Genomic DNA, 57,671 nt, shown 5'->3' on the forward strand with positions numbered 1-57,671 from the left:
AAGAAGAAAACGAAATATTAACCAAGAAAAACAATAACTTTAACGCGAAGTAAGTCCACTATTCCTGACCAAAAAACTACTTAACTCCGGGGGGTCAATTTGCAGCGCTGATAGGGGGTCACTTTGACCGCTGTATGCATTATCCAACGCTTCTCTTTCAAGATGAACTTTCTTTATGGCTTCAAGCTCTTGTGGATCTAAAGTGACAATGTATCGGTCTTCGTCTGCTTCCGAAAATGTTTCTATTTTGGAAGCATAGGGATGAACAGGATGTCCAAATTTCTCAGCATCTGCTGCAACAAACTTCAAGAAGGAGAGGCTCTTTCCTGCATGGTTGATTGAATATTTCTGTTCTTTTAGCAACCATTTCTTAAAAGCCTCCACAAAGCTGAAATCTAAATCTGTAAAATGAATAGGCTTATTTGTGTGAGCTTCATAGTTTTCAAGTACCTTCCGAAAGGTTTGATAATTTTTTACAGTGTTTGGAGCTAGGCCAATTTTATTTTTTCCAGTAACCTTCCTAGTTGCAGCATTATCAATGATGTATTGCACATGATTTTTGACCAATGTATCATCTGTCAATTCAATCCTATTGAAACATTCCGCCACTTTTCTTGCAATAAAATCTCCATCAATAGGGATCCCTTTTGACTGTGCCAAGTTTACCTGATCCAATAAAAACCCTTCAAGTTCCTTTAGGTCTAAAATAAGTTTCTTATTAACTTCATCATTAGCCTTGGGGAATCCTTTAGCCTCACTCCAATCTTTTGGATTGATTGAAAATCCGGTCTTACATTTAAAAGTAGCACCTCTTCCCATGGAAAATGAAAGATAAATAGGCACATGCTTATTCTGATTACTCCTTAAAAGATATTTGATAGTTGCCATAAACTTCCCTGATTGATTGGTCGGAAGTTAGCCAAAAAGATATTTTTGGCAAACCGTTGGCAAACATTTCTTAGATTTAGATGGATTAAGTACTATCACATACTATTTCGAAAAGACAATAATATCATCAAAAACAGTCCATTTTTGGAAAAAATGGCGTTTTTTAGCACATCTAACAAAAACCTAAAAATTATAAAATCCAATAGGTTCGACTCCGGCCCTGGGTACTTAAAGTAAAAAGCTCCTTCTTTAATTAGTTGGAGCTTTTTTTATGGACTGACCATTCAATAGTTTTAGTTGTACTTCTGTAATAAATAATCCATTCTCGAAAAAGTAAAACATGTATTTCCAAGGTCTTGCGCATGGCTATAAATGCCTGTGTGATTAGGTTACTTACCTTGACTTCGATCTTACTACACAGCACAACACATTCCTTGTTCTCTGAAGACATGGGCAAAAACCTTTTACGTCGTGTTTCTCACTTGAGGTCACAAATTGTGATCACATGTAAACTTTTCCAAAGTTCACTGATCCACAATCACTGAAAATGCAGATAAATCGTAATTGACTTCCGGCGTAACTCGGAGATGGCATCACCGAATTGTTGGTTAGCGCCAACCATGGCTTCGGGGCGGTAGATATTGAGAAGACCATGTGAAAAACGGATCTCTGGGGAAAATTTGAAATACTTGAAATAGAGATCAAAACCCATCCCGAGGTCCAAGGTAAAATCTCTACCTGTAGTGACCAATGCTTCTAAATCTGCCTCCTCTTGGACCTTAGTACGCCACATAGCACTCCCTCCTCCCATAAAAAACATTCGATTATTATTGAAGCGTTGAGCCTTGTATTTGAAAAGTAATGGTAACTCAATCATCGTAGCTTCGGTCACCACTGTTTGAGTGCCCGATGGAAGATTGCGGACATTTCCCGGAGTACTTATCAGAGAAGGATCCAAATCGTTTCCAAAATAATTGATGTCCGCCCTAAACTCATAGAAACCGATTTTAGGAGTGAGAAGAATATTGAATTGATCGTGAATGCGGAATACACCTAAAAAACCCAAGGAAAATCCAGGGGTATATACAGGAGTAATGCTGCGGATATTGGCCAAGTATTCGTTGGTGCCATTTAGAAACTCCTCTGAATATTTCAGCTGATAGTAATTGGTATGCCCTGCAAGAAAAAAACCATAGGAAATCAATTTATCGTCCTGACCAGCTTTACTGATTGCACCAAAACGCGCCTGAGACCAAGCTTCCAGGGAAAAAAAACATAAAAAAATGAGGGGAAGAATTACTTTTCCCCTATGTAAATCGAACTTATACCGAAGGTTAATGGCTTGCATTGCGTATTTTTAAAACCTACTTTTTCCAAAACGTTAAGAAAGTCCTGACCATCCGGAAATACCTGAACCGATTCGGGTAAGTAGGTATAGGCTGAGTTATCTTTGGAGATCAATTTTCCAATCTGAGGCAAAATATATTTGAAATAAAAATTATATCCTTGCTTCATTGGAAATTTTTTGGGTTTTGAAAACTCCACAATCACCGTTTTACCTCCTGGCTTCAATACACGAAACATATCTGCCAAGCCTTTTTCCAAATTTTCGAAATTTCTAACTCCAAAAGAAACGATTACCGCATCAAACTTATTGTCTTCAAACAGGAGTTTCTCTGAATCTCCCAATTGCAAATCAATGATATGGTCCAGCTTTTTCTTTTTCATCTTTTTCTTCCCCTCGTTCAACATCCCCTCAGAGATATCTACTCCGATGATTTTATCCGGATTTAATGCCAACGCCTCGATAGCGAAGTCTCCAGTACCCGTAGCTATATCCAAAATCAGCTTAGGCTGATCCTTTTTCAATAGCTTCACGGCCTTCTTTCTCCAGGTGATATCAATCCCCAAGCTCAACAGGTGATTTAAAAAATCATACTTGTGGCTAATGTTGTTAAACATCTCCGCAACCTGCGCCTTCTTTCCTTCTTCCTTGTTTTTGTATGGTACTACTGACATGTACGTATCTCTAATAAGCTGCAATATTACTAAGATAACCTGAGCATAAGAAAAATGTTGGGAATAAATCGAGGAATCCTCTCCAAAGTCCCTCTATCGTTTCTGGTTGAAAAAGACTACCTTTGTGAAAAAATTGAAGGAATGATTAAGAAAGCACGATTTGTCATCAGCAACACAGACCACAACAAATGTCCTGCTCCCGATAAACCTGAGTTTGCTTTTATCGGTAGATCCAATGTGGGGAAAAGCTCTCTGATCAACATGCTGACAAATCATAAAGACCTTGCCAAAACTTCCGGTAAACCTGGAAAAACCCAATTGATCAACCATTTTTTGATCGATGATAAATGGTATATGGTGGACTTACCCGGATATGGATTTGCCAAAATAAGCAAAAGCATCAAGTCCACTTGGGAGAAAATGATTGCAGATTACATGAAAAGTCGTCCCAATCTAGTGGCCGTTTGTATTCTCATAGACTCCAGATTGGAGCCTCAAAAAATAGATTTAGAATTTATATTATGGTGTGCTCAAAGTGATTTACCATTCGTGCTTGTGTTTACCAAAGCGGATAAACAAGGGAAAACCAAAACGGATGCTAACGTGCGGGCTTTTTTGGATAAAATGGTAGAAATGTTTGATGACGAACCCCAATACTTCGTCACTTCCGCAGAAAAAGCCACCGGAAGAGAAGAACTTACTGCCTTCATTCAAAACGAAGTACAGGAATACTTGGACGGAAATTAAGGATAGCCAATGCTACCTTCTTGGTCATTCGATGGTAACTTATATATTTGCAGCCTAATTGAATCAATCGACTATGAATTTTAACGAAATAGCTACCGTAGCAGGAAAACCTGGTTTATATAGAGTATTAAAACCCACTAGAGGTGGGGTCATTTTAGAGTCTCTAGACAGCAAAAAATCCAAATTGGTGGTAGGTTCCAATCAGCGTGTATCCATTTTGGGTGAGATCTCTATGTACACCATGACTGAAGAGGGAGCTTCTCCACTAGAGGACATCATGAAAACCATCGAAAAGGAATTCAGCGGTGATTTGGGAATTGACACCAATGCAGATGCAGATGAATTGAAAGCATTTTTAAAGCATGTGCTACCAGATTTTGATGAAAACAAGGTGTACCCATCCGATATCAAAAAATTGATTTCATGGTATCACATCATCCGAGAGTTTGCTCCCGAGGTATTGGAAGAAAGTAGTGAAAGCTCCGAAGAAAGCAACACAGAAGAATAAAAAATAAGGGAGTTCGGCTCCCTTTTTTTATGGATAAAAAGGATCTATACCAAGCAGTAGCATTGATTTCCAAAGACTTTCATTTGGAACACGGGGAATATATATCCTATGAGGAATTACTTTCCAAACTCACGAAAGCGGTAACTTACTTGCTCAACAAAGATTTTGAGAAATTGCTTCAGATTTGCTACAGAGTTGATTTAGGAGAGGGGGAACTTCATCGTTTATTACATGAAACAGATCCAGAATTCATGAGCGAAGAAATCGCAAAATCCCTCATCAATCGTCAGCTGAAAAAAATCGAACTGCGAAGAAAATATAGTGGTCTATAAAAAAAGCCCTTCCAAAACTGGCAAGGGCTTTTTTGCAAACTTTATCAATCCTATTTAATTACTATTTGTTGTCGCTTTTTGACGAGCTTTTAAGAATTCCTCAGCCTTAGCTACCATTTTTGGTGAACCGATATAGAGTGGTGTACGCTCATGCAAACTTGTAGGATCAATATCCAAAATTCGTATATGACCATTCGTTGCGGCGCCTCCTGCCTGCTCTGCAATAAATGCCAGTGCATTTGCTTCATAGAGCAATCTTAGTTTACCACTTGGTGCTTTGGTTGTCGCTGGATAAATATAAATACCCCCTTTTAATAAGTTTCGGTGAAAATCAGCCACCAAACTACCGATATATCGAGCGCTAAAATTATTGTCTTTACAATAAGAAATATACTGCTTCAATCCCTCATCGAATTGATTGTAAGAACCCTCATTGATACTGTAAATTTTCCCATCTTCCGGGGCTTTCATTTCAGGATGGGACAAAAAGAATTCACCCAAAGATTGCTCATACGTAAATCCATTGACCCCATGCCCCGTTGTGTACACCAACATGGTAGATGATCCATAGAGCACATAGCCTGCTGCTACCTGCTGATTACCGGGCTGCATGATATCCTCCACCGTAATCGGGCTACCTACTGGAGTTTTTCTACGATAAATTGAAAAAATTGTCCCAATCGAAATATTCACATCAATATTGGAAGAGCCATCCAAAGGATCAATGGCCACTACATACTTCCCTGAACCATTTTGCAAATCAATCACTTCATCATCCTCCTCAGACACTACTGCACACACCTCTCCCCCTTTAGTCAGCGCACGGGTAAATCGAATATTGGCAATTACATCCAATTTTTGTTGTTCTTCTCCTTGGACGTTGGTTTGTCCAAATGCACCACCGATATTTGCCAAGCCTGCTCGGTTAGTCTCTCGGTTCACAATCTTGGAAGCCAATGCGATATCGCGGAGCAACTGGGAAAGTTCTCCGGATGCATATGGGAAATCGTCTTGTTTCATCTTAATGAAGCGGTCTAAAGTAACACCGACCGAATAGGCCATAGATGAAGTGCTGGGTATGTACTGTTTGATTTTCATGCTCTAAGAAAAATACAATTAGTGAATTATTTACTGGAAAATTACGAGGAAATTTCTGATGTCAAAAACTTTTGTTTTCAAATTTGGCGGTGCATCTGTAAAAGATGCCGACTCGATCAAAAACCTTTCTGAAATTTTATTCAATCGATTGCGAAATCAGCTAGTAATCGTCATTTCTGCAATGGGAAAGACCACAAATCTGCTAGAGGAAATTTTGCTAAATAAATATAGGCAGAAAGATTTTTCTTCAAATATTACTATTTTAAAAGAGTACCACCTGAATATCTGCAGGGAATTGTTTGAAGAAAATTCTTCGATTTTTCCTATTGTTGCTAATCTAGTGACACAGCTGGAAAAACAATTGGAGCGCCCACTTACCAAAGAAAACTACGATTACTTTTATGATCAAGTGGTGTGTTATGGAGAATTACTCTCCAGCAGAATCTTACAAGAGTATCTTTGTAGCAAAGGCTACATCTGCCTCTGGCAAGATGCTCGTGAAATCATCACAACAGATGACAACTACCGCTTTGCCAAAATTGACTGGATACAAACCAAGTCCAACTGCAAGCAACAGCTGACGCCCAAATTGGATAAATACCCCGTGATTATCCCTGGTTTTATCGGTAGCACACGAGCAGGTTCATCCACCACACTGGGAAGAGAAGGCTCTGATTTCAGTGCAGCCGTATTGGCAAGTTGCCTGAATGCACAATCCGTCACTATTTGGAAAGATGTGCCGGGAGTATTAAATGCAGACCCTAAACGATTTCCTGACACCATCAAATTTGATGAATTGGATTACCATGAAGCAGCCGAACTCACCTATTATGGGGCTTCTGTCATCCATCCAAAAACCATCAAGCCATTAGCAAACGCTGGAATTCCTTTATTTGTAAAATCCTTCTTAAGACCAGAAGAGGAAGGAACCAAAATCCATCAAACTGTCACGAGTAACAGCATTCCTTGTATCGTAGTCAAAGACGAACAGGTATTGGTTTCCTTCAAAGTCACAGATTTCACTTTTGTCAATGAAGGACATATCCAATCCATCTATCAGGTCCTTAATGACTTGAAATTGAAAGTCAATGTATTTCAGACCTCTGCCATCAGTATTTCACTTGTGATTGATCGACAGGAATTCAAACTCGAAAAACTGATTCAGCGCTTACAAGACAGTTTCCAAATTCGGTACAATGAAGGTCTGCAATTAATTACCATCAAAAACCATCAACCCTTCATCATCGAACAAATCATTCAAGGAAAAGAAGTCATATTAGAACAAATAACAAGGACTACATTTCAGGTTTTGCACAAGCCAGTTTTAGCGTAAATACTTCCGCATCGTTTTGGCAATGCCGTGTACATAGCTTTCTCCAAAAAGCAATACATGAACAAGCAGTGGATATAAATTATGGATATCCATACGCTCTTCAAAACCAGGCTCAATAGGAAATACCTCCTGATAGGTGTCATAGAATAAGGGATCAAAACCTCCAAAAAGCTTGCTAAATGCTAAATCCATTTCTCGATGACCATAATAAATAGCAGGATCAATCAGGCATGGCTTACCTACTTCGTCGATCATGACATTGCCAGACCACAAATCTCCATGGAGAAAGGCTGGTCTTTCCAGTGGTATTAATGCTTGTAGCAAGGGGTAAAGTCTCTGAAACTCTTTATAAAATTCAAGGGAAAAATATCCCTCGTAATAAGCTTTACCTGCCAAAGGTTCCAAGCGATTTTGGATAAAAAAATCAACCCAAGATTCCTTTACGGAGTTTTGCTGAGGCAATGAGGCTATGTAATTATCCTGAGCTAAGCCAAAATTAGCCTGTGAATGCATATGCATTTGCGCAAGCCCTTCTCCTAGGGTTTCCCAAAAATTTTGATGCCTTCGTTCAGAGTCTATCCATTCCATCAATAGAAAGTTCTGACCTTGATAAGAACCCGTATGATAGATATTTGGAACTTTCAAGTCGGAGAACTGACGCATTTTTTGTAGGGCAGCCGCTTCTTTTTGAAAAATATCCGTGAATTCAGAGAAATTGGTCTTAAGAAAAAAGCGCTGATCAGAAGTTTGTAAAAAAACTCCTTGATTCAAATTCCCTGCTGCAATAAGCCTCGAATTTTTTAGGACTACTTGTTGTCCAAAACTTTCAAATAAGATATGTTCAAAAAAACGCTCTGCGTCAAACAAGTTCATGCTTTCCTTCCTTCAACACTTGCAGAAACTGATCGATGGCATCGTCCAATATCTCATAGACATGTTCGAAAGCTTCCATTCCACCATAATAAGGGTCAGGTACTTCCATCGTTTCTGCATCCTCCTGAAATTCACGTATCAGATACACATGATCATGTGTTATCCGATGGCGTTGAATAAATTCCTCTACATTCTTTTTGTTGGAATAGTCCATTACTAGCAAATAATCAAACTCCCTAACATCAATCCGATTAATCTGCCTAGCCCGATGATTGATGGGGATTCCATGTCCCGTCGCGCAAGCAATGGTCCGCTCATCCGGTAATTCCCCGATATGATAATCAAAGGTGCCACAACTATCACTCTTGAACTGATGACTCAATCCATGTTGATTTACTTTATAGTTAAAGATAGCCTCAGCTAAAGGAGAACGGCATATATTACCTAGACAAACGAAGAGAACTTTAATCATTACTTGTAATTGCTATCAAACATCTAAAATACAAACTTTTCCGTCTAGAATGGAAACCTGCTAAGAATAATTTTGGATAAAACCACGAATCAGCACACACATACCAAGCTACCAAATCCCTGAAAAACAAAACTTTATTTCTGTCGATAAACATATTTCCAAATTATTGATTTTTTAAATGAGCCATACATTTTATCTACCATATTTTATTTTACAAGTTTTGGCAAAGCAGGAAGGGAGTTGTAAATTTGTCGTTCAATTAATCTATCTCACGGGTACTATTAATTGAAAAAAGCAATAAACCCAATAATGACAAAAAAATAAGCGCCTGTTTTTCCCAATCGGCGTCTTAAACAGTCTACAAACGTTAACAAATTAATTAAAACAATTTACTATGTCATTAGTAGGAAAAAAAGCACCAAATTTCTCCGCAGGTGCAGTAATCAATGGAGAAGAAATCATTGAAAACTTCTCTTTACAGCAGTACATCGGTCAAAAAGAAGTAGTATTCTTCTTCTATCCAAAAGATTTTACTTTTGTTTGCCCAACTGAAATCTTGGCTTTCCAAGAAAAATTAGCTGAGTTTGAAAAAAGAGGTGTAGCCGTAGTAGGCGCATCTACAGATACGGAAGAAACGCACTTAGCTTGGTTGATGACTCCTAAAGCTAACGGTGGAATCGAAGGTGTAACCTATCCAATCGTGGCAGACGTGGCTAAAACCATTGCTCACAACTACGGTGTATTGGCAGGTGAATGGAACTACAACGAAGATGGTCAATTGACTTTCGAAGGTGCTCCAATCGCTTACAGAGGTACATTTTTAATCGATAAGCAAGGTGTTGTAAGACATGAGACTATCAACGACTTCCCATTGGGAAGAAACATCGATGAGATGATCCGTTTGGTAGACGCTTTACACCATGTTGAGAAATTTGGTGAAGTATGTCCTGCTAACTGGGAAGAAGGCAAAGAAGCAATGTCCGCTACCAAAGAAGGTGTTGCAGATTATTTAAGCAAAAACTAATCAAATTCCGATCACTTGAAAAAGCCCCAAAGATGGGGCTTTTTTTATTGATTATTCCTCCTCTTTTTTACCGCATAGGCATCTCTTCCTACTTGGTGAGTCTGATAGCCATGGTCTTCAAGATATCGTCTACAAGCTCCCCTTGTAGTTGGGTCAAAATGCTCATCTTCATAAACAATTACATCAGGGCTCAAATGGTTTAAGTCCATCATTTTCAAAATTTCATAATCATAGCCCTCTGTATCAATCGCCAATAAATCCACTGAAGCTCCTTCTAATTTTGCTATCAATTGATCAGCAGTGATCGCTTGAATTTTCCGAGATGTGATCCAATCCCTCTTATCAGTGGGAGGTTCAATGCCTGCTTTTTTTGCTTTTTTGAGAATGGTTCCATCCTCCACTTTTCGCTCCAATACCGACCTATCAAAACTAGATAAGCCTGTGGCCCATCTTTCTTTGCTAAACGAAATAATGAACAACTCCATTTGACCTGATTGGGGTGCTAACGCTGCATTAATCGTAACAATTTCCGGTCTTTTGTGGTGGATTTTAGTCAACCATTGCTCATACACTTCCGGCTGAGGCTCTAACATGATTCCTTTCCAATAGTCTCTTTTGATAAACTTTTGTAAAGGATCGTAAATAAAACCATCATTTGCACCGATTTGAATAAACGTAATAGGTGCGTTTTTTCTGGAGTATTGATCCAAAAATTCAGAAAGCGAATCTTTAGGAGGCTTATAAAAAAACTTATAAAACCCCAAGTAAAGAGGATTTTCATTTGCACAAAGATTGAATCTGAACTGGTTATATTGCTTTTTAAAGAAATGTCTAATCCTACCCATAAACTGATTTAATTATGTAAATAAATATAAATCTAGCGCAACCATAAATATGGCATCAATTAATTTTAGGCCCACCCCACTAACCACAAATGAACTTCAATTTCCAATTTAGCATTTATAGAAGTACTTTTGAGTTTCAAACCCCAACTAATCCATGAGTACCTCTTCAAAAAAAGCATCTCTTAAAAAAATCGCCGTCATTACCATGGCACGAAATGATGACTTTTTCTTGACTCGATGGATTAACTATTACGGAAAAGAACTCGGAGAGGAAAATCTGTACATTTATTTAGATGGTGAGGACCAACCCATTCCAGCCAATGCTGGAAATGTGAATATTTTTCATGAAAAAAGAGTAGCCGAACATGTAGTAAAAGCTGAAAAACGTAGGTTAGGTTTTTTATCCGAGGTTGCAAAATCCTTATTGGAAAGTTATGATATCGTTATTGGGGTAGATGCCGATGAATACTTGGTAGTAGATCCTGCAACCAGGAAAGACTTAGTCACCTATTTGAGCGAAATTGAAATTGATCCTTGTGTGTCGGGTTTGGGTATAGACGTGGGACAAGACAGAAATACAGAACCCATCTTAGACAGAACGCAACCATTCTTAGGGCAACGGAATTATGCCTTGCTATCTTCTCGCTACACCAAACCATCTGTGATTGCCAAACCTGTCAATTGGGGTTCTGGTTTTCACCGTGTGAAAGGTCATAATTTCAAGATTGATCCCAACCTGTTTCTTTTTCATTTTGGTTCCGTAGACTACGACATGATTTTGGATCGCTTCAAAGACAAAGACCGAATGGCAACAGGCCGTGCAGGACATATCAAAAAAAGAGCGCGGACCATTGATATCATCACTCATGGGAAGCCCAAAGTTGATGAAAAATGGCTTCGAGTAGCTAGGAAACTCCAAACATATGCTCGCCCCATTTGGGCTTGGAACAAGCCAACCATGTTGAAATGGAAACTCGTAGTAAGAATTCCGGATAGATTTAAAGGGATTGTTTGATGGAAAATACCACGTATAGCCCAATAGATGCCGTGATCACTTGGGTGGATGGGGACGATCCCAAGCACCAAGCTAAAATGGATCAGGCACTCCAAGGTAAATCCAGGAAGCATATCCCAGGTGCTGAAAAAACCCGTTTTGGAAATGCCAACGAACTCCAATACAGCATCTTATCCATCTTACGCTTTGCTCCCTTTGTGCGGTATATATTCATCGTAACAGATGAGCAAACACCCGATGTACATACAATCGTGGAGCAGTATTTCCCCGACCGCATTCAGGATATTCGAATAGTGGACCATAAGGAAATCTTTCGTGACCATCTGGAATTCCTCCCAACATTCAATAGTCGCTCCATTGAGGCTTTGCTATGGAAAATCAAGGATATTTCGGATCATTTCTTCTTTTTGAGTGACGACATGTTCTTAATTCGTCCAACAAAGCCTACTGATTTCTTTGTAGATAATCAACCTGTGATGAGAGGAACATGGTTGCTCAGACCGGTGCTTCGCAACGCCTGGAATCGCTTACGGACATTGGTACAGCATAGGTTACTTTCCAACAGAGAATTTCAGCCCAAGCCTTCCTTCCATGTGGGGCAGTGGAATGCTGCAAACATTTTAGGGTTCCAAAGCAGGTACTTTTTTTCTAGTCATACGCCTCATACAATCGATAAAAAAGCAGTGGAAGCATATTTTGCGCAATATCCAGAAGTGCTGATTAACCAAATCAAACATCCATTTCGACACAATTCACAATTTAACTGTGCCGCATTTTACTACCACCTAAGTATCAGGGAGGGAAATCAACTATTTTCTAAGCCTTCCTTTATTTTTTTGCATCCTGTTGGTCGAAACAAACGCTATATTGACAAAAAATTACGAAAGGCAGAAACAACAGATGATGCTATCTTTATGAATGTTCAAAGCTTGGAACTCTGTACAATCGAAGAACAAACAAAAATCATCCAATGGATGAAAAAAAATTTATCGCTTACAGCATAAGTAACTATGAAGGGAAGAGTCATCAAATCAACGGGGAGCTGGTATGTAGTGCAGACCGAAAAAGGAGCAAAAAATGCCCGACTTCGCGGTAAGTTTAAGCAGGAAGACCTCAAATTGAGCAATCCGATCGCTGTGGGAGACTGGGTGTTGTTGGAAAATGAAGAAGACCTAGAGTCCACAGTCATCAAGGACATTTTACCCCGTGAAAATTACATCATCCGAAAATCTACCCGTAAAGCACATCACTCCCACATCATCGCTTCCAATATTGACCAGGCATTTTTGATTGTGACCCTCAAAAATCCACGGACTTCCTTGGGTTTTATTGACCGCTTTTTGGTAAGTACAGAAAGTTTTCGCATTCCTGCCAGTATCATAGTCAATAAAATGGACTTAGACTTTAAAGATAAAGAACTAGACCATTTGCAAGACATTCGGGACATTTATGAGCCCTTGGGTTATCCTGTGCTTGAAATATCCGCCTTGAATGACGAAGATTTAAAGGAACAATTTAAGCCCTTACTACAGGAAAAAACAACCTTACTTTCCGGACACTCAGGAGTGGGGAAATCCACCTTACTCAATAAGTTGGTTCCCGAAGCAAACCAAACTACCAAAGAAATTTCCAAATTCAGTGCAAAGGGTGTCCATACCACAACTTTTGCTGAAATGTTTGAAGTAGGGCCTGAAAGCTATTTGATTGATACGCCCGGCATCAAAGAATTTGGAATATTGGATATAGATGATTTTGAGCTCTCTCATTATTTTGTAGAAATGCGAAAATACCTCGGCCAATGTCGCTACAACAACTGTCAGCACCTCAATGAACCTGGCTGTGTAGTCTTAGCAAAATTGGAAGAAGGGTACATTCACCCCTATCGCTATGAATCGTATATCAACATCCTCCATGAAGAAGATAGCCACCGATGATAAAAACAGGAAAAGCTTTCTTTGAAAGCCGAGTGCATTTCTTTAATTTTCAACTCTGAAACATCCCCTCTCTCCATGAGCGAATCAATGACCTTAGTACTCAATCATAAGCAAATCAATCGGAAAATTACCCGAATAGCCTATGAAATCTATGAGCGCAACAATGAGGAGCAAGAAATCATTTTTGCAGGTATATCGGGCATGGGCTTAATTTTAGCCCGATTGCTGTCTACTACCTTAGAAGAGATCTCAGGCATCAAGACAATTGCAATTGAAATTCAATTGGACAAGGCTTCGGTTGCAGAAAACCCCATCACCTTGAGCGAATCTGCTGCTATTCAAGGAAAAGTCGTGGTGGTAGTAGACGATGTGCTGAATACAGGAAAAACACTGGTCTATGCACTTTTCCCATTCTTACAAGGACAGGCCAAAAAAATAGAAGTAGCTGTGCTAGTCAACCGCAGTCACACATTGTACCCCGTTACGCCAGATTATACCGGTTTGGAATTGGCCACTACCCTCAGCGAACATATCACCGTAGATCTTAACTCAGAAAACTTTACCGCACATTTACACTAATCAAACATGTCAGTACATCAGTCTTCGAACATCAAGCGCATCACCACCCATATTTTACAGGAAATGAAAAATCGTGGAGAGAAAATCTCCATGTTGACTGCTTACGATTTTTCCATGGCTGGAATTGTGGACAGTGCGGGTATTGACATTATTTTAGTGGGTGATTCAGCATCCAATGTAATGGCCGGACATGAGACCACGCTACCGATTACCTTGGATCAGATGATCTACCATGCTACCTCTGTGGTACGAGCTGTGAAAAGAGCTTTTGTCGTGGTAGATATCCCTTTTGGCTCGTATCAGGGTAATAGTTCGGAGGCCCTCCGCTCGGCTATACGAATCATGAAAGAATCAGGCGCACATGCGATTAAGGTAGAAGGAGGCTCTGAAATCAAAGAATCGGTCATTCGTATCTTGAGCGCAGGTGTTCCTGTGATGGGACATTTGGGATTGACTCCACAGTCTATTTATAAGTTTGGAACGTATACCGTCCGTGCCAAAGAAGATGCAGAGGCACAGAAACTTATTGAAGATGCCAAAATCTTGGAAGAGTGTGGTTGCTTTGCCATAGTCTTGGAAAAAATTCCTGCTGCCTTAGCTAAGAAAGTTGCCGAGACAGTCAGCATACCCGTCATCGGCATTGGTGCAGGACCAGATGTGGATGGACAGGTATTGGTAGTCCATGACATGTTGGGCATTACCCAAGAATTTAAACCAAGATTCTTAAGACAATATGCTGACCTCAGGACAACCATGACGCAGGCCGTAGAGAATTACATTGCAGATGTGAAGGCTAGAAGCTTTCCTACAGAAGGGGAAAGCTATTGAGTTCTCATTTGATTGACCAACACTACAATCTTTAATACTCCGCGGCACTATAGTAAAGACTGGTTCGCCCCCAATAATGCTCACTTCTTCCGTTTCGTTTGCGAAGCCTATCATGCAGAAATAGCTGATTGTTTCTAAAAGCAGCAAATTGCGCCTCAAGCGGTCGATTGACACTCAGCTGTTGCTCGAGCTTTTGCTCTTGGGGATAAGCTGGGTAATCAAATGTGTTCCAAAACTCAGGATGGTAACGCGCTCTTCCAGGTATGAAAATCAAGGCATTATAGTTATCAATGTGATAACCAATTGTGCGGAACGGGACTTCTCCAAAGATTGGCGCCATGAATTTTCGCATCAGTTTCTCCTTATCTAAAATCACAAATTGGTAATCCATGGCATACACTTCCGCAAATTCACGCACTTCCCATTTTTTGGGATTTGGCTCTACATCGTAGCCTAAGTCGGTATAAAAATTCTCATAGTTTGCATATGCAAACACATATTTCCCATCCGTAAGTCGTTGATATTTAACAGTGGCTGTCTTGTATTTTTCAATGTATGACTGCCCACTATACTTACTATATTTAATTTCATTGGGTTTATCCTCTCTTAATTCCATCCAATGAACCCCATAATCCTCTTGATCAATATAAAACACAGCGGATTGTAGCAAGCCATACAATGAATATCCCCAACGACTGGCTTTTCTTCTTAACCCTCCATTTTTAGCAGTGACAGCTACTACAAAAACCGATCTATCTCCGATTTTTTTCCCTCCCAGCAACTCATAATCAAACCATGAAAGGTTAAAATCCCACAAACGAAAAATCAAGTGCGGAAATATCATAGCTGCTACGTTGGATCGTACTTTACCTCCTCGTCTATTAATGATTCCATAATCTGTCTTTTGAATATGATCAAATCCTACGAAATGAAAATCATTTCCTGAAACGTGGCTTTTTTGAGAATGCTTGGGATGATATCCTTCCGAATGCATGTAACCACTAGCCCGAGCCAAACCCTGAATGGTATCATTTCCCCAAATCAGCTCCCGATAAAAAATATCTATTTCATAAGGCTCTGTATATTGAGTTCGACTCAAATTTTCCTGCATGCGCTTTAATATTTCCTTGGGTTTGAAACTCAACACTACCGCCTGATCCATTTCATATTCGTCTGGTTTTAAGACAATTTGGAAAGGCTTGCTTGGGAGGTCTTTGATTTTCAAACTGCTTTGCGCAAAACCAATATGCGAAAACACCAACTCCTGTTCTGGCTTGGCTTCCTTAGGAAGAAGAAAATTAAACTCCCCTTGATGATTACTAACGGTTCCTTTGGTCAGTTCACGAATCATAATAGTGACAAAAGGAACGGGTTCACCCGACTCTGCATGAATCACCTTGCCAGATACCTTTACTTGGGCAAGGGATTCAACAAACAACAGTGTGCACATGGTCAAGCAGCATAACAGTTTCATTGGCGACTTAATTATAGGTTAACAAATAAAAGCCTTGCTTTTCTTCCACTTCATTAAAATACCCATCAGCAATATAGGAAGTTCCTATTTTTCCAATGATTCTAAACCTTGGAGGAACCGCCACATCCATCTCCAATACTTGATTCCGAAAAATCTGCATTCGAAGTGGATTGGAATATTCATCGTAGCCATTGTCAGCTCTTCCTCCTTGCCTGTATGTACGAAACACCAAGGACTTATCCGTATCAACGTAGATATCTTTGTAATAAGCATAAAGTCTACGCGACTCATTCCAATATCGACCCTCAAATGCTACTTCCAAGCTGGATGTCTCGGGATAATTCCTTTTCATCCCCACTCCCTCCGCTCCAAATGTCTGTTTCAATCGCATAGATGGATCGTATACGTAAATAAGGGAATCAATTTCATAGGTCAAGTAAAAATCTCCCTCTTTTCCAACCGCAAAATCCATCATGCTATGAAAAGGGAGAAACCGATATTTTTCATAGGAAGCCGGTCGCGTACCCATTATTTCTTTTACTAGTCCAGTCTTGATATCAACCTTGCCCAATACCCTAGCCTCTTTGTAGTAGTCTCTAGAAATAAACGCATTAAATGACGGGTGTTCTACATCCACTTTGATTAGTAAATCTCCGGAAGGCAAATATCTGCTGTTAGAGTTATATGTCTGCAATTCATACATCCCAATATAGTCTCCTTTCGGGCGTTCTAGCATTTCTTGATAATCCACAGTATGTTGAAATTCAAACATCGACTTTCCTAAAAACTCCCATTGTTTTGAGTAACGATACAACATCCAATCATGCCGGATAATAAACCCACCTGGAGTGGGTATCAATTCCGATATACCTTGTAGCTGTTCTGGACCATCCATCTCTCTTACTTTGATACCGCGTGATTCTCCATCTAAGGAAAACTCTTCTAGTTGGCCAAAAAGTTTATCTACATAAAATACAGTACTACCATCGGTCTGGAAAAAACCTACCTGAGAACTGTTAAGAGGCTTTACCAATACTGTATCAATTTTCATTTGTTGGTTATCTACAGCAAAAGACTCCTCATTGGATTTGTTTTCTTTACATCCAAAGGAAAATAAAAAAAAGAAAATCCAAGTATTTGTAAACTGGGCTCTTCCTGAGCCCAGTTTCTTAAATAAATCATTTACAATCATCTGGAGTAAGACATCTTTTTCTAAATGAAATACAATTTCCTGGAGGGCAACCGTCATTTTTACAAACCTTCAATACTCCTGCCTTTTGCTTTTCTTTACAATCCGCATCAATATCTTTTACGATATCATATGACAATTTAGCCACGGCAGCATAGTCTTTTAATGTTTGACTAGAAGAATTCAGCGTTGGCACTGCTATAAAGCCCAAGATACCAACAAGTAAAATAAATACTTTCTTTTTCATGTGAGATTTGGTTATAGAGTTAATACTAAGTTCCCATGGAAACCACCATTGACGTCATTCCAAAAATACAAAATCAAAAATTTTATATACCAGATTAAACGTTTCATTAAGTACTTAATTTCAGATCCCCTATTTTCCGGAACTAGTGAGCGTAAGCACTTTGGATAATCTACCAAGCCTATTCACAACAAAAAGTAATTCCAGCAAATAAAATTGCGCATTTCATTATTTTCTTGTACTTTTTGGGAGGCTAGTTAGCAATTCAGTTAGCTAGTCTTTTAAAAATGGACTAATCCTGATTACCAAAATCACCCAATTAATCGCTTGATTTTAATCCAGAGAAGCTTACATCCTGACTATTGTATGAAGTATCTTTTATCCCTTTTATGCGCTTTTCTTTTATACTGTCCCAACGTCTTGATAGCTCAACAAGACCCAGTTGACAGCCTAAGACAAGTAATTGCAACCACGACCTCTGATACCATCAAAGCAGAAGCCATCATGGAATTGGCTTGGAAAAAAATGTATGAAGACTCCCCTCAGGCCAAATCACTGGTATTTGATGGATTAAGAGTCATGGAAAACATCGATAATTTGAGGGTAAAAGGTTATGGATTTACCGTGGCGGGGGTAGTTTACTGGGTGGCCTCTTCCTATGATACCGCAACCATGTATTTGGAAGAAGCAATAAACGTCTATCAACAGAAAGGTGATGATCGAGGATTGTCGGCAGTGTATAATAACCTATCACTTATTGCCCAAAATCAAAGTAAGTATCCAGAGGCACTCGCTTATGCTACACGTTCCTTGGAATTAGCCAGAAAACTGGACAATCCATCCATGCTGGCATCTGCTACCTTTACTGTGGGTAATATCCATTATTTCCTGAAAGACAATCAGAAAGCATTGGAAACCTATCTTGAAGCACTCAGACTTTTTCAATCTAACTCCCTGACCAATAACCTCCACAAATTACTCCTCAACATAGGTTCTACCTACCACAACTTGCTTCAACTGGATTCTGCAAAATTCTATTATACACGCGCCTTTGAGCAAGCGAGTGCTATCAATGACTTCAAGACTATCGCCATTACCACCACCAACTTAGGGAATCTGGCCATGGATTCGCAGGAATATAGCAAGGCAGTCACCTACTACAACCAAGCTGAAACTATCTACCGTGAAAAATTCACCAATGATTTTGACCATAGCCTCTTGTTACACTCCTTGGCCAAAGCCTATTGGAAACTGGACAATCCTTCCCTTGCAGAAAACTATGGCAGGCAATCCTTGACTTTAGGAGAAAAAATCCAAGACAAGCAGCGCAGTGCAGCGGCACATCAACTGCTCAGTGAAATCTATGAAAGCCAAGGCAGATTTCAACAAGCTCTGTTGCACTTCAAATCGGGTACTGCTTTAAAAGACAGTATTTTCAATTTGGAGAAATCCGGCCAATTGGCAGAAATAGAAACCAAATACGAGACAGCCCTCAAAGATCAACAAATATCTGAACAACAACTGACCATTGTCGAAAATCAAAAGAATCTCCAAAGAAGCTTGTTTGCTTTACTTTTAGGGGGTCTGATTTTACTAGCAGTGTCGACTATTTTACTGCTCATTCGAAGCAGAAATAAGAAAGAGCAAAAACTACTTATACAGCAAAAAGAACTGGAAGTAAAAGAAGCTTATATCCATGCCGCTTTAGAGTCCCAAGAAACTGAACGAAAACGATTTGCTCAGGACCTACACGATGGTTTTGGGCAGCTAATTTCAGCTTTGCGATTGAATATATCACAGCTTCAAAGCAATTCTGATCAGCTAGAAACAAGGATTGCTGTCGTCGACAAAAGTGAAAACATCCTCCAAGAAATGCATCAAGAGATTCGTAACATTGCATTTAACCTGATGCCCGCTACCCTGATTCAATTTGGTTTAAAAGAAGGGCTTAGAGAATTTGCCCAACGTATGAATCAATCTGGAAAAATCAGTATTGAGGTAACTGTTTTTGGTTTGGAAGATCGATTAGAGGAGTTGCTGGAAATCTCACTCTACCGAGTGATCCAAGAATGGGTCAACAATGCAATCAAATATGCTAGCCCACATAAAATATCCATACAGCTGACCCGTCATGAAGAGGAACTTTCATTGATTATCGAAGATGATGGTAAAGGGTTTAACCCTCACATCCTCGAAAATGCTTCTGGAAATGGCTGGAGGAATATACAATCCCGACTCCAAAGAATTGGAGCCCAATGGGAAGTAGACTCACAAGCGGACAGAAAGGGAACTTCATTCATCATTGACGTCCCTAGCAGAGGAGTGGTAAAAGCAAAAGGGAACAGCTATTCAACCATAGCTACCAGTACATAAATACCCACTGGCACGGATTTACGAGCAAGTTACTATCCATTAACTTGCATGCATGAATATAGCCGCATTATTTGCTATCTTTAAACAAGCTAAAAACCCCCAAAACATGAATGTATTTTTGGTAGACGATCATGCTATTTTACTAGACGGAATCAAAAGTATGCTTGCCAATGAAACAAGCATTAACATCATTGGAGAGGCTCATTCTGCCGAAAAAGCATTAGATTTTATCAAACATCATGCGGTAGACTTACTCATTACAGATTTTAATCTGCCTGGTATGGATGGATTGGCACTTGTCAGGGTGGTCAAAAAAATCAGCCCTTCTACCAAAATAATCGTACTCTCGCAATACGATGAAACACACCTATTCAAGGAAATACTCAAAGAAGGGGTAGCAGGTTACGTATTGAAAAATGACTCCCATAAAGAATTACTGCAAGCAATCGAAGCCGTAAAAAACGGAAAAATCTACCTCAGCAATGACATCAACCGCATCATTATTCACAGTTTACAGTTTCCCGATGAAGAGCGATTATTGACAGATCGTGAACGAGAGATTTTAAAGTTAATTGCTCAAGAAAAGTCCAATAAAGAAATTTGGGAAACGCTTTTTATCTCCGAGCGAACTGTGGAAACCCACCGCAAAAATATCTTCCGAAAGACCAAGACTTCTTCTTTGGTAGGATTAATCAAGTTTGCGTATGCGAATAATTTGATTTGATGGATAGGATTTCACGCAAAGACGCAGGTTAAGTCGGGAAAAGTAACAGCAAGCAAAGGTTTTCAGAAATTAGGTAGAATTCGTCAACATCAAACATATAAATTGTCTGAAGTAATTTTATTATATTGTCTTTGGAGCAAAGCACTATCATAACACTAGTTTTGTAGTCTTACTTGATATTGCTTGTTTTTGTTAACTTCATAGATAAACTTTACGTTACTATTTTATGGAAAATCAATTACTCAGCAGGATAACAGTAAATCCAGAAATATGCCATGGAAAACCAACCATTCGTAACAAACGATATACTGTTGATTTAATACTTGATCTATTGGCTGCTGGAACTACTCATGCAGAAATTTTGGAGGATTATCCAAACCTAGAAGAAGAAGATATCTTGGCCTGCCTAGCTTATGCAAGAAAAATATCTAACTATTCCAGTTACACAAAAATATCCATATGAAACTGATTTTGGATGCTCAACTGCCTATTAAGCTATCTTAAATATTAACTAATATTGGATTGGATTCTATCCATGTTGAACAACTACCTAAAGGTGATGAAACACCCGACTGGGAAATCATCAAATATGCTGACTTTCATGATGTTTTTGTAGCTACTAAAGACACTGATTTTTACCATTCCCACATGGCTTTGGGAAAGCCAAAAAAATTACTTTTGATCACAACTGGAAATATTAAAAATAGACGGCTGTTTGATTTATTCAGAGAGTTTTCGTCTCTAATAAGAATAGCTTTGGAGACTAGTACATTTATCGAACTGTCAAATAAAGGCATTATTCAACACAGTTGAAAATCATAAAACCAATTTAATCCAATTCTTTGAGTCCTTTGCGTTAGCCTTTGATGACTCCGCGGTTATACTCTTCCGGGATTTCAGCGCCTTCCGTGCTTTCCGCGAGAACTAAAGTTTTCCTTGGCAGGCTTACTATGCAAAGGATCTCATTACTACTAAAAATGAGTATTGGACCTACCTTTTGAAACGAAACCCAAGTTTTGCTTCCAATCTTTGACCTCGAAAAGGTTCACTACCCCTATTTAAAAAAGTCACATATTCAAGCCCAGCAAATAATTTAGAATTTGATCGAAGCTCAAGGATTGAATTAAACACGATTGGAGCCGGATAAGCCCCAAACCCATCTCCATCAGCCAAATAGTGTGCATAAGCAAAAGATGTTTCAAAATGAAGAATAGCACTCCCTTTAAGCAAATAATCCAACATAAAAGAGGGACCAAGCGCAACATGAAAACCATGAGGGTTATAATAGGTATCTTTATCCCAGCTATAATCCAAATAGTAATCACCGATATGTCCACCTACGGCAAGTGCAAATTCATCCGTTAAAAGCACATTTTTTGTGATATTCCACCAACCAATGAAGTTATGAATCCACGTGGAATAAGGTCTATATTTATAGTAGGGCATTTCTCCTGTAAATACCAATTGCAAACCCGAACCAATAAAATCCCCTGGCAACTTATTACGATATGACCAATTCCAAGCTCCTTTTTCAAAGTTCATCTTCACAAAATCAAACTCAGGAAAAATATAAGTTGAAGTCAATTGATTAGCTGCATCCGCAGGATTGCTCAATGTTAGGTATTTCATAGAAATACCCATGGTTCGGTCCCCATTAAACTGTACAAAAGCCCATGACTTACTATTTTGGGCTAATAGATTACCGGTCAACAACCATAGAGTTATACTGAGCAATTTTATCCGATTCATTAATCTCCCTAATTTAATTCAAGCATTTGATTACTAACTATTTGTCGCCTCCATCATTTGTTTTCACCTCTTTTTCCGAGATTTCTGCGTATTCCGCGCCTTCTGCGAGCCCAAAAAAAGCCGGGCACAAGTCCCGGCTATGGTCTAGTAAGTCACCCTTACTTTCCCTTGGCCCCAACGACCATTGTCTTTGCAAATTCCTGAGAATATTGGGTAAATAAATCCTTGGCTGCGGCGATATAATCTTCTTTAGAAATTGAAATGATGCGAGGATCAAAATCCACAGGAGGCTTACCTTTAAAGAAGAATTCAAACAACGTTTCAGCCTTTTTTGGATCGCTGTAGATATTCGCATTATACTCATTTTTAGAGACAAATTCCTCCTTCAATTTGGATGGTGCAGAGGATGGCCCTCCTTTAGGGGTAATCCAATCAATGGCATTGTAAGTGATTCGCATTTTTGGAACAATCTTCATTTCTGCGGCTGTTGCTTTTCCCTTTGTGCCTGCATCGATCTTCACATCCAATTCTACAGTAGAAAAGTCAACAATCAAGTTTTGTAAAATCATCCCTGCATTCGTTTCAGCATGCACTTTTTTAAGCATGCCATAAAATGCTGGACCTCCTCCTTTCATCAATGATTTTTCATCAAACATAAAAAGGGTATAGTCTGGATACACTTTAATAGCTTTTGCACCAATATCATCGTCACTTGACTTTCCTTGCTTTTTATCGGTCTTATCTGAATACTTTTCTTTAATTTTTTGAAAACTTTCCATTTTATCCACCTCCTTCATATCCAGCACATTGAAGCCAGCTTTTCGAAGTTCGTCTTCTAAAATTCCATGAAAATCATTCGCCAATTTTTGAAAATCACCTAATTCCATTCCTGCATCTAAAATGGTTGTTACCCGAGCTGAGGTAGCCTGCCTTCCTCCATATGACCCTCCTTTACTCATGGCTTCCATCGAATTAGCAAAGCTGCTAAGCTTAGATTCAAAGGCTACTTGTTTGGTCTCGACGTAGGTTTCAAATCCAATTTGCATCTGTGGAATGTAATAAGAGTCCACTTTTTTGAGGTATTTATTTTCCATACCTTTTGTTCCGAACCCATTAAATAAATCCTGAGCGAATAATGACCCGGCCGATAGTAAGGCCGCTGCCATGGTGAGTAAGATCTTGTTCATTGTTTGTTTGGTTTTTTCGTTGGGGAAATTTTATTTTACTCCTCAAAATTGAGCAAAATTCCCACCTCAAACCATGCCCTGAATCAGGCATATTGATGTACGTACTGGCACGGATATGGTACTAAGGCGCTAAAAAAAGTATCACGCAATGGCGCAAAGACGCTGTTTAAAGAGGCGCAGATAAGTTAAATTACATCTGTGTGGAATCTGTTGAATCTCCTGTATCAGCGAGAGACTTTTGCCACGAACCTGCCTTGCGGTAGAAAGGGGCACGAGGACACAAAGAAAAAGGTATCACGCAGACCTGCCTGTCGGTCAGACAGGGGCGCAAAGACGCTGTTTTTAAAGGCACAGAAGAGTTAAATTATATCTGTAGGAAATTTGCTCAATGTTCTTTATCTGCGAGAGATTATCACCTTCTTCGTCACCCAACCACCACTATCCGCCTTAATTCTAATAAAATAAACCCCAGGAGCAACATTGCTCAAATCCACGGTCACTTGTTCATTTCCTCGTATTGGTGATGCAGACCGAATCAACTGCCCTATGGCATTGTACACTTCAAATGTACCAGACTCAGAGGCTAATATGTTGACAATCCCATCACTAGGATTAGGAAATACCTTCACTTGCAAACCTACCTCTTCACCACCACTAGCAATCATCCGCAACCATTCCAAACCTCCGGCAGTACTCCCCAATAGTAGATCCTGCTCTTGTCCAAAAGCCTTGCTCATACTGCTAATCCAGGTATTTCTACCCAAACGGGACGCTTGCTGCCTGTTGGGAAATTGAATAGTTACGGGCTGTCGCTCGGACTGATTCATAAAATCCGGAATAAACAACACTACTCCTCGCTGATCCACCGCATACAAATCTGGTCGAGTTCTAGGGATAACATGAACACTGAGATTTCGTGCAGCTGGACTGTCTGAGAAACCTAAAAATGAGCGCTCACGGAGCCGCAATTGAGGGTTGCCTTGCAGATTTGCTTCAAATAAAATCAACTCCCCTGTTTGTCTTGCCAACAAGAGAAAATCATTCCCTTCAAATGAAAACAACTCCACATGATCCAAAGGCCGTATACCTGTTTCAGGTATTTGTACTTCCCGCATCTGCTCAAATTGGGGACCGTCACCCATCCACACCCTTCGTGTTACAATTCGATTGATGGTATCGTAGCCTGAAATCCAGTAGGTCTGCCTTCCTGCACTTGTCAAAAACTCCTGATATTGTATGTCCGATAGCCTTAAACGACTCAAATTCAGGTAATCATCATTTAGTAGAGTCCATTGCTCATCCTTCACGGACCAACGTTGCGCATGTCCTCGTACACCTCCCTCAAAAACTTTATTTCCCGTCACAATCAACTCTCCATCTGATTGAAAACCTTTGAAAAAGGGTCGTGAATTTTCTCCCAAGTCAATCATCTCATCCTGTAAAAACCGTGACTTCGCATTGGTAAATGGAGCAATTGCAAAGACATTCTTACTGTAATCCGAACGAAAAGCACCAGCAAACTCCGAACTATTACTACTGATTATCAACTCATCCCTCCATAAAAATGCTGTATGAAAAACAGGAAACTCAGGCAATACACCATAAACTGGCATTTCTGTCGCAAACTCATCAAAAACTGGTTGGATGTTACTGCCTTTATTGGGCAAGAAATACAAACTACTGCATTCATCTCTACCCAACAGCAAATCAAACACGCCATCACCGTCAAAATCAGCATACAACATAGAATGTCCCCCAGCATGCTGAATACGCTGATTGACATCTCCTTGTGACGACACAGTTGACAATGGTAAGCCATTACAGGTGATTCCAAAGCTAAACTGCCCACAATCGCAAAACTCAAATCCTCCCCAGCGGAATTGAGGAAATGCAAATCCATCTACATCAGGGGTTCCTTTTCGCTCCATTGAGGTATTGAGATAAAACTCTAGAAAATCTCCCGATGCAAAATTGAAAGTAGCAATATCCAAGTCCCCATCCCCATCCAAATCCATAATTAAGGGAATATCCAAATTATTCGCCTGTAAATTTGACCCATTATCCAATCGAAGGAAGTTTTGAGCCAAGGTCCACTGTGGATTGGTAGCGCCTGAGGGTGTAGTATTTCGATATACCCGAATTCCAAAAGGACTGCTCGTAAATAAATCTTTTCTACCATCTCCATCATAATCCGCCAATACCAAAAAGCCATTGACGTCATCTGGAAAGACATACGCGAGTTCGGGCTGATGCTCAAAACCAGCTTCCACTACCTGAAAAACAGAAATTCTTCGCGCATTGATATCCCAAACCACCAACTCCTCTACACCATCTCCATTCACATCCATGGTTTGAAATTGCGCAGCATTGATACCTCCTGTGAAGGGAGTTGGGAGCTCTTTCCCGTCCATTATCACCGAAAAATTCTTTGCATATTCAAAAACTTGCTGCCCAAAAACTGGCAGGGAAAAGAAAATACATACACAACAAAGGAATAGTCTCATGAACTTTTAACACTCACAACAAATTAAACGATAGAAATTCACAATAGATAGGTCCAAAGCCCTAATTTTGAAAATCAAATTGCATATCCATGAATTTACAAGCCATCTACGATTGTTATTTAACTTGCTCAGGAGTTTCTACGGATACTCGAAAAATCGATGCAGGAAACCTATTCTTTGCATTGAAAGGCCCCAACTTTGATGCCAACAGCTTTGCAGCCAAGGCCTTGGAGATGGGAGCACAAGCAGTTGTCGTAGATGACCCAAGTGTTGCAGTGGATAGTGATGGCCGGTATTTTTTGGTAGAAGATACCTTGCGTACGCTTCAATTGTTGGCCAATCACCATCGCAAGCAATTTACCTTTCCAGTGATTGCTTTAACGGGAAGCAATGGAAAAACCACCTCCAAAGAATTACTGCATGCAGTTTTAAAACAATCCCTCAACACAGCTGCCACCACGGGCAATTTCAATAATCACATTGGTGTACCCTTAACCTTACTTTCCATTCCCTTGGAAGGAACAGAAATTGCCATCGTAGAAATGGGTGCCAACAAGCAAGGGGATATCCAAGAGCTTTGCGAGATTGCAGATCCTACCCATGGCTTTATCACCAATATTGGCAAAGCTCATCTGGAAGGTATGGGCGGACCGGAGGGTGTTTTAAAAACCAAAACTGAATTATTCCAACATCTTCGGGTGAACAAAGGGACGGTATTTATCAACTCCCAAGATCCTATCTTATCCAATATGGCCAAGCGCTTTGAAAATCCTGTGCTCTATCCAGCGAAAGGAGATTTTTGCGAGGTGAGCTTTGTCAGTGCAGATCCATTTGTAAAGTTTCAGGTGGAGGGGATGGAAGAGATTTTTGAAAGCTCGCTGATAGGTGCCTATAATTTTGGAAATATTGCGGCCGCACTCACCATAGGCAAATACTTTGGTGTTCCCATGGAAAAAGCCGTACAGGCGGTAGTTTCCTACACCCCTTCCAATATGCGTTCCCAATTGGTAGAGAAGCGCAGCAACCTTATCATCATAGACGCCTACAATGCCAATCCATCCAGCATGGAAGTAGCCATTGACACCTTCGGAAAGATGAGTGGTAAGCGTTACAAAATGATTATATTGGGAGATATGTATGAGTTGGGTGATGCTACTGAGGCAGAACATGCCAAATTGGGAGAACTGGTGAGTCAACACAACTTTGACAAAATCTGCTTTACCGGGAAACATATCCAAGCAGCCCTTGCCAAAGCTCCTTTCCGTTCACTCTACTTCCCAGATCCATTTTCCTTCCGCAATTGGCTCCAAGACTCCAAACTAGAAGACCACCATATCTTGATCAAAGGCAGTAGAGGGATGAAGTTGGAGGGTTTGGTAGATTTTATTTAAGAAAAGGAGCTTAGAATTTTATTGAAACTAATTTTTTCTTAAATTTCAGCATGAAAAGATTTTTGCTGCTACTTGTCCTTTGCCTTCTTTTTTCAGAGAGCTTTGCTCAAACCAAGTATTCTGGTGAGTGGTATTTCGATACCATAGCCCGCTCACCCTTGGATAGTTATAACAAACTTTCCTTTAACTATACTCCAATGACTTATCCCCTTGGAGAACAAGCAGCATATTATGTGAAGTTCAAGGAATTTGATCAGCTAGAAAAATTTGCTAAAGAAGTACCCAAGGATAAGGTGCGCGGAATTGAATTTAATACCTCCATGGAGTCTTTCCCTTCGGATTCTACACTACAAATCCTTGCTAAGTTTCCGAATCTAGATATCATTCAGTTCTCTTCTGGTTCCCTTTTCAATCGATTCCCTCAGAAAACTCAACATTTCCCTGCATTTGTCACTGAACTTACCCAAGTAAAAGTCCTCAGTTTTTACTTTCACGTGGACTTTTCTATGGATAATTTAGCCATGTACACCCAACAAATGCCCCAATTGGAAGGCTTGTTTTTTATCTCCTTGTACGATTCCATCGGTGCAGAAGTGCTTGACCATCCTTCCCTAACCAGTATTCTTTTGACGAGCACGAATTTTTTAGGACAAGAACTCCCGAGAAATTCCCGCATCAAAAACCTAGGGTTACTTTCTAGCAAACAGGATAGGAATATCAATGCTTCTATGGAGCAATTGAAAGCGTTCCCTAACTTAAGTAGCCTTTATTTGGATCATGCCAGATTGGAAGGAACTGGATACTTTGATCAGGTGAAAGACCTCCAAAAACTTGAAATCAAACTCTTGGACACGCTCATCCATACCAATTTTTATGAAGAGCTTGCTACGTTACAGCAACTGGAGAAGCTGGATATTTTCCATGAACTAAACGGAAATCAAAATCTAAGTCCTATTGGAAAGCTCACGCAACTAAAGCAACTTTCCCTCTCGCGCATCAATTCTCTGAAGGAAGTTGATTTTCTAAGCTCTTTGAAAAATCTTGAAGACCTTTCATTTTCTGAAAACCAGCTATCCATGGAAAACTTCAGGTTTTCAGCACTGCCCCAGTTAAAAAGTTTGAACATCAGTTATTGTACGGGACTTCAATTACATGCAGAGGCATTTAACAATCCAAATCTGGAAATGCTCATGTTGACTTCAAATGAATTAAAGGAGCTACCTTCCCTCAGTTCTCTGACAAAATTAAAAGTACTGGATCTTTCAAGTAATTTTTTAAGTTCGTTTAAACTTAGCGATCTCAATTCTCCTGACATAGAAACACTCACACTATCAGGCAATTCACTTAAATTTATATCGCTTGACCTTTCCAATTTCCCTAAATTAAAACACCTTGAGGCAAGCCGAAATTTAATTGAAAAAATCACTGACTCTTATAGAGTAAACACCTCTCTTGAATTACTCAATTTAGAAAGCAATCGCCTTGAATTTGTACCATCATTAGAAAATTTCAAGAACTTGAGGCTACTAAATGTAAACTTTAATCAGTTAGTAGAACTTCCTAGGGGAATGTATCAACTGAAGACACTTTTAGCAATGGATCAAGGAATTCTACAGCAGGAAGGTTCTCAAAAAATTAAGACATTGAAATCCTTATCAGAAGATTTTGAACAATTAACCCAATTGGAAGAAATCCAACTTCGCGGAAATCATCAAGTAAATCTAGCACCCCTTTGGAAATGCCTTGCTAACATGCCTCCAAATCATCCACTTTCGCTGGATTTAAGAGATATGGAATCCATGAGTTTGCCAGAGGGTGATTTTTGGAATACCATGAATTGGGGCTCTTTAGACCTCACTGAAAACAGAATCCCAAACATTCCTCAAAGCTGGTCCAAAGGATTGAATTTTGATTGGCTGGGCTTAGGGAAAATAATATCCTTACCGAAGACTCACGGTAGTTTTATGTTCAATTCCCCAAAAAGTTTTCAAGTGTTTTTGGACGCCCATGGTTTTGAAGCAAACCTTGATGGTATAAATAATGAGGAGTACATTGAGGCAATTCAGTACCTTATGAGAAGGTATTTACCAAATGATGCCCCTGAAATTATCTTTGATTTATACAATAAAGCTTACAGTAGGGATCCTCAATTAACGGAAAAGAAACTACAAATATCCGCTTTAGGAAATGCTGCATTTAAAAGCGGTAATTATGAGGTAGCCCTCCCGATTTTCTTGAAAGAACTGGAAAAGGAAATTGAATCTTCCCCACGTATTATAAATAAGATAGAAACGCTGATGAAAGGGCTAGAAACCATGTACAAGTCCTCCAATGAATATGAAAAACTGGCAGATCTTTGTGTTCAAACGGCAACTAGTGTAGGAATCAAAAAATATTTCCTGAAAGCCAGTCTTTTTACCTATCAAAAAAACCCAGTAAAGGCTGATTCTTTGGGTAATATTGCCTTGAGAAAATATAGAGAGGAAATTGATTTGATCAAAGATGGAAACGGGGAGAATTTAGGCAGGGCCTTGGATTATCTAGAAGCCGCCATAATTATCAATAGTAAGGAGCATATCGATGATGCCCTCCTGCTAAGCGAGGATTGGATGGTTGCAGATGAAAACAGGCAGGCGACCCTCAATCTTTTAAGCGGCATCATCGCAATCAATAAAGGGGATGCCTACAGTTCTCCGAAACCCCAACCTGTCAAAAATTGGAACTTCGACATGCTCAAAGATTGGACCGAACTGAACTCCAATCCTGAATTGAAAGAAGAATTGAAACAGTGGGTGAGTCTTTTTCAACAAAGCTCATAAAAAAACAGTTATTAAAAAAAATCCTCCAATGCACAACGAATACCTCCCCTTTCTCCAAGAACTTGCCAACAACAACCATAAGGACTGGATGGATGCCAATCGAGATTGGTATCAGACAGTCCGGAAAGCATTTTTGAAAGATGTGGAAGTCTTGTTGAGAGGTATCACTGCTTGGGAACCTGACTTGGCTACCTTGCAACCAAAAGATTGTATCTTCAGACAAAACAGGGATATCCGATTCTCTGCCAATAAAGACCCTTACAAAACAAACTTGGCAACCTATTTTGCACGAGGCGGAAAGAAATCCATGGGACCAGGATACTACCTACACATACAACCAGGCGCAAGTTTTCTGGCAGGAGGTATATGGATGCCTCCAGCGGACATCTTAAAAAAAATTCGTCAGGAAATCGACTATAATGGAGGACAGCTAACCGAAATTCTGGAAAATCCTTCCATCAAAAAACACTTCAATGGCATGGAAGGCGAACAACTCAAGACTTCACCCAAAGGCTTTGATGCAGACCATCCGTACATAGACCTATTAAAATTCAAAAGCTTTATCATCTCACGTCCTCTCAATGATGATGACATTCAGTCAGGGAAATTCATAGACATAGCACTTAGCCACTTTCAACTACTCCAACCCTTCCACAACTTCCTCCACCAAGCTTTGGACGAAGCGGAGAGCGGAGAGGGTTTGTTGTAGTCTCAAATAAAATTATTTTCTAATAAAAGTTCACGCTAAGAACGCAACGATGAACGCTAAGACCGCTATGATAGAATCACTAAACCTTAGCGAACGTAGCGAAAACCCGTTGCGGACGTTGCGTGAAACCTTTCTCGAAACCATTTACACCTGTTGATTCGTGATAAGTTTTGAAGTATATTTGATTGATATTCTTACTGGTATGAACATTTCAAAAGAAAAGATTAACCAAGTTAAAATGCTATTTGACAGCTATTCGCCTGTTAATAGAGCATATATTTTTGGTTCATATGCGAGAGGTGATGCTGACAAGGTCAGTGACGTGGATATTTTATTGGAGCTGAACTATGAACAGCACATTGGATTAGGAATTATCAAACTCAAAAATGATTTAGAAGAAATCCTTAAAAAGCCTGTTGACCTGCTTACCAGTAATGCCATTTCTAAACATCTCCAACCGTTTATCGAGCAAGACAAGCTACTAATCTATGAAAGGTAGAATCGGAGACTTCCAAAGAATTGCGCATATATTGGAGGCAATTGAGGAAATTGAAAATTACGTTTGGGATATTGATTTCAACACATTTAAAGAAAAATCGGTAATTAAATATGCCTCTATAAAGCAGCTGGAGATTATAGGTGAGGCTTCCAAACATCTTTCCAATGAATTTCAAGCCAAAACACCCCATATTAAATGGCGAGAAATAATCGGCCTAAGAAATTTTTTAGTCCATGAATATTTTGGTGTTGATGAAAAAATAATCTGGCAAATAATAACTGTGGACATCCCAGAGTTAAAAGAGAAATTGAAGTCTATTCCACATTAAAATATATTTGTGTGAATTCCGCACAATCTCCTTTATCTGCGAGAAATATTTGCCACAAAGGCTCTAAGACACAAAGAATACGACGATTAACACTGAGAGAATCATTAAACCTTAGCGAGCGTTGCGCCAATCCGTTGCGGGCGTGGCATGAAATCTCAAATAAATCTGCGCCAAATCCGCCCAATCTGTTTTATCAGCGAGGGAGTCACTTAGCCGCTACAGCCTCTATCTCAATCAACAAATCCGGATTAGCTAGCGCATGCACTGCGATGGTGGAGCGGGCTACCTTGTTTGGATTTTCCTCATTATTGAAATACTCCCCATAGGCGCGGAACCAATCGTCCCAATGAACCACTCCATTTTTATCGGGCACTAGATACACCCGTAAGAAAAATACATCCTCCATAGCAAAACCTGCTTCGCCTATGGTTTCCTTGATACGTTCTAAGATACCTATACTCTGCTCGTAGGTATTGCCATAGCGCTCATAAGTACCTGCCACTGCATCGGGATTTTTCACGGGTGCTACCAAACCTGAGGTATAGAAGTAGGATTTTCCCTCCGGAATAAATACTCCTCTCAAGATGGCTGCATCCGGTCTGTCGTAACGAACAATAATCGATTCCTCTTCCTCTCCATGATGATGGGTGGGTTGGCAAGCGATAACACTGGCAACAATCAAGGCACTCAAGAATAGTTTTTTCATGCTAGCATCGGTAAGTGTTTAACAAAAACGCCAAGGAAAACAAGTTAATGGAATCCTTGGCGATTGATTTTTTATAGAGCTGATTATGCTTCAGTAGCTACTTTCACATCCTCATAGCGCTTTACACGTAGGATGAAATCGCTCAATACATTCATATAATTGATAAAGGCATCGTAGGGAGTATCATAAGGACTGAAATACGCGTGTACTGCTCCATCAGAGAAGAATTTGGTGCTCATGTAGTAGAAATGATCGGAAGTTTGCAAGTAATTCCAATCCCGCTGCAATTCCTCATCTTCAATTTCCGCCATGCGCTTTTCCACTTCATACAGCTTGGTAAATGCTTCATTTTGAAGATCATTCCCTAGCCAAGCGGTCAAATCCCGCTCTTCATCCGCCCAAGAAATAGGAATCGGAACTTGTATCGGTGCAACTGCTTTCGCTCCAGCCAAGACTTCTGATGGAGTAGAAAATGTAAAATTGGTATGTGCCAAAATCGCTCCAGGTAACAGACGCATGAAATCAAAAATCCCAGTCTCTGCCCACTGATGCTCACCAAAGGTCTCATAATCCATGAATAGATTGACTACTTGATGTTCTTGCGGTACAGCATTCATCCAATTGACAAACTTCTCAATAGTAAGCGGGTGTTCGGACCAAGACTTATCACTGAATCTAAAAGCGATATCGTCACTCAATAAGAAATTTTTCAATAAAATTTTCAAGTCAGGATTGGTCGAGTTATGGTAAACAAAGTTCGGCGACTTCCAACCCAACACGTGTTTGGCACCCTCTGTCAACATTCCTTTGAAACCCATCTCTGCTACCATTGCACCAATTTTATCTGAATACACCAATTCAGTATTTCGGAAAACCTTGGTTTCATATCCATTGAATAAGCGCTTGATTTTCTCGGAGTGGTTTTCTACCATCCGCTTAAATTCAGCCTTACTCTTCAAGGAACAAAGGGCGTGGGCATCCGTTTCTGCCAACAGCTCCACTTGCCCTGTGGCAACCAAGCGTCGGAAGCTATCCAATACATCCGGTGCATAGGCTTCAAATTGATCCAAACAAACACCCGAGATAGAAAAGGCTACTTTAAACTTACCCGGAAATTGCTGAATCATTTCCAACAGCAAGGCATTCATCGGCAGGTAACACTTCTGTGCTACTTTTCGGATAACAGACTTATTGAGGTAATCATCCCAATAGTAATGATCCTCTCCTATATCAAAAAAACGATAAGGCTTCACCCGAAATGGCTGATGTACTTGAAAGTAAAAACAGATGGTTCTCATGGTTGTTCTTGGTGTAATTTTTCGTAAACAGTCACTAATTTGGCAGCTACATGCTCCCATTTCAAATTTTTCAACTCTTCACTACCGAGTTCCTTAAACATCTTGGCGATACTCTGATAGTGCAGGAGTGCAAAAATGGCATCAGCCATCGCATCCACATCCCAAAAATCAATCTTTATGGCATTTCTCAACACCTCGGACACACCCGATTGCTTGGAAATGATTACAGGGGTATTATGTCGGACAGCCTCCAAAGGAGCAATCCCAAAAGGTTCGGAAACTGAAGGCATCACATACACATCAGACATTGCATACATATCATCCACATCCTGTCCCTTAAGGAAGCCGGTAAAGTGGAATTTGGTACCCATGCCGAGTTCAGCCACCCGCTCAATCATGCGATTCAACAAATCTCCATTTCCTGCCATCACAAAGCGTACATTAGGATCTCGGTCGATGACCTTTTTGGCAGCCTCCACGAAATATTCGGGTCCTTTTTGGAAAGTGATCCGACCAAGGAAGGTGACAATCTTCTCTGGTACTTTTTTCTTGACTTTGGATTCAATGATACTGGCATCCAATACCGCATTGTGTAGGACGCTGACCCTATCCGGATCCACCCCATATTTCTCAATTACCAAGTTTCTTGTCAGGTGACTCACCGCTACCACATGATCTGCCGCTAACAATCCCGCCTTCTCCATTTCATAGACAGGGCCTTGTGCACCACTTTCCCCTGCTCTATCATACTGCGTAGCATGGATGTGGCAAATCAAGGGCTTCCCACTCATTTGTTTGGCTGCAATGCCAGCAGGGAATGCCAGCCAATCGTGGGCATGGATCAAATCATGCTCTTTGGATTTAGCAATCTGCGTGGCTACCAAAGCATACCTAGCAACCTCCTCCATCAAGCTCTTGCCATACTTTCCGGAAAATTCATACTTATTGGAAAATACGGACTCCTCTACATCCGTGCGATGATGCATAGTGTAATCCGTATATTTTTCAAATTCTTGTGGGCCTAGGTACGGAACCAAAAAACTATTGATCTCCAAATAGGTCATGTTTTGCCAGGTGTCAATGAAATTTTTCTCCCGATAATCGATTTCCACATCACTGGCATTGACAAAATCGGCCACAGGTTCCTCGTCGCCCCATAATTTGGGAACTACAAAAATGATGTCTTGCTTGTGATGCACGAGTCCTTTGACGAGCCCGTAACAAGCAGTTCCAAGACCACCCGAAATATGTGGAGGAAACTCCCAACCAAACATTAATACTTTCATAAAAAAGCCTATTTATAATTTACTGACAAGATGCATCATTCGAAGTAATTCTCCCACACTCCAAGCTTGGGAGATGGAGCCTTTCGGCCTATGAGGAGGATCACCGTCATAGATTTCGGCAACAGTACCTATTCCATATTGGGTCATCACCCCATCAAATCCTTTGATAATTTTTTCTACAAAGTGTTTTCCTGACTTTCCATGTAACTTTAAATACCCCTCTACAAAATGTCCCAACAGCCATGGCCAAACAGTTCCATTATGATAAGAAATGTCCCTTGTAAATTGATTTCCGTGATAATATCCTTTGTAGCCTGGATCATCAGGAGCTAAAGAGCGGATTCCTCGATTGGTAAGCAACTTTGACTTAACTACCTCTAGGATGGATTCCATTTGCTCATCTTCCAAAGGAGAAAACGGCAAAGAGGTAGCAAATATCATATTCGGTCTGATAGACCAATCTTTGTAGGTTCCTTCCACATAATCAGCCAGATATTTCCTCTTCTCACTCCAAAATACTTCTACGAAGGAGGTCTTTACCTGTTCCGTTAAAGCGAGAATTTCAGGATCTTTCGTGAGAGAACCATAAAAGCACAAGGCATTGTACCAAAGGGCATTAATCTCTACAGGCATACCAATCCTTGGTGTAACGGGGCCATCAGAATTTACCGCATCCATCCATGTGAGGGCTATTCCATCTTCTCCACCCCAAATCAAGCCATTACCCATCATGTGAATACCAAAATCAGTGCCCGCACGATATCCATCAATGATCCCTTTCATTTTACCTAGGTATCGGTTTTTGATGGTTTTTTCATCTCCAGTAAACTCGATGTATTGCTGTAAAGACCAGAAAAACCACAATGGAGCATCCATAGAGGCCATATTACGCATCACCCCACTGCCCACATTAGGAAAAAGAGGACCATGTAAATCTTCCACCATGGTATCCATCACCTCTAAAAATGTAGCTTTATCGCCCTGTGTCAACAATAAGCCAGGGGTAGCCACGAAGGTGTCTCTACCCCACCAACCAAACCAAGGATATCCTGCAATGATGTGGGTCTTTCCATCTCTCCGCTGTACAAATTGTCCAGCAGAGTTTTTCAGGCAGTTTTCAAAATTATTGCGTGGTACTCTACGCGATAACTCCTTTTCAAAGGCTTTTTGTCTCGTCGCAGGATCTGCCTCTACCAAGCCTGCCGAGAAAATCACTGATTCCCCTTTTTTAATATCGAATTCAAAGTAGCCGGGAACAAACAAATCTTCCTGGTATTCATAGCCTCGTTCCCGCTCCATGATGTATTCAATATTGTAATACCAATCCGGTTTTGCTACAAACTCGTTTTTCTTCGAAATCTGCATGAAAAGCGGGGTATATTCCGGGTAAAGTTGAACAGACACCCCATTTTGAACCTTGGTAGCTTCTTTGTTGATTCTATCATTTGCTTTACAGAGGTTATGATATCCTCTAAAAGCCAAAAATGGATTGATGCGGATTTTGGTTGGAGAATGAGCCTCCAACAACGTATAACGAATCATCACCCGGTCACGCTTGGTGTCCAAAATCAATTCTTTTTGAAGGAGCACTCCACCTACACGGTAGGTCAATTTTGGAATTGGCTCCGTATCAAAATCCTCCAAATACTTGTGGCCTCTAGGGAAATAGTTTCCAGGGTACTTACTTATACCTAGGTTAAAACTGGCCCCTCGCTGAATCACTGTCTCATGTACAGTCGAGAGCATCACATGCAGCTGCTCATCCAATTGTGGCTGTGGTGCGACAAGCAAACCATGATACTTACGTGTATTACAACCAATAATTGTAGTGCTGGTATAACAACCACCACGGTTCGTCCGGATAATTTCCCTATCCAGTGAATAGTTCAGGTTTATTAATTGGGTTTTGTCAAAATGTATATAACTCATAGGTAAAAGTTTGAGAACAGGCTTAAAAATACCTTTTTAGATGGGAAAGAAAAACTATTGGAGACAAAAATAAAGGTTATGTTTCCATAACCTTTTTATCAATCATCAGGAGGCGTACGACTCCTTTTGAACTTCTTCAAGATTTTTTAATGATTCCTCAAACTTTAAAAAGTACTCTTGTACAAATTTAATATTGACTGGATTTAATTTTGGAAATCGCGGAGAAGATTTAAATAAAGTAAACATCGCCTTTCGTTGTTAGTTTTTAACCATTTATACAATTTTTGTGCCATTTGGGTTTACTAGGGAGTCAATCGTATAAAAAAAATCCCCTCACATCGGGAGGGGATTTTGGGTGGAAGACCGGGTTCGAACCGGCGACCTCTGGTGCCACAAACCAGCGCTCTAACCAGCTGAGCTACAACCACCATTTTACAATCATTCAGGACATCTTCCCGATTGGACTGCAAAGGTAATATATCAGCGCAATCAAATCAAAATCTTAACTCAAATTTTTTCGTGTAAATTTCAATCGTTGTCCCTTTACTTCCTCATGAAATGTCCCATTTTCGTACGCCAAGTGACCGGAAACAATTGTGTGTGTGATAGATGAACGAAAAGTGTGTGCCTCAAATGGTGACCATCCGCATTTGGATAACACATTCTCTTTTGCAACCGTCCATGGCTTATCCAAGTCCGCAATTACAATATCTGCATAATAGCCAGGTCTCAAATACCCTCTTTTTTCAATTTCAAACAAAATTGCCACGTTATGACACATTTTTTGAACAATCATTTCCAGACTGATTTTCCCAGCATGGTACATATCAAGCATTGCCACCAAACTATGTTGCACTAGAGGACCTCCAGAAGGTGCTTTTCCATACATTTGTCCCTTTTCCTCCATGGTATGAGGCGCATGGTCTGTGGCAATAACATCAATATGCCCATCAATTACACCTTGGAATACCCCATCTCTGTCTTCCTTGGTCTTTACAGCTGGGTTCCATTTGATGAAATTCCCCTTTTCTTCATAATCCTCCTCACTGAACCACATATGATGAATACATGCCTCCGCTGTTATTCTCTTTTGTTCCAAAGGAAGATTTTTATCAAATAACTTCACTTCCTCAGCAGTACTGATATGCAATACATGCAATTTACTGCCATATCGTCTCGCCATATCCACTACACGCTTACTTGCATCATAGCATGCCTCCGCTGAGCGGATTTTTGGATGATATTTCACAGGAATATCCTCCCCAAACTCAGCCTTATATTTTTCTAAGTTAGCTTTGATAATGTTATCATTCTCACTATGGGTAGCGATCAGCAGCTTGCAATCTCTGAAAATACGTTCCAAACTTTCTTGGTTATCCACCAACATATTCCCTGTGGAAGACCCTTGAAAAACTTTGATACCACAAACATTTTCAGGATCTACTTTAAGAATTTCCTCGATATTATCATTGGTAGCCCCAAAGAAGAAGGAATAATTGGCTAAAGATTTTTCTTTGGCTATGGCAAACTTATCTTCTAACAACTCTAACGTGGTAGCTTGGGGTACCGTATTCGGCATTTCCATGTAGGAAGTGATCCCTCCCGCCACAGCTGCCTTACTTTCAGTGTAAATCTCTGCTTTATGCGTCAAACCTGGCTCTCTAAAATGCACCTGATCATCTATAACACCAGGGAAAACATACTTTTCTACCGCATCAATATGAATATCAGCTTCATGATCAGATAGATTTTCTCCAATGGCGAATATCATTCCATCTTGAATAAAAATATCACCTCGGGTAATCTTACCTTCATTTACTATATTTGCATTTGTAATTAAGATCCGCTTCAAGCTCATAGTTGTCTGAATTTTTGATTACCAAATTAATGGCTAAAAATTAAAAATGCAGCCAACTAAAAAAAAATATTCTAAACACACCAACTCATGTCCAGTACATCCCCCACTTTTGACCAGTTTAAACTCAACAAGCAGTTGTTGGAAGCCATCAAGGATGCTGGATACTCCAAACCAACTCCTATTCAAGAGCAGGCCATTCCGTTGGCTTTGGCCGGACATGATGTATTGGGAATAGCACAAACGGGCACAGGAAAGACTGCTGCCTATGTGTTGCCTTTGTTGATGAAAGTCAAATATGCACAAGGCATGCATCCCCGTGCATTAATCTTGGCTCCCACCAGAGAGTTAGTTATGCAAATCGAGGAGGCTGTGCAGACTTTTGGTAAATACACCGATATCCGATACGTTTGCTTGTTTGGCGGATTGGGACCGAAAACGCAGATTGAAAAAATTCAGGAGGGTGTTGATATTATCATCTCTACTCCTGGCAGATTTTTAGACTTGTACACCAAAGGAGAAATCTTCACCAAGGAACTTAAAACGATGATCCTGGATGAAGCAGATAAAATGTTGGACATGGGATTCATGGGGCAAATCAGAGCGATCCTGGAAGTAATCCCTGTCAAACGCCAAAACCTACTATTCTCTGCCACTTTTGGAGGCAAAGTAGAACGCTTGTCTCACGAATTTTTAGAGTTTCCAGAACGCATAGAGGTTTCACCTGAAGCCATGACAGCCGACACGGTACATCAGGTGAAATATATGGTACCAAATATCAAAACCAAAATCAACCTACTAACCCACCTTTTAGAAGACACTTCCTTAGAGCGTGTGATCATTTTCACGAAGTCTAGGAAGAATGCAGAATCAGTATTCAGCTACTTGGATCGAAAAGACATGGGTACTATTCGAGTCATCCATGCCAACAAAGGTCAAAACACCCGAATCAATTCTATTGAAGATTTTAAATCAGGAGAAATAAGGATTCTTGTCGCTACGGATGTGGCTGCCAGAGGGCTCGACATTTCCATGGTCAGTCATGTGATCAATTTTGATGTTCCCTTGATTTATGAAGATTATGTACATAGAATTGGAAGAACTGGTCGGGCGGAAAATGACGGTTTTGCCATTACATTTGTGAATCCAGCAGAAGAGTTTCATTTTCAAAGAATCGAGGAAATCATCCGAATGGAAGTTCCTGTTATTCAAATCCCGGCAGAAGTCAAAGTTCCTGAAACTCCTTTTGAAGAAAAGCAGGCCTATGCACGGGAGATAGACGGACAGAAAAAGAAAGACAATCCTGATTACAAGGGTGCCTTCCACGAGAAAAAAGCCCGTCCAAAATCCAACCCCCAAGCCAAAGCTCCCCGAGGCAACAAAAACTCCAAAGCGAAAAGAAACCGTAATCAGCTAAAAACGCAAGGGAATTATAAGAAGAAAGGATGAGGTTGGAAGTGAACAGTGAGTAGTGAGTAGTGAACAGTGATTGGTTAGTGAACAATGAGTAGTGAACAATTCTTATAATAAAAGAAAAAACCAGCCCTATAAACGAACTGTGTTTTGACTCTGGTTTTGATGTCGTTTAGTTTAGAATAACTTTTCCAAAGTTCTGTTCACAGTTTCAGCTTTAACTTACTTCTAATCAAACGTTGGAAAAGTTTCATTTCAACTTGCATTCTTATCTAAAAGATATTAATTCTTGTTTCTTGACTCTTGTTTCTTGTTTCTTATTTCTACTACCCAAATCCCTACATGGTACATTGTACTTGGTACTTGGTACATGTTAGTGATTAGTTGATTGAGTGATTAGTACTATGGTCAACTGTCGACTGTCAACGGTTCGGCTATTGGTTAAAATACAATTACTCCTATTTATTACCTGAATCCCTACTTGGTACATGGTACTTTGTACTTGGTACTTGGTACATAGTAGCGCTTAGCTAGGACCTAACTGTTCACTGCTAACTGTCAACTATAATTGCTCACTGTCCACTGTTCACACCCCCTACGCTCCAGGCTCATAGAGTAGCGTACCACTCTCAAAATCAAATAGTGTCAGCTGTCTCAGTTCATAATAAGCCAACCAATATTCTCTGAGCGCACGGATATAAGCCCGCTGATTGCTATCTTTGTCTCGCTGAGCAATATCTAAGTCTGTGAGAGAAACATTCCCGGTTTGATACCGCTTCAAAGCAGATTCATAGCGTCGCTGAGCAACGGAGGATGCTGTTTTGGAAATACTCAGGCGCTCCTTTAATACCTCAAAGTTTTTTACCTTCGTGAAAATCTCCTGCTCAAAATTGATCAAATCCTGCTCTACGGTGTACTCCACCAAGTTCTTGTTGGCTTGAGCCAATGACATCCTAGCTTTATTTCTTCCCCAGTCCAAAATCGGCACGGATACCGCCAAATTGACCAAGGCTTGCGTATTGGGATTAGTGTAGATTTCCTGCCAAGTAAGGGCTGCATTATTGAAACCATAGCTCGCAGACAAATTTACTTGAAATTGTTCCCCTCTCGCTTGAGCTAATTGAGCATCTGCTTCCGTTCTTCTGCGGTCAAATCCCAAAGACTGCGCACGATTTTGATACGCAAACTCCAAAGCCAGATTCACGTCCACCAAAAAATCATTGATATTTTCAGGCATCTCCAAAGAAATATCGGCACTTTCGCTAAACCCCAAATTACTTTTCAAAGCCAAAGCGCTGGTCTCCATATTTACCCGCGCCTGGGCGGCTTCTTGCTTAGCTGTGAGAAAATTCAACTCTGTCTGCAGTAATTTATCTTCAAAAGTCACACCCATCTCATACCGCGCACGTTCAATGCGTAAAATCTCCTCATTATTGGTCAAGTTGGCCATGGCAATTTCAAAATTCACTTGTGCATCTAGCAAATCAAAAAACAAGGAGGTTGAAAAAGCACTCAACCGCTCCATTTCTTCCACATATTCCCGCTTACTCTCTTCAAAAATCAGAGGTTCGATCTTTTTATCCCACTTGAAGCGATTGTAAGCGAAGATTGGTTGGTCCAAGCGCACATTAACCGGTACCCCTTGCCAACGAGTAGTAGTACCACCGACACTTTCAAAGTTATCAAATCGGTTGGTCGACGTATTGACCGACAACAACCCTCCCGTTGGAGCTACCACCTGCTGTAAACCGAGCCCAACATCCATCAGGTTCTGTCGGATATTCAAAAATTGGATATCACCATCCGGTTGAGTTATCGCTGTAAATTCTTGTCTGAAACTAGGCAAAATCCCATTCAAACGTAATTGGGGATTATAATTGGAACGAAAAAAGCGATATCTCCAATACATATTTTCCCGCTGCGTTTGAATCCGAAGAGATTCCGGAGACAAGGCTTTGGCTCGGGCAACTACTTCTTCGAGGTTATACCTTATTTTATCTTGTGCTGATACTGGATTGCCTATCCATAAAAAACCTACGATGCAGAGTGTAAACAGTTTCTTCATATCATTCTCTAATAGTTGATTAGCTGATTCGGGTTACAATATCGCATTTTTTATTAATTACCGAACGAATTAGTCTTAAAAATTCTTAATTCAATGGGATCCTCTCTCAGAAAATGAGACCTTAGGTTAGGCTTTTCTAATTTTTGAACAGTAATTTGTCTTTATGAAAGCAGTAATCAGTTTTGTCATCCGGTATATTCCAAGAAAATACTTACAGCTCGTTTCTCATTTTTTTCTCCGCGTATTAGCCATCTTTTACACGGGCAATATGGTGCAATGCAATGTTTGTGATAGCCAATTTCGGAAATTTCTACCTTATGGAAGAAAGGCTCGAGAAAATGCACTTTGCCCCAATTGCTTGGCATTGGAAAGGCATCGATTGATGTGGCTATTTTTGCAACAAAAAACCAACTTTTTCACTGCTTCGTTGAAAGTCCTTCATATTGCTCCTGAACTTTGCTTTATTGAACGCATGCAGGCTTTACCAAACTTGAATTACATCACAGGAGATATTGAATCGCCTTTGGCAACGGTCAAAATGGATGTGCATCAAATCCCTTTTGAAGACAATTCCTTTGATGTGGTTTTTTGTAATCATGTCATGGAACATGTGGATGATGATATCCTAGCTTGTAAAGAAATTAATCGCGTGTTGAAACCCAATGGTTGGGGAATAATCCAAAGTCCCGTTTATGATCTTGAAGAGACTATCGAAGACAAAAGCATCACAGATCCCCGAGAACGAGAGCGTTTATTTGGTCAGCGGGACCATGTGCGGAAATACGGGAAAGACTACGCCAAACGCTTGAGTCAATCAGGATTGCTTGTGGAGGAAAACCTATTTGTCCTGCAATTGGATCCAAAACTTGTCAAAAGACATGCCCTTCCTCCTCAGGAAATTATTTTCTACTGTAAAAAAGGTTTATGATTTGCGCAGCCAAGCCCAAGCTAGCCCTTTTGCATAAGCTGATAATTGGGCAATAGAAAGTGGGATAGCTAATAATCCAACAATAGGATTATTGTGCTGAATTGTAGCACCGTAAAAAATCAAGCCTAACCAAAAGCTAAAAACTAGTAATTGCAGATAAAACAGCGTAGGTGACAACCATGCCATCACTAGCATGGACAAACAAAACAATAAAAAAGCCAACGGTAGCAAATGCACCAACTTTATGGCCTCTGGATGATACGTAGATACATTCACACGATTCCTACCAAAGCTGAATCCTTGCCTGATAAATGCAATTATTCCTGATTTCCGCTTATGATACACAAAAGCATCGGCAATCAGCTCTAATTTAAACCCAGCCTTTTTAATCCGAATACTGAGTTCTATATCTTCCCCCTGATTGGGATCAATAAAGCCTCCAGTTTTTTCAAAGACTTCTCTGGAAAAACCCATATTATAGCCCCTAGCCTGGTATTTACTAGGGTCTTGTAACTTCCCTCGGATACCTCCTGTAGTCCAAAAAGAGGTCATAGCATAATCCATGGCTTTTTGAAGGATAGAGAAATCCTCGTGGGCAGCATCTGGACCTCCAAAAGCATCCAACCTTCGTTCCCGAATAGCTGATTCAACTTTGGTCAAATAGTCAGACGGAATAATACAATCAGAATCGAAAAAGATAAAATAATCTCCCTTGGCAAGCGCTGCACCTCTATTTCTGGCAAAACCTTGACCGACATTTTCAATCCATTGATAGGTAATTTGAATGTCTTTTTCAAAGGACTTGACGATGGCTTCGCAGGTATTTTCAGAGCCATCCTCTATTACTATAACCTCAAAATTACTCATCTCTTGCATCCGTAAACTTTCCAGTAATTCACGGATTTCATCAGGCCGATTATATACCGGTATGACAATGGAGAAAAACATCAGTCTTTGAAATTAAGCTTGGACTCAATGGTATAATCTGCTTTTCGACTATTATTAGAAGCCATCAATTCTGCTAGAAAACCGGTTAAAAACAGCTGAACTCCCACAATCAATGCAACTAAGGCCAAAAAGAACAAGGGTTGCGCCGTAATCTCACGTACAGGCAATTGATTGGCTAGTCCATATAGCTTTTTCCATACCAACCATACGGTAATAAAAAAACCCGTTAAAAAAGAGATGGTACCTAATGTACCAAAGAAGTGCATGGGCTTCTTTTTGTAGCGATGCACAAAGGAAACAGAAATAAGATCTAGGAATCCATTGATAAATCGCTCCCAACCAAATTTGGTAACTCCATATTTTCTAGGCCTATGCTCGACTACTTTTTCACCAATTTTGGTAAATCCCTGCCATTTGGCAATGAGGGGAATATAGCGGTGCATTTCTCCGTAGATGTGGATATTTTTAACAACTTTTTTGCTGTATGCTTTGAGCCCACAGTTGAAATCATGGAGTTTGATGCCTGAAATCCATCGGGTAACTCCATTAAAAAACCGAGAAGGTATGGTTTTACTAATTGGGTCTAAGCGCTTTTTCTTCCACCCGGAAACTACTTCATAGCCTTCCTTCTGAATCATGTCATACAAGGCAGGAATTTCATCAGGGCTATCCTGCAAATCTGCATCCATGGTAATGACTACCTCTCCTGAAGCAACTGCAAAACCCATATCGAGGGCGGCAGACTTCCCAAAGTTTCTTGCAAAAGAAATGGCTTTCACCTGAGGGTCGAGCTGGGCTAACTTTTGGATGACGTCCCAGGATGCATCGTTACTCCCGTCATCTATAAACAGCAACTCATAGGCAAAAGAATGATCTGTCATCACCCGCTGCAACCAATTGTATAACTCGGGAAGAGATTCCTCCTCATTAAAAACAGGAATGATAACAGATATATCGATGTGCATATTTTTGATTAGTAATCTAAAGACTTATCTCTTTTTTTAAGGATAGCACCTACAATTAAAGCTAAAATAGCATACACTATGGATGCAATACCTACTGCTTTTAATTGTCCTGACAGGGTATATCCGGATTCGATACCTTGACGCATTTCGTCAAGCTGCGCAGAGGTAAGTGCTCCTTCTCCGGCGAAACGCTCCGTCATGCTGACCACACTTTCGAGTTGAGCCTCCGTAAGCACCCCTGGTAGAGAGGGATCAATTACATTATAGAGCAGCTGTAAGCCTACCGTCCCCAAAATAATGGAGACAAGCAATGCAACAAAACTAAAATTAAAAGCAGGACCAAACTCCATATAGCCTCCGATAGATTTACGGTATTGTATACCCAAGTAAATCAAAATGCCCAATGCAAGACCAAACTGAATAAACTGATTTGTACCTGCCACAATTGCTGTTGGCTCTATAAAGTAGGTAACAAAGGTGATTAATAGACTAACGACACCTAAGATAATACCGGCATTTAAGCCTGCTTGAAAAGGAGTTTGTTGATTTTCCATATTAGACCTTATTTTTTCTTAAAATTATCGAAATTATGATAGTAAAAAATAGTCCTGGAACAATTTTCCAAAGAAAATCATTAAGAGCTATATCTAAAGGCTTCATTTGCTGTACATTTTTCAAAGTAATCGTAAAAGACTCCTCCCCCACTTGATTTTTGATCATCTCCTCATTTACTTCTAAAACTTGCAATTTCAGCGCCTTCAAGGTCTCGAAAGCCTCTGGATTCAGCAATAAATAAATCAAAATACCTATACCCGAAACCAACGCAATACCCATGTAAATCAAAAAACCAACAGACATGCCATGGGCAAAACTCAAGTAACCTTCGTTATAATATCTTTTAAAAAACCGAATGCCTAAAAAAAGAAAAACAGGTGTAAGTATATAGCCTAACAACATGGAAAAGTTGGCTGCATCATAACCCAAGCTTCCAAACAGAATAAAGGCAATCAAACAAAAGCCGCCACCAATCAGGGCAAACTTATAGGAGGACTCTAAATAGCTATTCATGAAAATTGTTCAAACTTTCCTTTACCCAACATATACTTCACTTTTCCTTTCAATGTTGTATTCCACCAAGGATGATTGAAAGATAAACTTTCATTGCTTTGGGCATTGTAATCCCATATTTCTTCCGTGTCAAATATTGTTAGTGTGTCAGATTGAATAGGAAGACCAAGAACCTGAGCCGGCCCTGTGGTGATTTTTTCAATAAGCAGTTCCCAAGGCAACTCGGTTGATAAACTGACCAAAGCAGGCAAAAAGGCCTGTAAACCAATCATCCCAGGACTGGCATAATCAAATTCCACTTGCTTAGCATCCAAATCCTGTGGCTGATGGTTGGATACAAGGGCATCAATAGTCCCATCTTTTAAACCTTCAATCAGGGCATTTCTATCTTCTAAACTTCTTAGTGGTGGAACCACTTTGAAATTGGAGTCAAAACTCATCAAATCTGCGTCTGAAAATATCAATTGATAGATAGAGACATCAGCAGTAACATTCAGTCCTTCCTTTTTAGCTTGGCGAATCAATTCTACAGATTTGGCTGTATTGATAGTTTGAAAGTGAAGCCTACCCCCAGTGTATCGTAGAATTTCAAGATTCCGCTGAACCGAAATATCCTCTGCTAAATTTGGCAATCCTTTGAAGCCTAATTGGGTTGAGATTGCGCCCTCATGCATCTGACCAAACATGGCAATCAATGGATCATAGCTGTGGTCGAAGAGGATGCCATCAAATTTTTGCAAATACTGCAAGGTTTTCATTAAGCGATCAGGGTTCGATAAGGGCTTGATACCATCTCCGAAAATCCGTACCCCTTGGGCATGTAAATCCAAAATATCTGTAAAATCCTCGCCCTTGGCATCCTTGGTTACGCTCGCATGAACAATCAATTCTGTCAACCAGTGGGCAGCTTTGGATTTTAGAAATTCAACTTCGTTTTTGGTTTGGGTGACTGGATGGTTGTTGGGTAAAACCACTGCTTTGGCAAATCCACTGACTTTCAATACTCTCCCCAAGGTATCTAAAGACTCTTTGTATTCCTCACCAGGCTCTCCTGACATACAGCGTAGATCTATCCAACCCATAGACGCAAAAAACTTTGAGCAATCAATACTCGAATCCACAATCGCATCATTGGAAATGGATGCGGCGAAGATGCCGTCTCTAATAATGTAATTCTTTGGTGGAAGGATTCCTTGGGGTGTGATCAGCCGAAGCGAGGTAAGTGCTAGAGTCATGCTTTTTTCCTTTGTGCAAATCTGCAATATAATTCATAAAATGAAAAATATATTGTCAATATACCCAAGGATAAATACTCCTTGGGCCATTCCTCTGGCTCAAGTCAAGAAGATACTTACTGGAAAGTAGGATTCCTTATTAGTCTTGAACCTTCTCACGAAGCTCATAGATGGGGTAAGATTGATAGTCATTTTCAGTTTCATGTAGGTCTGCCTGATCCATGGAAACCTCTTTGATTTGATCGGGAGTGATTCTAGGGAGGCTTATCGCATGGACCAACTCAAAATTTTTAACTGGGTCTAGCTGATACAATAAGGTATCTCCATAGAGAATGGTAGAAACAGTGGAAGAAAACTGATCAGAGAATACTAATTTCTGGAAATTTTCACTTGGTAGATGGTCAGAAAGTCTTCCTCTTCATCTAAGTTGGTTGGCTTAAGAAACCAAAGTTGCTCATCTCTAACAAGCCACTGTCTATCCCTCAGATTCGCAGGTAAAACAACATCATCCAACAAATCCCCTTCTTTGGTTAGCACCAACATCCGGGGAGGAAAATCTTTCCTCATGGCAGGAATCATCTCCATCCAAGGCAATCCTTCATAAGGCATTCGATGAATTTCTGGTATACCAGGGAAAAATGTTGTCAGAACATAGTCATTGGTGGTTTTAAGATTTTCAAAAAGTCCAGAATAAGCATCTGGACTGATCATCCGTGGATCTACGGACTTCATCTCCTCTCCCTGATTGTAATAATAATCTGGAAGCTCAAAATCAATCTTTCGGATCAACTCATAAGGAGCTGTGGAAGCATAAATTTTCAAAGCTGGTTCTACCCCTTGAATGACATACAGTTGTTGATCCGAAAAAGCCATTCGCGGAATCATATGGGCAATATCATGTCCTTGTCCATTTTTAAATAGGCTATTTTCATCAAAGGTTAAGAATGATTCGACTTTCCTGGCAGTTGTGTCAAACCAAGCTAACGAAGTGTATGTATTATAAAATTCAGGTAAATTCCTCGGAATGGACCCTCTTCCTGCTCCAACAGTCAGAATTCTATTCCCAACCCAATAGAACTCTTGATCAGCTGCGGCCCTTCCGGAGAATGAGGGCATTACATTTTCCTGATGCTTTCCACCATGGATGAGCATTCCATCCAGACTGTATGTATACACACCCTGATTAGAAATCACAGTAAATGAGTTTCCGTCAGGGTCGAACTTTCCTGCGCCTATTGGAAAAACACCATAGCTATCAGGTATATCCCCTGATTTGCTGAATATTTGCAAAACGTTTCCATCAAAATCGGCTATGACAAACTCACGAGTTTGTCCATTCATTAATAGAATTTTTTCAGATCCTGGGTGGATATCCATCAAATTAGCCATCCCCAAATAATCCACTCGAATGGAGTCCATGATGATCAATTCAAACGACCCATCTGTTGAGGAGTCAGTTTCACTTGTCCCACAAGCAAACAAAATCGAACTTACCAAAAATAGAATGAGAAGTATTCGCATGATTTTTTTCTTTAAAATTAAGAAATTAGGAGTTAAAAAGCAAAGAAAAGAGGCCTACTGAATTTGGAATGGTAAAGGATGAAGGATGAAAAAAGTGAAATATGCTTGTTTCGACAAGCTCAGCACAAGTGCGCGAAATAAATTGATATATGCCTACTTAGACAAGCTCAGCACAAGTTGCGGCTATATATTATGGGCATGTAAAAAGGAAAGTCTTCTCAAAAAAATATTAAGTATTTTTAATTACTGTCGTCCGAAAACGGAATTGGGTAAAATAATTTGATCTTGGAATAGTACCAAAATGAAAGATGGGGAGCTTTTTGGAGCTATCTCATCTTTTTTCTATTGTTGATTCGACCACAGTTACACTTTGCAAAGATATTCTCAAAGGAGCCGGACGGAATCCACTATGTGGAAAGAAGAAAGGAGGAGCCAAGATTTTCGTATCTTAGTCGGATAACAGTAATTTTTAATAACAGAAACCAACGTTGCGGACGTGGCGTGAAACCTTTGCGGCCGTGGCGTGAACCTGCTTAAAAAGCTAAAAATACGATGCAAAAATTTCAAATTTTCTACCTAACTTCCAACAAATTACCTTAATCCAGCTACTTGATGAAACAGATGAATTTGATTTTAGCGCTACTTGGGTTCGCGCTTATTTTTGGATGCACAGAAAAAGATCCTGCATTTAACCCCCAATTAGTTGGAACATGGGAAATTGTTCGCTTGAATGAAACCCTGAACACCAATTCCGTAATTGCTTATACTTTTAACAGTGATGGCACCTATTCATGGGTATGGGCTTTCCGAAACCCAGGAGAGCGTACCAACTTTGGGTACCAACTCATTTGGAATGGCACATTCCGCACCACTCAAGATCAGATTAGTTTCAGAGTGGAAGAATTATTTGATGCCCCAGTGGGCATTCCTAGCTCCTTCTTTGTTCCACGCGAGGAAATGGTTCAAAGAAATTATACTCCCGGCGCTATCACCAACCGAAGATTTCAGCTATCAGCAGACAGGAGCACCTTGACGATATTCGCAGATTCCGAACAAGCATTAGACGAGGTGTATGTGAGAGCAACGAGATAGTTTGAAGCCTCAAAAGAAACTTCCCATAGTAGGATTCCAAGCTTATGAAAAGGCAGCCAACAGCTCATGGTATGAAAGGCTCGCATGAAGTTGGGATGAAAAAAATTTAAATATCTGAGACAATCCGAAACTAATAACCGTCTAGAGAGAAAACCACTACACCTATGAAAAAATGGATGCTCTCACTCGCCTTTTTATTAATCCTCAACGGTTGCATGGAAAATGGAATTGATATTCCCTTGGTAGGGGCATTTCCTGTGGGGGCTTGGGAAATCCGTGATTCCCGAGGAAGCGTCCTGACATTAAATCAGCGCAACCCCTTGCCCGCTGATACCTATGGTTATATTTTTCAACCCAATGGGCGTATGGTCAGCAGGAGCATCAATGGCTTCTGTGGGACTCCACCGGTCATCATGGAAGATTATCCGGGTACTTGGACCTGGACCGGCAATTCTATCCGCATCAATACCCGCTTCTGGGGTGGCACTATCCAAGAAGAATGGAAAGTCCTCCAATCCACCAACTCCACCGTAGTCCTCGAAATCCTACAATCCACTTATACCTACGATTTCGATTAGTGTGGTCCACAGATTGCTCAGATTACACAGAAAAAACTCGCTCATTCTCAAAAACCTACACACCTAATCTAGCCTAACCACAATCTCAACTATTCTCCAAAAAATTCCTATAAAAAAACATCTGTGCCTATCCGTGAAATCTGTGGACAGCATTAGTAATCAAATAAACAAAGGTCACTTTATTCAAAGGATAATTCTTTTGTATTCCAGAGACTCGGAACCAAAATTAATCAATAATCCCACCTTTAACTTACTAGCTTTCAAATAATTCAAAACCTGTGAATAATGCTCTGAACTTAACTCTGATAAAGCTTTGATTTCAACAATAATCGTATCATAACAAAGAAAATCAGCATAATAATAGGTTGGCAACACTATACCTTTATATATCACTGGCAATTTATGTTCGGCTGTAAACTTGACATCACTTCTCTCAAACTCAATCTTGAGAGCCTCGTGATAAACTTTTTCTAAAAAACCATTCCCTAAGGCTTTATGGACCTCCATGGCAGCTCCGATAATCCTGTAAGTTTCTGATTTATGGATAAAATTCATAATGAATGTTTTTTAAAACCAAATAAGGTAAACATTCCAAAAAGTCCTAATTCTACCCATAACTTAAACGACTAATTTCCCAAATCAGTAAATGCTTATCAATAATGGAGCATTTTAGTGGTTAAATCCACAGATACGTAGATTGAAAGTAAAAAACCTTCTCATTCTCAAAAACCTACACACCTAAACCTAGCAGAACCATAATCTCAGCTATTCTCCAAAAGATAGCCAAATAAAGAAAAATCTGTGCCAATCCGTGAAATCTGTGGACAGCCCTACCCATTGCCCCGAAGGATTTCCATTGGTGGTTTTTGGATGATTTTGGAGCCGTTGAGCCAGCCGAGGAGGACCACCAAGAAGGTAATTACCGCATACAACACAAAAGCCTCTGTGAACGCCGCACGGAAAGGCAACTGAAACACATACTTACTCAGTAAAAACGTTGCTAAGAATGACAACAATATCCCACTCAACGAAGCCAAAGAACCCAAAAAGAAATACTCCAGTGTATTGATACTCGATACCATCTGACTGCTCGCCCCTAAGGTCCGCAACAAAATACTCTCCCGCATACGCTGATACTTACTGATGATCAAGGAACTGATGAGCACCAAAATACCCGTCAAAATGGAGAAAAAAGCCATGAACTGAATCACAAAACTTATTTTACCCAAGATTTCTTCTAAAGTCTCCACAATCGCCCCCAGATTCACCACCGAGATATTCGGAAACTCCCGCACAATCTCTGCCTGCACATCTGCGGACTGCCGATCATTCTTCGTCTTCGTAATCAACACATGGAATTTAGGAGCATTTTCCAAGACCTTCTCCGGAAATAGCACCAAGAAATTGGTCGATACCTGATTGAATTTCACTTCCCGGAAACTCCCCACATAAGTTGTCAAAGGCCTTCCCTGTACATTGAATACCAAGCGATCTCCCATTTTGATACCCGTTCGCATGGCGTAACTCTCGTCCAAAGATACAAATACTGTGTCCCCTGGATTTTCAAAGGGACGCAATTGCCCCTTGACCAGACGTTCAGATGTTATCAAAGTGTCCCTGTAGGTTACCCGAAACTCTCGGTTATACAAACTCCTAGAGCGACGATCCTCATCGGGCAAGGTATCATTTCCTTTTTTAGTCAAACCATTGATAGATTCCAAACCCATGGTCACAATCGGTACGCGCTGCAAAATGGGTAAGCCCCTAGCCAAGATTTTATCCGCCACAGGGTCTACCTGATGGTTTTGTATATCAAACAAGAGCATATTCGGCTGATCTTCCTTATCCGCAAAGCGGGCCTCATCCAGCAATTGATTCTGAACAAAAAAGAGCGTGCTGATCATCGCCGTACCCAAACCAATCGTCGCTATCAACGAAATCGTCTGATTGTTTGGACGGTAAAGGTTTGCCAACGATTGACGGACCGTATAGCGGAGACTGATAGGCAAAAAGCGACGAATTGCCCACATCATCCCCAAGGCCACTGCGAATAAAGCCAGGAAAGCCACTATTACAAAACCTGTAAACCCTAAGGCAGCTTTCCAGTCTTTCAAGAGCAAGAAACTAAATCCAAAGATAAATGCAAAAATCCCTACAATCACCAACCAACGCAGCGGATCCTTCCCAAAACCCGTCTCGGAGGACTCTGGACGTAAGGTCGCCATAGGAGAAACGCGCCTGATTTTCAACAAGGGCAGCAAGGCAAACAAAACCGATACCAACATGCCTGTCACCAAACCAAATCCTATGGAAGACCATGAAATACTCATGTTCACATCCACAGGCAAGAAATCTGCGAAAACTGCTGGTAACATCAGTTGCAAGCCCGAACCTACCAATGCTCCTACTACCGAACCAAAAAGGCCCATCAGCATGATTTGCACCAAATAAATCCACATGGCCGTTGCCGCACTCACACCCAAGCAACGCAGCACTGCCACAGAAGCTAATTTTTCTTTGACAAAGACATTCACCGCACTCGCAACACCCACACTACCTAAGAGCAGGGCAATAAACGCTACCAAACTCAAAAAATTTGATAAATTCTGAAAAGAGCGCCCCGTCTGTCTGCGGCGGTCCTCGACTGTATCTGCATCTACTCTATCTTCCTCCCACAGCTCTTCATAAGTCGTCGAAAGCGCCTCCACATCGTACCCTTCTTCAAACAAATAATAGCGTTGAAAACGAAGGCGACTGCCATATTGAATCAAACCAGTAGCCTCCCCATATTCCATGGGAATATACACAGCCGGTGCAACAGTGGCTGCAATTCCTGTTTGGCCAGGAACTTTTTGAAGTTCCCCTTCAATCACAAAGGTCAACTCCCCTACCTTAATGGAATCTCCGACAGAAGCATTGAACTGCGCCATCAGCAACTTTTCCACCAAGGCTTTCCTTCCTCCTTGACGGAAGGTACGTTCTGCTTCCACTGGCACCGTTTCCAAGGTACCATAAAAAGGAAAATCTCCTTCTAGGAGTCGCACTTGCGTCAGTCTGCTTTCCCCAGTTGCAGGAAAAGCTACCATGCTGGCAAAGTTGATTTCATTAGACTGATCCAAAGCGAGAGAATCGGTAGGCTGCTTGCCCAATGGTTTGTTATTGCTGAGCACCAAATCAGCCCCTACCAATTCCTTGGATTGGTTTTCAATATCTTTTTTCAGGTTTTCTCCAAAGGAGTGAATAGCAACCAAGGCCGCAATACCCACAATCATGGACGCTACAAATAATAACAGCCGCGAGAAGTTCTTCCTGAAATCCCGCAAAGCCATAGTCAGAATCCAGCGAACATCAAACATGTCGATCCTCCTGGATTTTGCCACCTTTGATGGATATGATACGGTCGGTTTTTTTGGCCAGCTCCACATCGTGGGTCACCAACACCAGCGTAGTACCCTTCTCCCGATTCAAATCAAATATCAATTGCTCAATTAACTCCCCCGTCTCAGTATCCAGATTTCCCGTAGGTTCATCGGCAAATAATATCGCAGGCTCATTGGCAAATGCACGTGCAATCGAAACCCGCTGTTGCTCCCCTCCGGATAATTGCGTAGGATAATGCGTGGCTCGGTCAGCCAGCCCTACTTGCTTGAGTAATTCCAGCGCTTTGACACGGGCATCCTTTCTTTTTTTCAACTCCAAGGGAACCATCACATTTTCTAAAGCTGTAAGCGTAGGAAGTAGCTGAAAATTTTGAAAAATAAAGCCTACAGATTGGCTTCTGACTGCCGCACGCTGATCCTCATTGAGTTGCTCCATAGCCTTTCCATGAAGGACTACGGAACCAGCACTTGCAGAATCTAAACCAGCACATAACCCTAGCAAGGTGGTTTTTCCACTACCCGATGGGCCAACAATGGCTAATCGCTCCCCTGGCTGGATATCAAAGTTAATATCGTCTAATACAGTCAAAGGTTTGCTGCCACTTTGATAGGTTTTTCTTACATTACGTACACTAAGAATGCTCATGCTTGCTCTTATAATTTTTCATGAAAATAACATATACCAACGGTAAAAAGGTTTAAATGATTAGAAATAATCATGGGAGATAGCGAACAAAAAACTTTAAATTTCGATTCAGTTCAAAAAGAAAACGATGAAAAGTAACTTGATATACCTTTTAAGCGGAATAGTATTCCTACTCACTGCCTGTTCAGGGAATGAACCTACCTCTGAAAAATCAAATGAAATAGTTGAAAATAATTTATCAGATACCTCAAAAAAACCTATCATACTCTTCTTCGGCAATAGCCTGACAGCCGGCTATGGCTTGGATGAGGATGAAACTTTCCCATATCTCATTGGAGGGAAGCTCGTACAAGAAGGCTTGGAATACAAAGTAGTCAATGCAGGCCTGAGTGGAGACACGAGTGCCAGCGGACTCAGTCGCTTGGATTGGTTTCTAGAAGATGAACCGGCGGTATTTGTATTAGAATTAGGAGGAAATGATGGCTTGCGGGGAATTGACCTAGCCGAAACCAAAAGTAATCTCAAAGCCATCCTAAATAAGGTACGCTCAAAGTATCCTGAAACTCGCTTAATCTTAGCAGGCATGCAAATCCCACCGAATATGGGGCCTGAATACACCCAACGTTTTGCTGAAATCTATCCAGAAGTAGCCCAAGAGGAACAAGTGTACCTGATTCCCTTTCTTTTGGAAGGAGTAGCTGGAGACCCTGATTTAAATCTTCCCGACGGCATTCACCCCACAGCCGAAGGTCAAAAAATAGTGGCTGCTACCGTGTGGACTCATTTGAAAGGATTGCTGTAAGCTTCCTTTTCTTGGAAGATCGCTCCATTTTAAAAAAGAACCCACCGCTTCTACCAAGAATCCAAGGAAAAGATCAAACTTCATGAAATTAATTCGAAGGAATTGCTTTTGATTTGAATATTTTTTTACACAACTTACAGGACAATTATAAAAATTTTATAAAACATGAGTTTTGAAATCAAATCATCCGGTGAAGCGTATGATGTCATCATCGTGGGTTCCGGTGCTGGAGGGGGCATGGCCTCCAAGATTCTCTCGGAAGCAGGGTTATCTGTAGCCGTAATGGAAGCAGGTCAGGACTTTGACCCTGCTAAAGAAGAAGACCGGACTCAGCTAAGGCCACCTTGGGAATCTCCTAGAAGGGGATCTGGTACACGTGTGAGGCCATTTGGAGATTTTGACCAAGCTATTGGGGGTTGGGATATCGAAGGAGAACCTTATACAAGAGCTCCAGGAACACAATTCGACTGGTTTCGCTCGCGTATGGTCGGAGGACGGACCAATCACTGGGGTAGGATTTCCCTGCGCTTTGGACCAAATGATTTCAAACGCAAAAGCATCGATGGCTTAGGAGATGATTGGCCTATCGGTTACGATGATCTGAAGCCTTACTATGACAAAGTAGATAAATTGATTGGTGTATTTGGCTCCAAAGAAGGAATCTACAACGAACCAGATGGATTTTTCTTACCACCTCTGAAGCCAAGGCTGCACGAGCTTTATGCCATGAAAGGGGCGAAGAAAGCCAATGTACCAATGATCCCATCGCGTTTGTCAATGTTGACAAGACCCATCAACAATGAGCGTGGGGTTTGCTTTTTCTGTAATCAGTGCAACCGTGCCTGTCAGGCTTACGCCGATTTTTCTTCCGGTTCGGTATTATTAAAACCCGCCATGCAAAAAGGAAAGGTAGATTTATACACCTTCGCTATGGTGCGCTCAGTGACTACGGATGATAGTGGAAAAGCTACCGGTGTATCCTATATCAATAAAGTGGATATGCAGGAATACAAGTTGCGTGCTCGAGCGGTGGTACTCGGTGCTTCTGCATGTGAGACCGCTAGAATTATGATGAATTCCAAGTCCAAATCGCATCCCAATGGTGTGGGGAATAGCAGTGGCATGGTCGGAAGATATGTACACGATTCCACCGGTGCGGATAGAATGGGGATTTTGCCAGAACTAGTCGATAGAGAACGCTACAATGAAGACGGAGTCGGAGGCATGCACGTCTACACGCCTTGGTGGTTGGATAACAAAAAATTGGACTTCGCTCGAGGATACCACATTGAATACTGGGGCGGAATGGCCATGCCATCCTATGGAACAGGTTTTGCCATGGACACCATGCGTAAGTACCTCAAAGACGAGTTTGGAAATCCAAGCCCCAATGGAGGCTATGGAGAAGGATTGAAAAAAGATATCCGTCGTCTCTATGGTACTACCCTAGGAATGTCCGGAAGAGGCGAAAGTATTCCTCAATACAGTAACTATTGCGAAATCGACAGTAAGGTGGTCGATAAATTCGGAATTCCGGTTTTGAAATTCCACTACAAGTGGACCGATCAGGAAATCAAGCAAGCCAAACACATGCAGGATACCTTTGAAGAAATCCTCACAGAAGCAGGCGCTATCTTGATGGGGACCAAGCCCGGTGCAGATACCTTGTATGGATTAGCCACTCCAGGACGAATCATCCACGAGGTAGGTACTACCCGCATGGGGAATGACCCCAATACATCCGTATTGAACAGCAACTGTCAAGCACATGACTGCGACAACCTTTTTGTAGTGGATGCAGGTCCTTTTGTGTCTCAGGCGGACAAGAATCCAACCTGGACCATCATGGCTTTGGCTTGGAGAACATGTGATTACATCGTAGAAGAATTTAAAAAGAAAAACATCTAATCGTAGGAGCCATGAACAGAAGAGAAAACCTAAAACTCCTATTTGCAGGATCCTTGGCTTCAGGCCTTTTGCTTACGCACTGTAGCCCAAAAGATAAAGTCGAAGATTACAGTCCACGCATTGCTGGGGGAACTCCCGGTGCCCGAACAGCTGAGGAAATTGCGTATGACCAACGCTTACTTTCAGAAGTGTTTTTCACAGAGGAAGAACGAAAAAAACTCAATGTGCTGGTTGACATTATCATGCCTGCCGGAGAAAATGGCGTCAGCGCTACAGACCTAGATGTCCCCGATTTCATAGAGTTTATGATGAAAGATTATCCACCCTTCCAAACGCCCATGCGTGGGGGGCTGATGTGGCTGG

55 protein-coding genes and 1 tRNA gene (1 of these 56 running past the window's edge) are annotated in these 57,671 nt (G+C 40.6%); 26 read left to right on the plus strand and 30 right to left on the minus strand.

From position 1 onward, the window contains the following. Positions 1–39: 39 nt before the first annotated feature. The 3 genes from ACXIUD_RS07730 to ubiE form a co-directional block, all read right to left on the minus strand. A complete protein-coding gene (locus ACXIUD_RS07730; protein WP_458052051.1) occupies positions 40–888 on the minus strand; it encodes a phage integrase SAM-like domain-containing protein in 849 nt (282 codons plus the stop codon). A 538-nt stretch (positions 889–1,426) separates the two neighbouring features. After that, positions 1,427–2,236: a type IX secretion/gliding motility protein PorT/SprT gene (porT, locus tag ACXIUD_RS07735; RefSeq protein ID WP_458052052.1), complete on the minus strand. Its 810-nt coding sequence runs from the start codon at positions 2,234–2,236 to the stop codon at positions 1,427–1,429. Continuing rightward, the gene (ubiE, locus tag ACXIUD_RS07740) at positions 2,185–2,907 is read right to left on the minus strand and encodes a bifunctional demethylmenaquinone methyltransferase/2-methoxy-6-polyprenyl-1,4-benzoquinol methylase UbiE (RefSeq protein ID WP_458052053.1); all 723 of its coding nucleotides are present in this window, start codon (positions 2,905–2,907) and stop codon (positions 2,185–2,187) included. Before ubiE ends, porT begins: the two co-directional genes overlap by 52 nt. A gap of 141 nt (positions 2,908–3,048) precedes the next feature. Between ubiE and yihA the strand changes: the two genes are divergently transcribed. From yihA to ACXIUD_RS07755, 3 genes are all read left to right on the plus strand, one after another. After that, complete coding sequence (gene yihA / locus ACXIUD_RS07745) at positions 3,049–3,654, plus strand: ribosome biogenesis GTP-binding protein YihA/YsxC (protein ID WP_458052054.1); 606 nt, start codon at positions 3,049–3,051, stop codon at positions 3,652–3,654. Between the two features lie 73 nt (positions 3,655–3,727). Then, complete coding sequence (locus ACXIUD_RS07750; protein ID WP_458052055.1) at positions 3,728–4,162, plus strand: DUF5606 family protein; 435 nt, start codon at positions 3,728–3,730, stop codon at positions 4,160–4,162. Between the two features lie 29 nt (positions 4,163–4,191). Beyond that, positions 4,192–4,494, plus strand: a complete 303-nt coding sequence (locus tag ACXIUD_RS07755) for a hypothetical protein (RefSeq protein WP_458052056.1) — start codon at positions 4,192–4,194, stop codon at positions 4,492–4,494. A 54-nt stretch (positions 4,495–4,548) separates the two neighbouring features. Here the strand turns inward: ACXIUD_RS07755 and fbp are convergent, their stop codons facing one another. Beyond that, complete coding sequence (gene fbp, locus ACXIUD_RS07760; RefSeq protein WP_458052057.1) at positions 4,549–5,592, minus strand: class 1 fructose-bisphosphatase; 1,044 nt, start codon at positions 5,590–5,592, stop codon at positions 4,549–4,551. 58 nt (positions 5,593–5,650) lie between these two features. Between fbp and ACXIUD_RS07765 the strand changes: the two genes are divergently transcribed. Next, entirely contained in the window at positions 5,651–6,925 is a 1,275-nt protein-coding gene (locus ACXIUD_RS07765) for an aspartate kinase (RefSeq protein WP_458052058.1), read from the plus strand. On the opposite strand, the gene ACXIUD_RS07770 is transcribed toward ACXIUD_RS07765, so the two are convergent. Together ACXIUD_RS07770 and ACXIUD_RS07775 are read right to left on the minus strand one after the other, a co-directional pair. Continuing rightward, entirely contained in the window at positions 6,917–7,798 is an 882-nt protein-coding gene (locus ACXIUD_RS07770) for a fructosamine kinase family protein (protein WP_458052059.1), read from the minus strand. The genes ACXIUD_RS07765 and ACXIUD_RS07770 overlap by 9 nt on opposite strands. Continuing rightward, positions 7,785–8,270 carry a low molecular weight protein-tyrosine-phosphatase gene (locus ACXIUD_RS07775; RefSeq protein WP_458052060.1) on the minus strand — a complete coding sequence of 162 codons (486 nt, stop codon included), beginning with the start codon at positions 8,268–8,270 and terminating at the stop codon, positions 7,785–7,787. Before ACXIUD_RS07775 ends, ACXIUD_RS07770 begins: the two co-directional genes overlap by 14 nt. A gap of 394 nt (positions 8,271–8,664) precedes the next feature. On the opposite strand from ACXIUD_RS07775, the gene ACXIUD_RS07780 reads away from it, so the two are divergent. Beyond that, positions 8,665–9,294, plus strand: coding sequence for a redoxin domain-containing protein (locus tag ACXIUD_RS07780; protein ID WP_458052061.1), 630 nt, complete (start codon positions 8,665–8,667; stop codon positions 9,292–9,294). Between the two features lie 44 nt (positions 9,295–9,338). Here ACXIUD_RS07780 and ACXIUD_RS07785 read toward each other — a convergent pair whose 3' ends face one another. Beyond that, positions 9,339–10,139, minus strand: coding sequence for an FkbM family methyltransferase (locus ACXIUD_RS07785; RefSeq protein WP_458052062.1), 801 nt, complete (start codon positions 10,137–10,139; stop codon positions 9,339–9,341). 154 nt (positions 10,140–10,293) lie between these two features. Between ACXIUD_RS07785 and ACXIUD_RS07790 the strand changes: the two genes are divergently transcribed. From ACXIUD_RS07790 to panB, 5 genes are all read left to right on the plus strand, one after another. Continuing rightward, positions 10,294–11,154: a glycosyltransferase family 2 protein gene (locus ACXIUD_RS07790; protein ID WP_458052063.1), complete on the plus strand. Its 861-nt coding sequence runs from the start codon at positions 10,294–10,296 to the stop codon at positions 11,152–11,154. Next, positions 11,154–12,158 carry a Stealth CR1 domain-containing protein gene (locus ACXIUD_RS07795; protein ID WP_458052064.1) on the plus strand — a complete coding sequence of 335 codons (1,005 nt, stop codon included), beginning with the start codon at positions 11,154–11,156 and terminating at the stop codon, positions 12,156–12,158. The genes ACXIUD_RS07790 and ACXIUD_RS07795 overlap by 1 nt, the downstream gene beginning before the upstream one ends. Before the next feature lie 6 nt (positions 12,159–12,164). Beyond that, the gene (rsgA, locus tag ACXIUD_RS07800) at positions 12,165–13,088 is read left to right on the plus strand and encodes a ribosome small subunit-dependent GTPase A (RefSeq protein WP_458052065.1); all 924 of its coding nucleotides are present in this window, start codon (positions 12,165–12,167) and stop codon (positions 13,086–13,088) included. A 75-nt stretch (positions 13,089–13,163) separates the two neighbouring features. Beyond that, positions 13,164–13,667: a phosphoribosyltransferase family protein gene (locus tag ACXIUD_RS07805; protein ID WP_458052066.1), complete on the plus strand. Its 504-nt coding sequence runs from the start codon at positions 13,164–13,166 to the stop codon at positions 13,665–13,667. A gap of 6 nt (positions 13,668–13,673) precedes the next feature. Then, positions 13,674–14,495, plus strand: a complete 822-nt coding sequence (gene panB / locus ACXIUD_RS07810; RefSeq protein ID WP_458052067.1) for a 3-methyl-2-oxobutanoate hydroxymethyltransferase — start codon at positions 13,674–13,676, stop codon at positions 14,493–14,495. A 31-nt stretch (positions 14,496–14,526) separates the two neighbouring features. On the opposite strand, the gene ACXIUD_RS07815 is transcribed toward panB, so the two are convergent. Genes ACXIUD_RS07815 through ACXIUD_RS07825 form a run of 3 tightly spaced genes read right to left on the minus strand, consistent with a single transcriptional unit; the run spans position 14,527 to position 17,405 of the window. Beyond that, positions 14,527–15,969 carry a carboxypeptidase-like regulatory domain-containing protein gene (locus tag ACXIUD_RS07815; RefSeq protein ID WP_458052068.1) on the minus strand — a complete coding sequence of 481 codons (1,443 nt, stop codon included), beginning with the start codon at positions 15,967–15,969 and terminating at the stop codon, positions 14,527–14,529. A 7-nt stretch (positions 15,970–15,976) separates the two neighbouring features. Beyond that, the gene (locus tag ACXIUD_RS07820) at positions 15,977–17,161 is read right to left on the minus strand and encodes a hypothetical protein (RefSeq protein ID WP_458052069.1); all 1,185 of its coding nucleotides are present in this window, start codon (positions 17,159–17,161) and stop codon (positions 15,977–15,979) included. After that, entirely contained in the window at positions 17,148–17,405 is a 258-nt protein-coding gene (locus tag ACXIUD_RS07825; RefSeq protein WP_458052070.1) for a hypothetical protein, read from the minus strand. The genes ACXIUD_RS07820 and ACXIUD_RS07825 overlap by 14 nt, the downstream gene beginning before the upstream one ends. Before the next feature lie 363 nt (positions 17,406–17,768). Between ACXIUD_RS07825 and ACXIUD_RS07830 the strand changes: the two genes are divergently transcribed. The 4 genes from ACXIUD_RS07830 (at position 17,769) to ACXIUD_RS07845 (ending at position 21,312) form a co-directional block, all read left to right on the plus strand. After that, positions 17,769–19,775: a tetratricopeptide repeat-containing sensor histidine kinase gene (locus tag ACXIUD_RS07830; RefSeq protein ID WP_458052071.1), complete on the plus strand. Its 2,007-nt coding sequence runs from the start codon at positions 17,769–17,771 to the stop codon at positions 19,773–19,775. Positions 19,776–19,881: 106 nt separating this feature from the next. After that, positions 19,882–20,499 carry a response regulator gene (locus tag ACXIUD_RS07835; protein ID WP_458052072.1) on the plus strand — a complete coding sequence of 206 codons (618 nt, stop codon included), beginning with the start codon at positions 19,882–19,884 and terminating at the stop codon, positions 20,497–20,499. Between the two features lie 226 nt (positions 20,500–20,725). Next, positions 20,726–20,962: a DUF433 domain-containing protein gene (locus ACXIUD_RS07840; protein WP_458052073.1), complete on the plus strand. Its 237-nt coding sequence runs from the start codon at positions 20,726–20,728 to the stop codon at positions 20,960–20,962. Between the two features lie 53 nt (positions 20,963–21,015). Continuing rightward, positions 21,016–21,312, plus strand: a complete 297-nt coding sequence (locus ACXIUD_RS07845; RefSeq protein ID WP_458052271.1) for a DUF5615 family PIN-like protein — start codon at positions 21,016–21,018, stop codon at positions 21,310–21,312. Between the two features lie 177 nt (positions 21,313–21,489). Here the strand turns inward: ACXIUD_RS07845 and ACXIUD_RS07850 are convergent, their stop codons facing one another. The 3 genes from ACXIUD_RS07850 to ACXIUD_RS07860 form a co-directional block, all read right to left on the minus strand. Continuing rightward, positions 21,490–22,248, minus strand: a complete 759-nt coding sequence (locus tag ACXIUD_RS07850; RefSeq protein ID WP_458052074.1) for a hypothetical protein — start codon at positions 22,246–22,248, stop codon at positions 21,490–21,492. A 158-nt stretch (positions 22,249–22,406) separates the two neighbouring features. Continuing rightward, on the minus strand, positions 22,407–23,435 hold the full coding sequence (locus ACXIUD_RS07855) for a hypothetical protein (protein WP_458052075.1): 1,029 nt from the start codon (positions 23,433–23,435) through the stop codon (positions 22,407–22,409). A gap of 395 nt (positions 23,436–23,830) precedes the next feature. After that, complete coding sequence (locus ACXIUD_RS07860; protein WP_458052076.1) at positions 23,831–25,846, minus strand: T9SS type A sorting domain-containing protein; 2,016 nt, start codon at positions 25,844–25,846, stop codon at positions 23,831–23,833. A gap of 182 nt (positions 25,847–26,028) precedes the next feature. On the opposite strand from ACXIUD_RS07860, the gene ACXIUD_RS07865 reads away from it, so the two are divergent. The 5 genes from ACXIUD_RS07865 to ACXIUD_RS07885 all read left to right on the plus strand — a co-directional run bounded on the left by ACXIUD_RS07865 (position 26,029) and on the right by ACXIUD_RS07885 (position 31,685). Further along, complete coding sequence (locus ACXIUD_RS07865) at positions 26,029–27,330, plus strand: UDP-N-acetylmuramoyl-tripeptide--D-alanyl-D-alanine ligase (protein WP_458052077.1); 1,302 nt, start codon at positions 26,029–26,031, stop codon at positions 27,328–27,330. 50 nt (positions 27,331–27,380) lie between these two features. Continuing rightward, positions 27,381–30,149, plus strand: coding sequence for a leucine-rich repeat domain-containing protein (locus ACXIUD_RS07870; RefSeq protein ID WP_458052078.1), 2,769 nt, complete (start codon positions 27,381–27,383; stop codon positions 30,147–30,149). A gap of 28 nt (positions 30,150–30,177) precedes the next feature. Next, on the plus strand, positions 30,178–30,858 hold the full coding sequence (locus tag ACXIUD_RS07875; protein ID WP_458052079.1) for a DUF2461 domain-containing protein: 681 nt from the start codon (positions 30,178–30,180) through the stop codon (positions 30,856–30,858). Positions 30,859–31,096: 238 nt separating this feature from the next. After that, positions 31,097–31,357, plus strand: coding sequence for a nucleotidyltransferase family protein (locus tag ACXIUD_RS07880; RefSeq protein WP_458052080.1), 261 nt, complete (start codon positions 31,097–31,099; stop codon positions 31,355–31,357). Then, the gene (locus tag ACXIUD_RS07885) at positions 31,347–31,685 is read left to right on the plus strand and encodes a HepT-like ribonuclease domain-containing protein (protein ID WP_458052081.1); all 339 of its coding nucleotides are present in this window, start codon (positions 31,347–31,349) and stop codon (positions 31,683–31,685) included. Before ACXIUD_RS07880 ends, ACXIUD_RS07885 begins: the two co-directional genes overlap by 11 nt. A 205-nt stretch (positions 31,686–31,890) precedes the next feature. Here the strand turns inward: ACXIUD_RS07885 and ACXIUD_RS07890 are convergent, their stop codons facing one another. The 6 genes from ACXIUD_RS07890 to ACXIUD_RS07915 form a co-directional block, all read right to left on the minus strand. Further along, positions 31,891–32,391 carry a RidA family protein gene (locus ACXIUD_RS07890; protein ID WP_458052082.1) on the minus strand — a complete coding sequence of 167 codons (501 nt, stop codon included), beginning with the start codon at positions 32,389–32,391 and terminating at the stop codon, positions 31,891–31,893. A gap of 83 nt (positions 32,392–32,474) precedes the next feature. Further along, entirely contained in the window at positions 32,475–33,689 is a 1,215-nt protein-coding gene (locus ACXIUD_RS07895) for a glycoside hydrolase family 57 protein (protein WP_458052083.1), read from the minus strand. Next, a complete protein-coding gene (locus tag ACXIUD_RS07900; RefSeq protein WP_458052084.1) occupies positions 33,686–34,975 on the minus strand; it encodes a glycosyltransferase family 4 protein in 1,290 nt (429 codons plus the stop codon). The genes ACXIUD_RS07895 and ACXIUD_RS07900 overlap by 4 nt, the downstream gene beginning before the upstream one ends. A gap of 12 nt (positions 34,976–34,987) precedes the next feature. Continuing rightward, positions 34,988–36,904: an amylo-alpha-1,6-glucosidase gene (locus tag ACXIUD_RS07905; RefSeq protein ID WP_458052085.1), complete on the minus strand. Its 1,917-nt coding sequence runs from the start codon at positions 36,902–36,904 to the stop codon at positions 34,988–34,990. Positions 36,905–37,257: 353 nt separating this feature from the next. Next, positions 37,258–37,333, minus strand: a tRNA-His gene (locus ACXIUD_RS07910). 73 nt (positions 37,334–37,406) lie between these two features. After that, positions 37,407–38,756: a dihydroorotase gene (locus ACXIUD_RS07915; protein WP_458052272.1), complete on the minus strand. Its 1,350-nt coding sequence runs from the start codon at positions 38,754–38,756 to the stop codon at positions 37,407–37,409. A gap of 93 nt (positions 38,757–38,849) precedes the next feature. Here ACXIUD_RS07915 and ACXIUD_RS07920 point away from each other — a divergent pair, with 93 nt between their 5' ends. Then, the gene (locus ACXIUD_RS07920; protein WP_458052086.1) at positions 38,850–40,208 is read left to right on the plus strand and encodes a DEAD/DEAH box helicase; all 1,359 of its coding nucleotides are present in this window, start codon (positions 38,850–38,852) and stop codon (positions 40,206–40,208) included. A gap of 559 nt (positions 40,209–40,767) precedes the next feature. On the opposite strand, the gene ACXIUD_RS07925 is transcribed toward ACXIUD_RS07920, so the two are convergent. Beyond that, entirely contained in the window at positions 40,768–42,237 is a 1,470-nt protein-coding gene (locus ACXIUD_RS07925; protein ID WP_458052087.1) for a TolC family protein, read from the minus strand. 163 nt (positions 42,238–42,400) lie between these two features. On the opposite strand from ACXIUD_RS07925, the gene ACXIUD_RS07930 reads away from it, so the two are divergent. Beyond that, positions 42,401–43,165, plus strand: coding sequence for a class I SAM-dependent methyltransferase (locus ACXIUD_RS07930; protein WP_458052088.1), 765 nt, complete (start codon positions 42,401–42,403; stop codon positions 43,163–43,165). On the opposite strand, the gene ACXIUD_RS07935 is transcribed toward ACXIUD_RS07930, so the two are convergent. From ACXIUD_RS07935 to ACXIUD_RS07965, 7 genes are all read right to left on the minus strand, one after another. After that, positions 43,160–44,113 (minus strand): glycosyltransferase, encoded by a 954-nt coding sequence (locus tag ACXIUD_RS07935; protein ID WP_458052089.1) that lies wholly within the window; start codon positions 44,111–44,113, stop codon positions 43,160–43,162. The genes ACXIUD_RS07930 and ACXIUD_RS07935 overlap by 6 nt on opposite strands. Continuing rightward, positions 44,113–45,078, minus strand: coding sequence for a glycosyltransferase family 2 protein (locus ACXIUD_RS07940; protein WP_458052090.1), 966 nt, complete (start codon positions 45,076–45,078; stop codon positions 44,113–44,115). Before ACXIUD_RS07940 ends, ACXIUD_RS07935 begins: the two co-directional genes overlap by 1 nt. Positions 45,079–45,086: 8 nt before the next feature. Next, positions 45,087–45,632 (minus strand): DUF4199 domain-containing protein, encoded by a 546-nt coding sequence (locus tag ACXIUD_RS07945; RefSeq protein WP_458052091.1) that lies wholly within the window; start codon positions 45,630–45,632, stop codon positions 45,087–45,089. A 1-nt stretch (position 45,633) separates the two neighbouring features. Beyond that, positions 45,634–46,146, minus strand: coding sequence for a DUF4199 domain-containing protein (locus ACXIUD_RS07950; RefSeq protein ID WP_458052092.1), 513 nt, complete (start codon positions 46,144–46,146; stop codon positions 45,634–45,636). Then, positions 46,143–47,381 carry a dihydroorotase gene (locus tag ACXIUD_RS07955; protein ID WP_458052093.1) on the minus strand — a complete coding sequence of 413 codons (1,239 nt, stop codon included), beginning with the start codon at positions 47,379–47,381 and terminating at the stop codon, positions 46,143–46,145. The genes ACXIUD_RS07950 and ACXIUD_RS07955 overlap by 4 nt, the downstream gene beginning before the upstream one ends. A gap of 139 nt (positions 47,382–47,520) precedes the next feature. After that, on the minus strand, positions 47,521–47,694 hold the full coding sequence (locus tag ACXIUD_RS07960; protein ID WP_458052094.1) for a hypothetical protein: 174 nt from the start codon (positions 47,692–47,694) through the stop codon (positions 47,521–47,523). A gap of 56 nt (positions 47,695–47,750) precedes the next feature. Then, positions 47,751–48,902: a hypothetical protein gene (locus ACXIUD_RS07965; protein WP_458052095.1), complete on the minus strand. Its 1,152-nt coding sequence runs from the start codon at positions 48,900–48,902 to the stop codon at positions 47,751–47,753. Between the two features lie 612 nt (positions 48,903–49,514). Between ACXIUD_RS07965 and ACXIUD_RS07970 the strand changes: the two genes are divergently transcribed. Then, positions 49,515–49,994 (plus strand): hypothetical protein, encoded by a 480-nt coding sequence (locus ACXIUD_RS07970; protein WP_458052096.1) that lies wholly within the window; start codon positions 49,515–49,517, stop codon positions 49,992–49,994. 164 nt (positions 49,995–50,158) lie between these two features. Continuing rightward, positions 50,159–50,572: a hypothetical protein gene (locus ACXIUD_RS07975; protein ID WP_458052097.1), complete on the plus strand. Its 414-nt coding sequence runs from the start codon at positions 50,159–50,161 to the stop codon at positions 50,570–50,572. 183 nt (positions 50,573–50,755) lie between these two features. Here the strand turns inward: ACXIUD_RS07975 and ACXIUD_RS07980 are convergent, their stop codons facing one another. The 3 genes from ACXIUD_RS07980 to ACXIUD_RS07990 all read right to left on the minus strand — a co-directional run bounded on the left by ACXIUD_RS07980 (position 50,756) and on the right by ACXIUD_RS07990 (position 54,598). Next, positions 50,756–51,127: a GxxExxY protein gene (locus ACXIUD_RS07980; RefSeq protein WP_458052098.1), complete on the minus strand. Its 372-nt coding sequence runs from the start codon at positions 51,125–51,127 to the stop codon at positions 50,756–50,758. 275 nt (positions 51,128–51,402) lie between these two features. Then, positions 51,403–53,928 (minus strand): ABC transporter permease, encoded by a 2,526-nt coding sequence (locus tag ACXIUD_RS07985; protein WP_458052273.1) that lies wholly within the window; start codon positions 53,926–53,928, stop codon positions 51,403–51,405. After that, complete coding sequence (locus tag ACXIUD_RS07990) at positions 53,921–54,598, minus strand: ABC transporter ATP-binding protein (protein ID WP_458052099.1); 678 nt, start codon at positions 54,596–54,598, stop codon at positions 53,921–53,923. Before ACXIUD_RS07990 ends, ACXIUD_RS07985 begins: the two co-directional genes overlap by 8 nt. Before the next feature lie 127 nt (positions 54,599–54,725). Between ACXIUD_RS07990 and ACXIUD_RS07995 the strand changes: the two genes are divergently transcribed. The 3 genes from ACXIUD_RS07995 to ACXIUD_RS08005 all read left to right on the plus strand — a co-directional run. Next, positions 54,726–55,400 (plus strand): arylesterase, encoded by a 675-nt coding sequence (locus ACXIUD_RS07995; protein ID WP_458052100.1) that lies wholly within the window; start codon positions 54,726–54,728, stop codon positions 55,398–55,400. Between the two features lie 165 nt (positions 55,401–55,565). Further along, entirely contained in the window at positions 55,566–57,308 is a 1,743-nt protein-coding gene (locus tag ACXIUD_RS08000; protein WP_458052101.1) for a GMC family oxidoreductase, read from the plus strand. 11 nt (positions 57,309–57,319) lie between these two features. After that, positions 57,320–57,671: the 5' end (the start) of a gluconate 2-dehydrogenase subunit 3 family protein gene (locus tag ACXIUD_RS08005; RefSeq protein ID WP_458052102.1), read on the plus strand. The gene runs 356 nt beyond the window's last position; only the first 352 of its 708 coding nucleotides appear in the window; the start codon lies at positions 57,320–57,322; the stop codon falls past the right edge of the window.

The sequence above is a fragment of the Mongoliitalea sp. genome (assembly GCF_054166905.1).

Coding starts and splice junctions, on each gene's coding strand:
- ACXIUD_RS07730 (WP_458052051.1), bottom strand. CDS start 888: ATGGCAACTATCAAATATCTTTTAAGGAGTAATCAGAATAAGCATGTG.
- porT (WP_458052052.1), bottom strand. CDS start 2,236: ATGCAAGCCATTAACCTTCGGTATAAGTTCGATTTACATAGGGGAAAA.
- ubiE (WP_458052053.1), bottom strand. CDS start 2,907: ATGTCAGTAGTACCATACAAAAACAAGGAAGAAGGAAAGAAGGCGCAG.
- yihA (WP_458052054.1), top strand. CDS start 3,049: ATGATTAAGAAAGCACGATTTGTCATCAGCAACACAGACCACAACAAA.
- ACXIUD_RS07750 (WP_458052055.1), top strand. CDS start 3,728: ATGAATTTTAACGAAATAGCTACCGTAGCAGGAAAACCTGGTTTATAT.
- ACXIUD_RS07755 (WP_458052056.1), top strand. CDS start 4,192: ATGGATAAAAAGGATCTATACCAAGCAGTAGCATTGATTTCCAAAGAC.
- fbp (WP_458052057.1), bottom strand. CDS start 5,592: ATGAAAATCAAACAGTACATACCCAGCACTTCATCTATGGCCTATTCG.
- ACXIUD_RS07765 (WP_458052058.1), top strand. CDS start 5,651: ATGTCAAAAACTTTTGTTTTCAAATTTGGCGGTGCATCTGTAAAAGAT.
- ACXIUD_RS07770 (WP_458052059.1), bottom strand. CDS start 7,798: ATGAACTTGTTTGACGCAGAGCGTTTTTTTGAACATATCTTATTTGAA.
- ACXIUD_RS07775 (WP_458052060.1), bottom strand. CDS start 8,270: ATGATTAAAGTTCTCTTCGTTTGTCTAGGTAATATATGCCGTTCTCCT.
- ACXIUD_RS07780 (WP_458052061.1), top strand. CDS start 8,665: ATGTCATTAGTAGGAAAAAAAGCACCAAATTTCTCCGCAGGTGCAGTA.
- ACXIUD_RS07785 (WP_458052062.1), bottom strand. CDS start 10,139: ATGGGTAGGATTAGACATTTCTTTAAAAAGCAATATAACCAGTTCAGA.
- ACXIUD_RS07790 (WP_458052063.1), top strand. CDS start 10,294: ATGAGTACCTCTTCAAAAAAAGCATCTCTTAAAAAAATCGCCGTCATT.
- ACXIUD_RS07795 (WP_458052064.1), top strand. CDS start 11,154: ATGGAAAATACCACGTATAGCCCAATAGATGCCGTGATCACTTGGGTG.
- rsgA (WP_458052065.1), top strand. CDS start 12,165: ATGAAGGGAAGAGTCATCAAATCAACGGGGAGCTGGTATGTAGTGCAG.
- ACXIUD_RS07805 (WP_458052066.1), top strand. CDS start 13,164: ATGAGCGAATCAATGACCTTAGTACTCAATCATAAGCAAATCAATCGG.
- panB (WP_458052067.1), top strand. CDS start 13,674: ATGTCAGTACATCAGTCTTCGAACATCAAGCGCATCACCACCCATATT.
- ACXIUD_RS07815 (WP_458052068.1), bottom strand. CDS start 15,969: ATGAAACTGTTATGCTGCTTGACCATGTGCACACTGTTGTTTGTTGAA.
- ACXIUD_RS07820 (WP_458052069.1), bottom strand. CDS start 17,161: ATGATTGTAAATGATTTATTTAAGAAACTGGGCTCAGGAAGAGCCCAG.
- ACXIUD_RS07825 (WP_458052070.1), bottom strand. CDS start 17,405: ATGAAAAAGAAAGTATTTATTTTACTTGTTGGTATCTTGGGCTTTATA.
- ACXIUD_RS07830 (WP_458052071.1), top strand. CDS start 17,769: ATGAAGTATCTTTTATCCCTTTTATGCGCTTTTCTTTTATACTGTCCC.
- ACXIUD_RS07835 (WP_458052072.1), top strand. CDS start 19,882: ATGAATGTATTTTTGGTAGACGATCATGCTATTTTACTAGACGGAATC.
- ACXIUD_RS07840 (WP_458052073.1), top strand. CDS start 20,726: ATGGAAAATCAATTACTCAGCAGGATAACAGTAAATCCAGAAATATGC.
- ACXIUD_RS07850 (WP_458052074.1), bottom strand. CDS start 22,248: ATGAATCGGATAAAATTGCTCAGTATAACTCTATGGTTGTTGACCGGT.
- ACXIUD_RS07855 (WP_458052075.1), bottom strand. CDS start 23,435: ATGAACAAGATCTTACTCACCATGGCAGCGGCCTTACTATCGGCCGGG.
- ACXIUD_RS07860 (WP_458052076.1), bottom strand. CDS start 25,846: ATGGACGGGAAAGAGCTCCCAACTCCCTTCACAGGAGGTATCAATGCT.
- ACXIUD_RS07865 (WP_458052077.1), top strand. CDS start 26,029: ATGAATTTACAAGCCATCTACGATTGTTATTTAACTTGCTCAGGAGTT.
- ACXIUD_RS07870 (WP_458052078.1), top strand. CDS start 27,381: ATGAAAAGATTTTTGCTGCTACTTGTCCTTTGCCTTCTTTTTTCAGAG.
- ACXIUD_RS07875 (WP_458052079.1), top strand. CDS start 30,178: ATGCACAACGAATACCTCCCCTTTCTCCAAGAACTTGCCAACAACAAC.
- ACXIUD_RS07880 (WP_458052080.1), top strand. CDS start 31,097: ATGCTATTTGACAGCTATTCGCCTGTTAATAGAGCATATATTTTTGGT.
- ACXIUD_RS07885 (WP_458052081.1), top strand. CDS start 31,347: ATGAAAGGTAGAATCGGAGACTTCCAAAGAATTGCGCATATATTGGAG.
- ACXIUD_RS07890 (WP_458052082.1), bottom strand. CDS start 32,391: ATGAAAAAACTATTCTTGAGTGCCTTGATTGTTGCCAGTGTTATCGCT.
- ACXIUD_RS07895 (WP_458052083.1), bottom strand. CDS start 33,689: ATGAGAACCATCTGTTTTTACTTTCAAGTACATCAGCCATTTCGGGTG.
- ACXIUD_RS07900 (WP_458052084.1), bottom strand. CDS start 34,975: ATGAAAGTATTAATGTTTGGTTGGGAGTTTCCTCCACATATTTCGGGT.
- ACXIUD_RS07905 (WP_458052085.1), bottom strand. CDS start 36,904: ATGAGTTATATACATTTTGACAAAACCCAATTAATAAACCTGAACTAT.
- ACXIUD_RS07920 (WP_458052086.1), top strand. CDS start 38,850: ATGTCCAGTACATCCCCCACTTTTGACCAGTTTAAACTCAACAAGCAG.
- ACXIUD_RS07925 (WP_458052087.1), bottom strand. CDS start 42,237: ATGAAGAAACTGTTTACACTCTGCATCGTAGGTTTTTTATGGATAGGC.
- ACXIUD_RS07930 (WP_458052088.1), top strand. CDS start 42,401: ATGAAAGCAGTAATCAGTTTTGTCATCCGGTATATTCCAAGAAAATAC.
- ACXIUD_RS07935 (WP_458052089.1), bottom strand. CDS start 44,113: ATGTTTTTCTCCATTGTCATACCGGTATATAATCGGCCTGATGAAATC.
- ACXIUD_RS07940 (WP_458052090.1), bottom strand. CDS start 45,078: ATGCACATCGATATATCTGTTATCATTCCTGTTTTTAATGAGGAGGAA.
- ACXIUD_RS07945 (WP_458052091.1), bottom strand. CDS start 45,632: ATGGAAAATCAACAAACTCCTTTTCAAGCAGGCTTAAATGCCGGTATT.
- ACXIUD_RS07950 (WP_458052092.1), bottom strand. CDS start 46,146: ATGAATAGCTATTTAGAGTCCTCCTATAAGTTTGCCCTGATTGGTGGC.
- ACXIUD_RS07955 (WP_458052093.1), bottom strand. CDS start 47,381: ATGACTCTAGCACTTACCTCGCTTCGGCTGATCACACCCCAAGGAATC.
- ACXIUD_RS07965 (WP_458052095.1), bottom strand. CDS start 48,902: ATGCGAATACTTCTCATTCTATTTTTGGTAAGTTCGATTTTGTTTGCT.
- ACXIUD_RS07970 (WP_458052096.1), top strand. CDS start 49,515: ATGAAACAGATGAATTTGATTTTAGCGCTACTTGGGTTCGCGCTTATT.
- ACXIUD_RS07975 (WP_458052097.1), top strand. CDS start 50,159: ATGAAAAAATGGATGCTCTCACTCGCCTTTTTATTAATCCTCAACGGT.
- ACXIUD_RS07980 (WP_458052098.1), bottom strand. CDS start 51,127: ATGAATTTTATCCATAAATCAGAAACTTACAGGATTATCGGAGCTGCC.
- ACXIUD_RS07985 (WP_458052273.1), bottom strand. CDS start 53,928: ATGTTTGATGTTCGCTGGATTCTGACTATGGCTTTGCGGGATTTCAGG.
- ACXIUD_RS07990 (WP_458052099.1), bottom strand. CDS start 54,598: ATGAGCATTCTTAGTGTACGTAATGTAAGAAAAACCTATCAAAGTGGC.
- ACXIUD_RS07995 (WP_458052100.1), top strand. CDS start 54,726: ATGAAAAGTAACTTGATATACCTTTTAAGCGGAATAGTATTCCTACTC.
- ACXIUD_RS08000 (WP_458052101.1), top strand. CDS start 55,566: ATGAGTTTTGAAATCAAATCATCCGGTGAAGCGTATGATGTCATCATC.